Here is a 55,687-nt window from a genome sequence, read left to right on the forward strand (position 1 = left end):
CTGCCGGCGGTCTGATGACGTCCGAGCCGGTCATCCTGCCGGTGGACGCCACCGTGGCCGATGCGCTCGCCCATGTGCGCAACGCGGATCTCAGTCCGGCACTGGCCGCGATGATCTACGTCTGCCGTCCGCCGCTGGAGACGCCGACCGGACGGTTCATCGGGATCGGCCACATCCAGCGGCTGCTGCGCGAGCCACCGTCCGAGCTGGTGTCCGCAGTACTCGACACCGATCTGGACGGGCTGCGGCCGGACGACAGCTTGCAGACGGTCAGCAAGTACCTGGCGACGTACAACCTGGTCGCGGCGCCGGTGCTGGACGACGAAGGCCGGCTGCTCGGTGCGGTGACTGTTGACGACGTACTGGATCACCTGCTCCCGGACGACTGGCGGGAGCATGACCGTTCCGATCATGGCGAGCAGGAGGGGGACCACGATGCCTCGTGACGACCGCCGGTCCTCGGACGAGCGCCGGCTGTTCCGCGGTACGACGACGCGGCTCGACATACCGCGGGACTGGCGGCGCACGTTCGTACCGCGGCCGACGTACGACGCGGACGCGTTCGGGCGGCTGTCCGAGCGGATCGCGCGCTTCCTCGGCACCGGGCAGTTCCTGGTCTACATGACCGCGACGATCCTGTTCTGGGTCGGCTGGAACATCTTCGCGCCGGAGAGCGTGCGGTTCGACCAGTACCCGTTCATCTTCCTGACGCTGGCGCTCAGCCTGCAGGCGTCGTACGCCGCTCCGCTGATCCTGCTCGCCCAGAACCGGCAGGAGGCCCGCGACCGGGTCCAGTACGAGCGCGACCGCGGCGTCGACGCCCGGACCCGTGCGGACATGGAGTTCCTGGCCCGTGAGATGGCGTCGCTGCGGATGGCCGTCGGCGAGGTCGCGACCCGCGACTTCCTTCGTTCCGAGCTTCGCTCGCTGCTCGCCGATCTGGACCTGAACAGCCGCGAGGACGACCGGGTTTGACCCCGAGCTACCCTCACTATCAGGTGAGGAAGGACGTGGGATGAAGACTCGATTTGCGCCTGACCGCGGGCTGTCCAGCCGGATGCTGATCACCAGCTTCCTGCTCGGTCTGCTGTACGTCGGTTTCGTCGCTCTGCTGATCGCGCTGACGAAGAGCGCCGTCCTGGCGGTCGTCATCGCGGGCGGTGCGCTGTTCGTTCAGTACTGGTTCTCCGACCGGATCGCGTTGTACGCGATGCACGGCCGGATCGTCACGCCGGAGGAGGCTCCGGAGCTGCACGGCACGATCGACCGGCTGTGCGCGCTGGCCGACATGCCGAAGCCGCGCGTCGCGATCGCCGACGTCGACCTGCCGAACGCCTTCGCGACCGGCCGCAACCCGAAGAACGCGGTGGTCTGCGTGACCACCGGCATCATGCGCCGCCTGGACCAGGACGAGCTCGAGGGCGTGCTCTCGCACGAGCTCTCCCACGTCGCACACCGCGACGTCGCCGTGATGACGATCGCGTCGTTCCTCGGCGTACTGGCCGGCCTGATCACCCGCTTCGGGCTGTACGGCGGACTCGGGCGCAACCGTGACCAGAACACGGCAGTCATCGTGCTGACGATCATCGCGGTGTCGATCGTCGTGTACGCGATCTCGTTCCTGCTGACCCGCGCCCTGTCGAGGTACCGCGAACTGGCGGCCGACCGGGCCGGCGCGATGCTGACCGGGAGACCGTCCGCACTCGCATCGGCGTTGACGAAGATCAGCGGAGACATCGCGCGGATACCGTCGCGCGACCTGCGCCAGGCGGAGGCGTTCAACGCGTTCTTCTTCGCCCCGGCGATCTCCGGCAAGGCGGGCGCCAGCCTCTCGTCGCTGTTCTCGACCCACCCGTCGCTCGAGAAGCGCCTCGACCGCCTCGGTGTCCTGTCCCGCGAGCTGGGCGAGCAAGCTTAGGGTATGTCGCTCGGCCCCACGCCGTAGCGAGCATGTGCTCGGTGCGGCGAGGTGCCGTGCCGAGTGCAGCGCAGTAGGCGTGGGGCCGAGCGACATACCCTCGACCTATGGGCCTTCTCGACATCCTGCTTGGCCGGAGCAAAGCCGTCCCGCCGAACCTCGACCAGTTGTTCTCCGTTCCGTCGGCCGCGATCACCTTGGAGACCGCGGCCGGCTACCGTCCGACCGGCAGCGGCTCGGTCTGCTTCAAGGCAGCCGAAGGGGGCGGGTTCTCCACCCTCCGCGAGGAGGTCGACAAGCTGCTCGCGCTCGACAACGGCAAGCTCACCAGCACGACAGACTCGTACGGCTTCACGTGGTTGGTCCGGCAGACGGCTCCGGACGACCTGGAGACCCTGGTCACCGACCTACACGCCGTCAACACGTCACTCGTGGATGCGGGCTTCGGCTCCGCGCTGCTGTGCACGCTGGTCGCCTTCAGCAACGGCACCCAGTCGGTAGGCCTGGTCTATCTCTACAAGCGCGGCACCTGGTACCCGTTCGTCCCGGCCGGCACCGACCGCCGCGACAACGCCACCGAACTCCAGATCAAGTCCGTCATCGGCGCCGATCTCAACTTCGAACAAGACCTCTCCCGCTGGTTCCCCATCTACGGCGCCCCCGGCCTGTAACCCACCCCGCCCCACCGCACCCCCGCCGCCATCCCAACAAGAGCGGATATCCCCTCCTACTGGGGGTTTTCCCATCGTGTACCAGTGAAGAACCCTCAACACGAGCGGATATCCCCTCCTGTCAGGGGCTATCCCTCGTGGCGGGACGGGGTTAGGGCTGCCTTGCCGGGCCTACGTCACATGGACCGTGGTCGGGTGGGGTGGGGTGAGCACGTAGCCTTGGGGCATGGCTCCCACTGCTGATCAGGTCACCACGGCGCTCGGTGGCGTGCTGGATCCGGAGATCAAGAAGCCGATCACGGACCTGGGAATGGTCGAATCCGTCGTCGTTCGCGAGGACGGCGTGGTCGCGGTCCGCATCCTGCTGACTGTCGCGGGCTGTCCGATGAAGGACACGCTCCGCCGCGACACCACGGCCGCGGTGAGCAAACTCGACGGCGTCACCGGGGTCGAGATCGACCTGGGCGTGATGTCGGCCGAGCAGCGGGCGGCCCTGCAGACGCAGCTGCGCGGCGGCGTGGCCGAGAAGGAGATCCCGTTCTCGCGGCCCGACTCGCTGACCAAGGTGTTCGCGATCGCGTCCGGCAAGGGCGGCGTGGGCAAGTCGTCGGTGACGGTCAACCTCGCGGTCGCGATGGCGCAGCAGGGCCTGTCGGTCGGCGTACTGGACGCGGACATCTACGGGCACTCGGTGCCGGCCATGCTCGGCGTCGCGGACGAGCGGCCGACCGCGGTGGACGACATGATCATGCCGGTGCCCGCACACGGTGTGAAGGTGATCTCGATCGGCATGCTGAAGCCGAAGCGCGACCAGGTCGTCGCGTGGCGCGGCCCGATCCTGGACCGGGCGCTCGTGCAGATGCTGGCGGACGTGTACTGGGGCGACCTCGACGTACTGCTCCTCGACCTGCCGCCCGGCACCGGTGACATCGCGATCTCGGTCGGCCAGCGGCTGACCAGCGCCGAGGTCATCGTGGTGACAACGCCGCAGGAAGCCGCCGCGGAGGTCGCCGAGCGCGCCGGGACGATGGCGCAGATGGTCCACCAGCGGGTCGCCGGCGTGGTCGAGAACATGTCGTACCTGCCGTGCCCGCACTGCGGTCCTGAGCACCGCATCGAGATCTTCGGCTCCGGCGGCGGCACTCGCGTCGCGGAGACGCTGTCCGCCCGCCTCGGCTACCCGATCCCGCTGCTCGGCGAGATCCCGCTGGACGAACGGCTCCGCTCCGGCGGCGACCTCGGCCAGCCGCTCGTCGCGGCCGACCCCGACACGACAGCTGCACAGGTCCTCGACAAGATCGCGTCCACCCTCGGCGGCAAGCCCCGAGGGCTGCTCGGCCGCCAACTCGGCCTCTCCCCCGCGGGCCGGTAATCCGGCTGAAGGTGGCCGTTGGTTGGTGTTGACTTGGCCGGGTGCCGATTCCTGCTGAGCATCCGGTCCTGACCGACGGGGTAGTGACGCTTCGCGCGCCCCGACTCGACGACATCGAAGGGGAAGCCGAGCGCAACCGCGAAGGCTCCCGCTGGAACGACGAGGACGCCCGGCGGTGGATGACGTTCGGCATCACCGACGCCTGGAAGCGACACGAGCGGCTGATGTTCGTGATCGAGTACCAGGGCCGGTACGCCGGAACCGTCGCCCTCGAGCCCGATGTGGACGGCAACGCCCGCGTGCACTACGGCCTTTCAGCGTGGGCCAGGGGCACCGGAGTGATGAGCCGGGCGGTGCGGCTGATCCTCGAGTTCGGCTTCGCGACCTGCGGTTTCCACGTCATCCGCTGGTGGGCGCAGGTCGGGAACTGGCCGTCGCGGCGGGTCGCGTGGGCAACCGGGTTCCGCCTGGGTGAGACGATCCCGGACATGGCGGAAGAAGACGGCGAGCGGGTCGACGCCTGGACCGCGTGGATCGGACCGGACGACGAGCGAAAGCCGCGCCACCCGTGGTTCGAGGTTCCGGTGCTGGAGACGCCGCGGTTGCGGCTGCGGACGTGGCGCGAGGACGAGATCCCGCGTATCACCACCGCGCGGACCAATCAGGCGACCGCACACTTCCTGCCGTTCATCCCGCAGCCGTTCACCGCGGAGGACGCGCGCTTCTGGCTGAAGGACATGGCCGAGCAGGCTGCCGCCGGCCGCCGGTTCAACTGGTGCGTGGCCGACGCCGAGACCGACCAGGGGCTGGGGAATCTCACTATGTTCGGCATCCACCACGGCGAGGTCCGCGACGCCGAGCTCGGGTTCTGGATGCACCCCGACGCGCAGGGCCGCGGCGTGATGACCGAAGCGATCCAGCGAGTGGCGCAGTGGTACTTCGACGAGGAGGGCTTCGGCGGACGCCGGCTCTTCATCCGTACGGCGGGCACGAACGCGTCGGCCCGCCGTACCGCAGAGAAGGCCGGCTTCCGCCACGTCGGCACCGAACGCGCCGCCTTCCACATCTCCAGCCACGTGGACGACAAGGTCACCTACGACCTACTCGCCACGGACCAGCCGACTCATCGGTGATCCCGGAAGAACGCCCGGATGTCGTCGACGAGCAGGTCAGGTACCTCCATCGCCGGGAAGTGACCGCCGGCGTCGTACTCGTGCCATGAGGTGTACATGCCGTACGGGTCGACGTCGCGCCGGACCGACATGTCGGCGGCGAAGACCGCGACGCCGACCGGCGGCGGAGTCGGGGCCTCCCAGCCTTCGGTCGGCTCGGCCGACCTGGACGCGAACTCACGGAAGGCCTGCATACCTTCGTACACCGAGTGGGCGGCCGAGGCGCCGCCCTCGGTGAACCAGTAGATGCTCACGTTCGTCAGCAGCTGATCCAGGTCGACGGCGTCCTCCGGCAGTTCGCGGTCGGGGTCGGTCCACTCCTTGAACTTCTCCACGATCCAGGCGAGCTGCGCGACCGGCGAATCGGTGAGCCCGTAGGCGAGCGTCTGCGGACGCGTCGCCTGCAGCGCCAGATAGCCCACGCCGTCCTCGCGCCACGCGTTGAACCGCTCGGCACGCTCGCGCTGGGTCCCCTCGAGCCCGTCCAGCGAGAGCTCCGGGCCGAGCGGGAACGGCGCCGGACCGTTGATGTGCGCGGCGATCACGCGGTCGGACGCGACCAGGCCGAGCATCCCGACGACGCCGGAACCGACATCGGTGCCTTGGGCAAGGAACCGGTCGTACCCGAGCCGGGTCATGAGCTCCGCGAACGCGCCGGCAACGCGGAACAGGTTGCCCCAACCAGGCTCGCTCACCGGCGAGAAGCCGTAGCCGGGGATCGACGGCAGCACCAGGTGTACGGCGTCCTCCGCCTTGCCGCCGTGGGCGACCGGGTCGGTGAGCGGGCCGATGACCTTGAGGAACTCGGTGAACGAGCTCGGCCAGCCGTGGACCATCAACATCGGCCGGGCAGCCGGCTCGTTGGACCGGATGTGGACGAAGTGGATCGGCTGCCCGTCGACGTCGGTGACGAACTGCGGGAGCTCGTTCAGCCGCGCCTCTGCCTTGCGCCAGTCGAAGGTGTTCTGCCAGTACTCCGCGATCCGCCGCAGATAGCTGGTCGGGACTCCGCGGGTCCAGCCGAGGCCGGGGAGTTCCCGCGGCCACCGGGTGTTCGCGAGCCGTGCGTGCAGGTCGTCAAGATCGGCCTGCGGAACCTCGATGCGGAAGGGGTGGATCTCGTTGGTCGTCATGAGTACGACACTAGGAACGATTGCGGAAAGATAGATTCCGCAATCGAGAGGATGCTGAAGAAATGCTCGAGACCTCGGCACGACTGTTACAGCTGCTCTCGCTGCTGCAGCTGCATCGGCACTGGAGCGGCCCGGAGCTGGCCACGCGGCTGGGCGTGACGACGCGGACCGTACGCAACGACGTCGAACGCCTACGCTCGCTCGGCTACCCCGTCGACGCGACTCCCGGGGTGGCCGGTGGCTATCGGCTGGGTGCCGGCGCCGCACTGCCTCCACTGCTGCTCGACGACGAGGAGGCCGTGGCAGTCGCGGTCGGCCTGCGAACAGCTGCCAGCGGCTCGGTCGCCGGCATGGAGGAGACCTCAGTACGGGCGTTGGCCAAGCTGGAGCAGGTCCTGCCGTCCCGGCTGCGGCATCGCGTCAACACCCTGCACCGCTACACCGTGCCTGTCGCCGGGTCGGGGCCGGTGGTGGATCCGTCTGTGCTGGCGACGCTGGCTGCCGTCTGCCGCGACCACGAGCGGCTGCGCTTCGACTACGACTCACATTCGGGTACGTCGTCGGTCCGGGAGGTCGAGCCGTACCGACTCGCGTACCTGCGGGGACGCTGGTACCTCGTCGCGTTCGATCTGCACCGGGTCGATTGGCGGACCTTCCGGGTCGACCGATTGACGCCGAGGATCCCGACCGGGCCGCGCTTCGTGCCGCGCGAGTTGCCACCTGAGGGCGTCGCATCGTACGTCGATCGCGGCGTCTCGACGGCGATGTGGGAGTTTCGCGCGCGGATCCGGGTGTTCGCGCCGCTGTCGGTCGTGTCGGCCCGGCTGCCGGCGACAGCGGGCGTGCTGACCGAGATCGACGAGTCCTCGTGCTACCTCGACGCCGGCTCCGACGATCCCGGGATGTTGCTGCGGTACCTCAGCATGCTCGACCTCGACTTCTCGGTCGCGGAGGCGCCGGAGCTCGTCGACGAGGTGCGCAAGCTGGCGGCTCGCTACGCCCGCGCGCTGGAGTGATTCGCCCAGATCGGACGGAGTGGCTCGAGGCCTTCTTCGACGTACTGCGCGACGGGTTGCGTCCCGCCGTCGAGATACCACTGCTCCAGGGCGGAGAAGTAGCCGAAGACCAGGGCGTTCGCGGCGACGCGGGACTGGGTCTCGGTGAGTCTTCCGCCGGCCATCATCGGCGCGATCCGCTGGCCGGCGCGGTCGAGTGAGGCGCAGAACGCCGTCCGGACGGAGGGCTCTTTGAAGAAGTACCTGATCCGGCGCCACGGGATCGGCTCGGAGCCCTCCGGCGCCGCCTCGTAGTTGCGGACGATCTGGATCATGCTGCCGACCGGGTCGTCGACGTCGAGGAGCTCCTCGAGCGCCTCCTGGCTCATCGTGTCGAACTCGTCGGCGACGATCAGGCCTTCCTTGGTCCCGAAGTACCGGTAGACCGACGACGGCGAGACCTCGGCCGCGGCGGCGATCTCCTCGATCGTCACCGCGTCGAACCCGCGCTCGTCGAACAGGTCGAGCGCTCGCTCCTGGATCGTCCGTCGCGCCTTGACACGCCATCGTTCCCGTAGACCGGTAGCCATGACGAGACAGTAGCACGCTTCAGAATGTCACTCTCTGATACAGTCACTCGCATGAGACAGTCACTTTCTGAAAAACACACAGCCCTGATCGCCGTCGGACTCTCGGTCCTGCTCGCGGTGATCGCGATCGTCGACCAGGCGGGCAGCCGCAGCCTGCTCGACCACGCCACGGCGGCGTACGCCTCGCACGGCAAGCAAGCGTCCGCCGGGGCGCTCTACGGCCTGGTGTACGGCGTTGCCGTCCTCGACGTCCTGCTCTGGCTGGCGGTCGCCGGCCTGGCCCGCTCACACCGCCTGGTCGCGGCCGTCCTGGGCGTCGTCGCCACACTGATCACGGCGTCGCTGGGCCTGACGCTCCTGCTCGTGTCGGAGTACGGCGTGCACCCCTACACGACGCTCTGGGGAGTCCTCGCGCTCCTGCCCGCGGCAGCCGGTGCTGTCGCGACTGTCCTGCTCTCCCGACGGAAGTGAGGCTCAGGTGGATTCGGGGTCGTACGGCGGGCGCTGGCCGGCCGGGAGACGCTGGGCCACCGAGTCGGTGAACTCGCTGACCGGCTTCTCGTCCTCGTCCATCGGGTCGAGCAGGTGCTTGCGGACGAAGTTCTTCGGGTTCAGGTCCTGGAGCTCGAGGTCGGCGAACTCCGGGCCGAGCTCGCTGCGCAGGTCGTTCTGCGCGTTGTTGACCATCTGACGGACCTGCCGCAGCAGGCGCCCCGCCGTCCGCGCGAACTCCGGCAGCCGGTCCGGTCCGAAGACGAGTACGGCGACGATCGCGATCACGACCAGCTCGAGTGGTCCGATGCCGAACATGTCCCCACCTCACTTCTTTCCACGGACGCCGACCAGCCTATATCGACTCCGGTCATGGGGCCTCAGCCGATCTGCTGGGCGAGAGTCAGGGTAACCGTGCGGGCCCGCCCGCCGCGCTCGTACGTGATCCGCACAGCCTCTCCCGGCTGGTGGGTGCGGATCGCGACGATCAGCACCTCGGCGCTGTCCACCGGCTCGTTGTTGATCGACGTGATCACGTCGCCGACCCGCAATCCGGCCCGCGCGGCCGGCGAGTTCGCGGTCACCGCGCTGACCCGGCCACCGCCTTCGAACGACATGTCCACGCTCGCCCCGATGACGGGGTACGACGCCTTGCCGTTCGCGATCAACTGCTGCGCCGTACGCCGGGCCTGGTCGATCGGGATCGCGAATCCGAGCCCGATGCTGCCGCTCTGCCCCTCGCCGGCCCCCGGAACGGTCGCGATCGCGGAGTTCACGCCGATCACGTGCGCGTCCATGTCGACGAGCGGACCGCCGGAGTTGCCCGGGTTGATCGCCGCGTCGGTCTGCAGCGCGCTGATGTAGGACGACGCCTGGCCGGTGTCGTCGCCGGTCGTCACCGGCCGGTTCTTGGCCGAGATGATGCCCGAGGTGACCGTGCCGGCCAGGCCGAGCGGCGAACCGATCGCCACCACGTCCTGCCCGACGACTGCCTGGTCGGACCGGCCGAACTGCACCGACGGCGCGTCCAGTCCGACCACCTGCACGACGGCCAGGTCGTACGCCGGGGAGCGGCCGACGAGCCGTGCGGTCGCGGTCTTGTTGCCGTTCGTGACGACCTGGATCGAACCGCCGGTCGCCGCGGCCGCGACGACGTGGTTGTTGGTCAGGATGTGCCCGACGTTGTCGATCACGAAGCCGGATCCGGTCGCCTCGGAGTTGTCCGAGCCGTCGACCTTCAGTTGGACGACGCTCGGCAACAGCGCGGCCGCGACGGCGGAGACCGAGCCGGTGCGGATCTTCGGGTCGGCGCCGGTGCCGACCGGCGGATTGGGCTGATCGGCGATCGGCGCGTTGCTGCCGCCGCCGAGCGCGACGACAACGGTCGCGGCCCCGGCTCCGGCGATCACACCGATGATCACCGCGACCAGAGCCGCGATCGTGACGATGCGGTTCACCTTCGGCGGCTCGCTCGAATACGAGCGGGCCTGCTGCGCGTGCCAGTCGGCCGGTGGCGGCGGGATGTAGGTCGGCCGGTACTGCGGCTGCTCGGTCGGCCACGCCTGACCCGGGTACAGCGGCGTGAACCGGGGCTCCTGCGGCTCGGGCTGCCCGAAGCTGCGCTGGGTGGTGGAGCGGCCGCCGTTCGTCGGCCCGCCGCCGTTGGTCTGCCGGTACGCCGCGTCCGAGCCGGGCGTGCGCAACGGCATCGCCCCGGCCCCGAGCGGAGGCGGTGTCAACGCGCTCAACGGGGACTGCAGCGGCGGCGGGGCGGGGGCTGCGGCAGGAGGACCGGCGGACGGCTCAGGGGTGATGGGCGTGGCCGCTGTGGGATCCGCGGTCGCCGGATTCGGAACTGTCGGCTCGGCGTCGTCGCTCATCACGGTCCCCGCCTCACGTCGTCGTCGTGGTCGTCGTCGAGGCCCTGTCGGGGGTAACCGGAGGGCCTTCCACATTCGATTATCCCAGCTTCGGCGAGAGTGCACCCATCGGAGTGAGCCAGGTCGCGATTTTGGCCAGTCCGGTCCCCAACCGCTCGATGGCCGTCAGCTTGATCGGCACGTCGTGCCCGAAGGCCCGGACGACCTCTCCGAGCTGGTCCGGCGGCAGGTCCCCGATCAGCGTGTAGACGATCCCGCCGGACGACCAGACGACGTACGACGGCATTCCGTACCGCTGGTAGACGCCCGGGCTGTCCGTGCTGCTGAAGCCCGCGACCGCGGCCGGGTCGAGCGTGCCGCGCTGTTCGAAGACCGAGACGTTGAACAGCCCGTCGGAGTACGAGAACTGCAGGGAGCCGTTGGCGGTGTCCCGGTGGACGTCGTACAGCTTGAGCGATGCGGGCAGCTCCGGGGCGCAGACCCAGCCCTGGGAGCGCAGGTTGTCGACCTTGCCCATGCCGACGGCCTCGACGCCACTGGGCAGCATCGGCGGCAGGTGGCCGAGGAACTCGGAGTCCTCGATCTCCAGTTCGGTGAAGACAGTGGCCCGGACCATAGTCTTGCCGTCCTCACTGAACAGCTGACGCTGCAAGAGCAGTCCGGTCGTCTTGTCGATCCAGAACCGCGCAGCCAGCGTCTGATCGGCTCGGAGCGCCTCGACGAGCACCGCGGTCCGTCCGATCAGGTCGGTGCAGCACTTGTCGACCAGCTGGTACGTCGCCTGCAGCAGCGCCAGCGGTCCGCCGTCGATCGCGGCGTCGGCGGCTGTGGCGCGCTGGACGAACGCCTTCGCGCCCGGAGCGGACGACGAACCGAGCACGCTGATCTCGGAGCCCTGTGAGGCCGCGTGGGTGATGTCGAACATCGCCGAGCTCGCGCCCTGCGGTCCCCAGGCCGTGATGATCTGCGTGCCGTGGTACGAGATCCGGTTCGGTGCGGCGGCCGCACGCTGCAGCCAGCTCACCGCGGTCGGCGAGTCCGCCTTCGACACTGTCGATACCGCCGGTACGGCGGCCGCGGACGCGGGCAGGCCGAATCCGATCAGGGCTGTGCTGACCAGGACGGCGAGCCGGGAGAGGCTCACAGGTCAGCGCCCTGTCAGGGCCACCGGCTGGAGCGTCGAGGTGAGCCCGGCGTACCCAGAACCGTTGTAGGAGTTCAGCACGGCGACCGGGTCGGCGAACGGCGCACCGCCGCTGGTGGTCGCGTGATCGGACGAGAAGCTCGCGACCGGCGGCTGCAGCGCCGGCGGCTGCTCCGACCGGGCCGGGTCGCCGACCACGAACGCAGTACCGAGCAGGGAAGCGACTGCGGCGGCCGAGCCGGCTGCCCCCAGCACGCCGGTGCGGCGGCGGGACCGAGTGCCGCGGGCGGCCCCCGGGCGAGTGCCACCAGTGCGACCGGCAGGGAACGCGGAGCGCTGCGGGAAGAGACTGACGGCCGGTGTGAGCACCGGGCGCACCTCTTCGCGCGGCTCGGTCGAGAACGACGAGACGCCCATCAGGCGCTGCATGAGGTCGGTCGACGGGTCCTGTAGGTCCAGGCCGGCCATCCGTGCCTTCAGCCGACGCTGTGCGTCCACCTCGGCGCGACAGGTGTCGCAGCCGACCAGGTGGCTCAGAACCTTCTCGCGGGAGTCGTGGTCGAGCTCACCGTCGACCACAGCGCTCAGCTTGTCGAGCGGGTGCTGCATCATCGGAGGTCGCCTCCGTCACTGAACAGGCCACCGTCGGCCGGTGGACCGGCGACCCGCGTCTGGCCGGACCGCGGGGCCCGGTGCTCCAGGTGCTTGCGCAGCATCGACCGGCCGCGGTGGATGCGGCTACGGACGGTGCCGAGCTTCACGTCCAGGACGTCCGCGATCTCGTCGTACGTCATGCCCTCGATGTCGCACAGCACGACGGCGGCGCGGAAGTCCTCGGGCAGCGCGTCGAGCGCGTCCTGCACGTCGTGGTCGAACAGGTCGGAGTCCAGCTTCTCGGCCGGGCCCTCGCCCTTGGCCGGCAGCCGGTCGTGCGCGTCCTCGGGCAGGCCGTCGAAGCGGATCCGCTGCTTGCGGCGGGCGCCGTCCAGGAACAGGTTCGTGGTGATCCGGTACAACCAGCCCTCGAAGGTGCCCGGTGTGTACGACGACAGCGAGCGGAAGACCCGGACGAACACTTCCTGGGTCAGGTCCTCGGCGTCGTGCTTGTTACCGGTCAGGCGATAGGCGAGCCGGTAGACCCGGGCGGAGTGGGTGCGAACGATCTCGTCCCACGAGGGCAGCACCTCCGGCGCCTCCTGCGGCGCGGGCGCGGTCCTGGTGTCGGCGGGTTTCACCGCGACGCCTCCCTGGGTCCTCTCGGCAATAAGCGTGAAGGCCATGGTGCCGCGGTCACCGTCCTCTGCGCACGTCGGGAAGACCCGGGTAGAACCCTGAGTCGCTCGTACGACGGCTCAACGCAGCGCCCCGGCCGGAAGTTCCCGACCAGACCTTTCACCAGACAAGACGCGCGGGCGGCCATTTCGGTTGAATCACGCCTCTTCTATTACTGCGATCGGGTCTCCGTCGCGGACGACTTCGCCCTCGGAGACCTTCAGCTCGGTAATCGTCCCGGCTACCTCGGCCAGCACCGGGATCTCCATCTTCATCGACTCGAGGATGACCAGAGTGTCGTCCGGGCCCACCGTGTCCCCGGCCTTGGCAGTGACCTTCAGCACGTTGGCCACCAACTCGGCCAGCACGGTGTGACTCATGGCTCGATCCTAGGCGGGTCACAAGGGTTCGGCGTAGGTGCCCCTCGGGCAGCAGACCAGGGCACCTACGCCGAGTCAATGAGGAACTACAGCGCGGCTACCGCGCCGCCTCCGGGGCGAGCCGGACCGCGTTGAACAGCGCCGGGTTCTTCGTCTCCGCGACGCCCTTCCCCCAGGTCAGCCAGCCGCGCCGCCCGGTGCCGTCGTTCTCGTTGATCACCACGGTCGTCGACAGCAGCCGGTCCTTGGCCGCGAACCCGAGCGTGCTCCAGGGGATCGCGATCTCGTACGTCGTGGTGTGGGCGGTCTCGTCGCGCACCACCTTGGCCTGCACGCCCGGCGGCACACCTGTCTGGGTCGTCGGTGTCCAGCGCCAGGTGTCGACCGGACCGGCGTCAGTCAGCGCAGCGCCGATCTCCTGGGTCTGGGTGGTCTCGCCCGGCGCACCTGCCGTCATCCCGAGCTGCAGACCGTCACCGCCCCAGATGTTGCCGGCCCGGTTCGGCTGCGAGAACACGTCATCGGTGACCTTGGCCGACAGGTACAGGTTCTGGTCGTCGTGGTTGAGCCATAGCGAACCGGACAGGTCGCTCGGCCCACCCCAGCCGGTCACCGGCGGGGTACCGGTTCCCTCCAACGCAATCGCAGGCTGCCTGGCCACTGCTGGGTCGATGACCCCGTCCAGCTTCACCGTGTGCCTCTTGGCAACTGTCGGCGCAGTTACCGGCAGCAGCGTCCCCGCGGCCTTGATATCCGCCTCGCCAGTACGCCGCAGGTTCGCGGACCACGTCGAAGGACCCGTCAGGGTGATCGGCACATCAACTTCACGCGTGGCATGCGCCGCGACCGTGCAGCCCGCCAGCAAGGTCCCGGACGCCGTACCGGACACCCAGTCCAGCCCGGCGACCGGAAGCGCATGCGACGAGGCGTTGGTGACGCGGAACCGCAGCAGGTCCTTGCCGCTGCCGTTCACTACGTGCGAAGCAGTCACCGACAGCGGCGGAGTCGCCGTACCCGTCGTCGACACCAATCCGACGGCCTGGCCGTCCACGCTGACCTTCGCGGTGTAGGTACGTGCTCCGGTGGAGTCCTGTGCCGGATAGCTGACGGCAGCCGTCGCCGTGGCACCCGCAGCAGCGGAGCCACTCGTCTCGGCACCACCGGCCGACACGGTGAACGCATGCGCAACCGCATCCGGGTTGGTGAACGTCAGCGTCCCCGTAGCCGGGTCACCAGCGATCTCCGGAGCCACGGACAACGCGAAGCGGTTGGACGCAGCAACGCCAGTGATCGCACCGCGTGCGTAGAACGGGTCCGGCCCCGCTGACACCCACACGTGCCCTCCGGCGTCCGCGGTCAGCGTCGTCGTCGCGCCGTACAGGTCGGTGATCTGGACCTGGGAGCCGGCCGGTGCGGCCACGTTCACCAGTCCGGGTGTCGCCGACCAGACTGCGTGGACCGACTGTCCGCTGCCGGCATCGAAGGCGACGTCGTACCCGTTGGTGCCGAAGCGGGTCTGGCCGATCAGCGGGAGCTCATCGATCTGACGAGCGAGAACGGCGGTGGCGACGTACGACGGCTTCGGAACGAGCGCGCCGCGGGTGTCGAGCCGGTTGCGCACCAGGCCGAACCGGTTCTCGACGTTCGACGGGTCGGTGCCCGAGTCCATGAAGTTGTACGAGCTGTAGCGCGCCACACCGTTGCCGTACGCAAGCAGGTTGCCGCGGACCAGGTCGCGCGCCTGCACCGGCTCAGACACCGCACTGGGGTTGGTACCGGTGGCCCAGCCCTGCTCGCTGATGTAGATGGGTTTGGTCGAGCCATGCGCCGCCATGATGCTGCGGATGGTGTTGACGTAGGTGACCGAGGCCTCCGGGTCCAGCGGCTGCACGTACGGGTGGATGGTCACCGCGTCGACATAGTCGAGACCGCCGAGGTCGGCGAACTTGGTGAACCAGCCCTGCCAGTCGTTGATGACCGCCAGCGACGGACCGGTCAGCTTCACGTCCGGGTGCTTCGCCCGTACGGCCGCACTCACCATCTTCAGCAGTGCGACGTAGTTCTCCGGGCTGGCCTTCGCGGCGCCGTTCGGGTCGCGCAGGTTCCACTCGTTCCACAGCTCGTACGTCGTGTGCTCGGTGCCCCACTGGTCCACGGCGGCAACGGCGTACCGGGTGAAGGCTTCACGCTGCTCGTCGGTCGACGGGGCCTCGTCCGGGTAGTACAGCGTGTTGCCGTAGTCGAGGATGTTCAGGAAATCCACGTTGTTGGCGTCCAGCGCGGCCTTGTAGTCCTTGTACCGCTGGGGAAAGTCGATGACGCCCTTGGTGGTCTCCGCCGCGGCCCAGAACGCCTCGTCCCGGTCGGTGGAGATACCGCCGTTGGCCATCAGCGGCACAGCTTCCAGACCGGGGTTGTTGGCGGTGCTGCCGAACCCCAGTGCGCCGGCCACTCCGATCCGGGTGTCCGTCGACGTCGAGAAGTCGTGCGGAGTCAGTACGGCGAAGTCCGTGCCGCCCAGCGTGGTCGTGCCGTCGGACGCGACCGCTGTGAGGTCGGTCTGGTACCAGCCCGGCGTACTGATCGACAGCGGGAGCTGGCCGTTCAGAGAGGCGGCCGATGCGGAGCCCTTGGCGACTTCGGTGCCGCCGGCGTCCCGGACCGTCCAGTTGATCGTCGTCGCGTCGGTGCTGAAGCCCAGCTTCACCTGCTGCCCGACGGTGAAGGTGTTGCCGACCGTGGTCGGTGTGATGGTCAGAGCCGGCGCCGCGGTCGTCGCAGCGTGGGCAGGTGACTGGAGTACGGCGGCCAGCAGCAAACCGGCCGTGAGAAGACTGACTGCGCCGGAGCGGCGACGGGTCATGGAGTGTGCTCCTCCCAGGGGAAGCGAAAGCGGTTTCGCAAATCACACCTTGATACGCCCCGCGGCCCGTGTCAACGGCTCGAAGCTGACTACGATGTGCACATGGCCGATTCCGTGATCACCCTGTCCGACGTGGCCGCTGCCGCTGGGGTGTCGCTGTCGACGGCCTCCAAGGCGCTGAACGGCACCGACCGGATCTCCGAGGCCACCCGCGAGCACGTCCGCGTCACGGCTGACCGGCTGGGCTTCCGCCACAACGCGTTGGCGCGCTCGTTCGCCCGCGGCCGCAGCCAGACGATCGGCGTACTCACGCACCGCGCGTCGAACCCGTTCACCCGCGTCGTGCTGGCCACCGCTGCCACCGAGCTCGGCGCGAAGGAGCGGGCGATCCTGCTGTACGACGCCCGGATGGAAGAGCAGCACGACGTCACCGAGAGCATCCTGCAGCTCCGGGCCCGCCGGATCGACGGCGTGATCGTGATCGGGACCAGTACGTCCTTCCGCACGCCGTCGTTCAGCAGCCGGTTCGACGTCCCGGTGATCAATGCGTTCACGGTCCCCGAGGATCCGCAGGACACCACGATCACCGCTGACGACTACGCGATCGGGCGGCTCGCGATCAGCCATCTGCTGTCGACCGGCCGGCGCCGGATCGCACACTTCACCGCTGAGCCGCACGACATGGCCGCGCAGCGGCGGGCCGAGGGCGCGGGTCAGCTGCTCGCCGAGGCCGGACTCCAGTGGGCGGCACCGGTCCGGTTCGGGCGCTGGCGCGAGGAGTGGGGTGAGCAGGCCGCGACCGAGCTGCTGGCCGAGGTCCCCGACGTTGACGCGATCTTCTGCGGCAGCGACGCGATCGGCCGCGGTGTGGAACGAGTGGTCCGGGCAGCCGGCCGGCAGGTGCCCGGCGACATCGCACTGATCGGCGTCGACAACTGGGAGAGCCTGATGCACGACCAGCGCGGCACCCGGCACCTGACCACGATCGACGTCGGTCTCGAGGAGATCGGCCGCCGGGTCGCCAACCGGCTTCTGGAAGGCGACCTCGAGCCCGGCACGCAGTACGTCGAACCTCACGTGGTCATTGCGGACACAGCCTGATCGTGGATCGAGTACCGCGGCCTGAAGCCCAGCAGCTCCCGCGCCCGCGTGGTGTCGACCAGCGACGCACGTCCTTGCACAGGCCGGCGTAGCGGGACAGTCGGCGCGTACTCGCGCAGCAGGTCGTCGGTCTTCCGGTCGATGAGGATGTCATCGGCCGCCAGACCCAGCACGTGCGCGCCCGGAGCCGTTGACTCGAGTGCGGCGATGATCGCTCGCACACCGTCACGCAGGTCCAGGTAGGCCCAGCCTTCGCGGGCCATCACCGACGGGTCGCTCTCCGCCCTGGCCGCGAACTTGAACAGCTCCTCGCGAGTCTTCACCAGCGGGAAGCGCAGCGCGATCACGTTGGTCCCCCAACGTCGCCACGCCATCCGCGCACTCTGCTCGTCGACACTTTTGGACAACGAGTACGCATCGGCGATATCCGCCTCCACCTCCTCGTCGAGCGGGTAGTACGCCGGCTCCACATCGTTCAGGTTCATCGGTACGCCGAACGCGTTGATGCTGCTGGCAATCACCACCCGCTCGATCCCCCGCTGCCCTGCCTGCGCCAGCACGTTGAACGTCGCCGCAACGTTGTTCTCGAACACCTCCTCCGGCGTACCCAGGCTGGGATGCGGAATGGCCGCAAGATGCAGTACGGCGTCCACACCGTCGAGTGCAGCCGCCACGTCCTCGGCCGACCGCGCATCACCGACCAGTGGACGGTCCGCCGTACTGCTGTGGTCGTAGCGCAGCGACAGACCGGTCACGTCGTACCCGGCTGCTTGCAAGCCGTCGACCGCGGCCCGGCCGATCGATCCGTCCGCACCGGTGACCAGAACACGTTTCACGCCTTGATTCCCCCAGACAGGCCCACACCACGTAGAAATGCTCGCTGGAAAACCAGGAACAGCAGCACCGGGATCAGCAGGGCCAGGAACAGACCCGCCAACTGGATGTTGAGCTCCGTCACCTTGGCGATCTTGGGCAACGCCACCGAGACCGGCTGCAGATCCGGATTCGTCAGCACCAGCAGAGGCCACAGGTAGTCCTTCCAGGAAGAGATGATGCTGAGCAGCGCGACCACACCGAGGATCGGCCGCGACAGCGGGAGCACGAGCGAGGTGAACACGCGGACCGTTCCGGCGCCGTCGATGCGGGCCGCTTCGAAGTACTCGCGTGGGATGCCGTCGAAGAACCGCTTGACGATCAGCACGTTGAACGCACTGGCCGCGGGTGGCAGCCAGACCGCCCAGAACGTGTTGGTCAGGTTCGCGTGGACCACCGGCACTTTCAGCACGGTCAGGTACAGCGGGACGAGCGAGACGATGTGCGGTACGAACAACGTGGCCAGGATCCCTGCGGACAGCAGTGCGCCCCACCGCGGCCGCAGCACGCTCAGGACGTAGCCGGCCGTCGTACAGACGATCAGCGACGCAATCGCCGTACCGGCGGCGATCATGGCGGTGTTGCCGAGGTAGTAGCCGATGTGCGCTTGTTGCCATGCAGTGGAGAGATTGCCCCACTGCACCTGGCCGGACGGGAACCACGCGAGTGGCGATCGGATGCTGTCCTGTGTCGGCGAGATCGCTGCCTTGAGCAACCAAAGCAGCGGACCGAGACCGGCGACGAGCAGTCCGATCAGTACGACTACCTGTCCGATGACGAACGGAACTCGAACCTTGGTGAGCCGGCGGTCGGCATCCGACAGCGCACCCCGCTCGCTCACTCCGTACTCCAGCCACGCGTAGCGAACTGGAAGACCGCCGACAGTACGGCGAGAACCAGCGCCAGCAGCACGCTGAGCGCAGTTGCAGCGCCGTAGTCACCGTTGACGAAGGCGTAGTTGTAGATGAGCAGCAGAATCGTCATCGTCGACCCTTGCGGTCCGCCGCCGGTGAACAGCAGCGGCTCGGTGAACAGTTGCATGGTGCCGATCACCTGCAGGAGCAGCATCAGCAGCAGGACGCCACGCAGATGCGGCAACATCACGTGCCAGACCCGCCGTACGACGCCCGCGCCGTCCAGCTCGGCCGCCTCGTACAAGTCAGCGCGTACGGAGGTCAGTGCGGCCAGGTAGATGATCACTGCGTTGCCCGCACCGGCCCAGGTGGCTTCCAGCACGATCGAGGGCATCGCCGACGACGGACTGTCCAGCCAGGGGTACGGTCCGAGCCCGACCGTGCCGAGGATGGTGTTGAACATCCCGCTCGGCGACGGGTCGTAGAAGAACCGCCAGAGCAGGATGGCAACCACCGGCGGCGTGATCACCGGCAGGTACGCGAGTGCCGAGTACAGCCAGGACTTGCCCCGCAACTCGGACAGGAACATCGCCAGCAGCACCGGCACCGGGAAGCCGAACAGCAAAGCCAGCAAGGTGAACCAGACCGTGTTCAGAGCCGCCTGACCGACACCAGGGTCGGACAACACGTACCGGAAGTTCTCCAGCCCGACCCACTTGACCGGATCGATCAGATTGGTCTGCTGGAGGCTCATCACCAGGCCCTTGACGATCGGGCCCCAGGAGAACACCACGAAGACCAGGAGCACCGGCAGTGCGAACAGCACTGCCGGTACTCCGTTGCGCAGACGGCGAAGCAACTCAGCGCCCGAGCTTGGCATTCACGGTGCCGGTCGCCTTGGTCAGCAGCGCCGGGATGTCGGCCTTCGCGTTACCCAGTACGGCCTGCACGACCGGGTCGAGCGCGGCGTACACCTCCTGAGCCTTCACCGGCGGCTCAGGGATGATCTTCTGGTCAGCGGCCACCTTCGTGTACGGCTCGAACTGCGCCAGCGGCACATTGACGTACGGCTTGATCCAGCTCTGGTACGTCGACCACTGGTCCGCTGCAACCACCGGGAGACCCGGCGTACCGACTGGCAGCTTTCCGGCCACACCGGCCTTGGCGGCCGTCACCGCGGCGTCCTGGTCCACGTACTTGTTCAGGTAGTTGAACTTGATCCACTTGACCGCGGCAACCTTCTCCGCGTCGGTCGCGGTCGGGCTGACGATCTGGACGCTGCCACCGGTGAGCGTGCCGTGGTCGCCGCCCTGCTGCGGCATCGGGCCGATGCCGAAGGCCGACGACGGCAGGCCGTTCTGCTGCACGAGCGTGCGGTAGCCGTCGGGCGCCGCCATGAACATCCCGATCTTCCCGGCCGCGAACGCCTTGGAGATGCCGGGGATGTCGTACAGCACGGCCTGGCCCATCGACTTGTCGGTCCACTTCATGTCGTGCAGCAACTGCAGCGCGGCCTTCGACGGCGCGTCGTCGAACGTCGCCTTGCTGCCGTCCTCGTTCTCGATCGAACCGCCGAACGCGTACGTCTGGGTGGTGAACATCCAGCCGCCGGTGTTGTTCGTGGTCAGTTGCGCGTAGCCGGCCTGACCGGTCTTCTGGGCGATCTGCTTCGCGTCCGCGCGGACCTCGTCCCAGGTCGTCGGCGGCTTGTCCGGGTCCAGACCGGCCTTCTTGAACAGGTCGCGGTTGTAGACCATGCCGACCGAGTACGCGGCGGTCGGTACGGCGTAGACGTTGCCGGACTGGTCCTGGGCGATCTTGAGCACGTTCGGGTTGAGCTGGCTCAGCAGGCCGTCGTCCTTGAGCACCTTGGTCAGGTCGGCGGCCTGCTTACGGGCGATCAGGCCCTGCGGCTCGGTGAACGGCACGTTCAGCACGTCCGGCAGCTGACCGCCGGCGGCCTGCGCCTGGAACGTGGTCGCGTCCCAGAGCGTCTCGACCGGATTCAGCTTGATGTCCGGGTTCGCCTTCTGGAAGTCGGCGACTCTCTTGTCGAACGCCGCCCGGTTGGCGGGATCGGAACTCGTGGGACGGTCACCGACCGTGATCGTCACCTGTGCGTCGGAGCCGGAAGCACCGGTCGACGACGGCGCGCTGGAGCAAGCCACCAGCAAGAACGGCACTGAAAGCCCTGCAGCACAACGGATTGCGAATCTGTTCATCGAAGCTCCTCAGCGGGGATGGCGATCGGCGAGCCGACCGTTCCGCAGAGTAGCGCAAGCGCTTTCGCAAATACTAGACCTCAGCGAAACTGGTTTCGCATCCGTTGCGACTCCGTTAACGACGGCGGGCGCGGTACGACGCGACTCGCGTCCGGCTCGCGCATTTCGGCGTACAGAACCTGCGCGGGCGGCGCTCGGCCGGGTTCGCGAAGACCCGCTCGCAGTCCACCGCAGCGCAGACTCCGAGCGCCTCGAACCCATGGCCGGCCGCGAACGTTGCCAGCCCCAGCGCGGTCGTCGCCGCGAGCCACTCGGCCCACGACGCATGCGGCTCGGCGACATGCAGATGCCACGGCGATCCGTCGTGATCCGAGAGATACGGACGTACGGCGTACTCCGCGAGCAGCCCGTTGATCACCTCGGCCCCACCGCTGTGGAAGACGGGCCGCACGCGCTCTCGTACTGCGCGCACGGCGGTCAGGTCCTCATCGGTCAGCTCGATCAGGTCGGACTCGCCGTGGTCGAGCAGGAACGCACGCAGCGCGGCCGGCGAGGTCAACTGCTCGGGCTCGCGGGTCCGTGTGTTCACCAGGTCGACGGCGAGCCGGATCAGCCGATCCGGGGACTGAATTTCCACTGGACTCCTCCCGTAACGCATTTGTTAGCGTAACGCGTAACAGATTAATTTGCGTTACAGGAGGGTCGGCGTGCCAGGACCTAGCTACTACCTCGCGGCGACGCTGGCGCGGTTCGCCGACGAGATGGTCGCGTTCACGCTCGTACTGCTCGTGCTGGATCGCACCGACAGCCCGACCCTCGCCGGCATCACCGGCGCGGCCTACGCGCTCCCGGCCATCGTCACCGGCCCGTTGCTCGGAGCGTGGCTCGATCGGACGTCCCGCCGCCGCAGCGCACTGGCGATCAACCAGGCGACGCTGGCCGCAGTCATGCTCGGTCTGCTCGCGGTGGTCGGTCACAGTGCGCACTGGATCCCGCCGGTCCTCGCGGCGGTGGCAGGTGCGACGTTGCCGATGGTGAGCGGCGGCTTCACCAGCATGCTGCCGAGCCTGTTCCGGCCGGAGCGGCTGGCGCGCGCCAACGCGTTCGAGTCGGTGAGCTTCAGCGCGGCGACCATCGCCGGACCGGCGACCGCAGCCACCGTCGCCGCAGTGGTCTCGGTCGATGCCGCCGTGGTGGTCATCGTGGTTGCGGCGGCGTGCAGCATCGTCGCTATCAGCCGCCTGCCGGCGCTCCCACCGGTCGGCGGTGGCGGCGAGTCTTTCTTCAGCTCGGTCGTCGGCGGACTTGTCCACCTGGCGCGCACTCCGCGACTGCGGGCCTCCACCGTCACCACGACTCTGCTGATGGGCTTCACCGGCATGCTGCTGATCGCCCTGCCACTGCACATGGTTGAGCTCGGCATGCCGAAGTCCGCGGCCGGCTACCTGTGGACCGCAATCGAGATCGGTAGCGTCACCACAGCACTGCTACTGAGCCGTTTGCAGTCCCGCTGGCGTCCGGAGTACGTGGTGATGCTGTCAGTCGCGGCGTACGGGTTGGTTCTACTGACGTGGTCGCTCGCCACCACGTTCGCCGTACTCGTCCTGCTTGCAGTCGCCGCCGGACTGGCCGAAGGACCAGCACTGCCGGCGATGTTCGCAGCCCGGCAGCAGTACAGCCCGCCGTACCTCCAGGGCCGAGTCAGCACCACCGCCGCGAGCCTCCGCGTCGGCACGTCCGCCCTGGGCCAAGCCACCGCCGGGGTGCTGGTTCCAGCACTAGGCACCCGCGCAGCCCTCGCCGCCATAGGCCTGGGCCTAGCAGCCGCCGCCCTCACCGGCCGCCTGGCCGCCTGGCCGCCACCCTCCGACCGCCACCCTCCGACCGCGACCCTCTGAGGGGTCAACCCCTCGGAGGGCCGGTTGACCCCTCAGATTCTCGGGGCCAAACCGACCAGCTCAGGGGTTGGCCCCTGAGACGTCCGGCGGGGTGACGGCGTGGTGGCGGCGTGGTGGCGTGGTGGCGGCGGGGCGTGCCGCGCCATGTCAGCCGAGGATGACGGAGCGGCTCAGGCTGCGGGGCTGGTCCGGGTTCAGGCCGAGGGCGAGGGACTTGGCCACGGCGACGCGCTGGGCTACGACGAGCGATGCCATCGGGTCCAGGTCGTGGTGTACGACGGTGGCGCCGGTCGCGGCGACGTCGTCGAGCAGGCCCACCGGCGGCTCGCCGAAGATCCACACGCCACGCCCGGGCTGCGCGATCGCGATCGGGCCGTGCCGGTAGTCCATCGCCGGGTACGCCTCGGTCCACGCCGACGCCGCCTCACGCTGCTTGAGCGCGGCCTCGTGTGCCAGGCCGACCGTCCAGCGGGTGCCGAGGTACGTGACCTGCTCGAGCTTGGCCAGGTCGTCGACGTCGATGGTCAGTGCGGTCTGAGCGTCCGCAGCGGCCTGGGTCAGGTCCTGACCGAGCGACGCGCGCAGCAGCGCCAGCGTGGTGGTGGCGAACCGGGTCTGAACAACGGACTGCTCATCCGCGAAGTCCAGCATGATGGTGTGATCGGCCAGCTCGACGATCGGCGAGCCGGGCGTGGCCGTGATCGCGATGGTCGGCAGGTCGGTCTCGCGGATCAGGTCGAGTACTTCGGTTGTCGTACCGGAGCGGCTGATCACCACAACGGCGTCGTACGCACGACCGGCCGGGAACTCGGATCCGCCGAACGCGTCGGTCTCGCCCTGACCCAAGTCCTCGCGCAGCGCGGCGTAGGCCATCGCCATGAACCAGGACGTCCCGCAGCCGACCGCCGCGACCCGTTGGCCGGCCTTCGGAAGTGCACCGCCGTACTGCGCGAAACCGTCCGCGACCTGTCGCCAGAGGTCCGGCTGAGTGGCGATCTCAGTGCTCACAAATGGCGTTTGCGTCATGTCGTCTCCGCGCTTGTCATGGTCGAAACTGCTCGAACGTGATCGAATGGTGCCAACCAGCCGCCACCCGGCTGACCGATTGTGTGAAGGAGGAGCCCCGGGTGAAGCGTTATGAACGCCTGAACACCTTGCTCGAGTCGCTCGCCGAGAAGGGCGCCATCGACGTCGACGAGCTCGCCGAGCAGTTGCACGTCTCGGCGGCCACGATCAGGCGCGACTTGGACCATCTCGGCAAGCAGCAGCTCCTCACCCGGACCCGCGGCGGCGCTGTGGCCAACGCGGTGTCGTACGACCTGCCGCTGCGCTACAAGACTGCGCGTTTCGCGTCCGAGAAGCAGCGGATCGCGCAAGCGGCGGCCACTTTGGTCCGTCGCGGCATGGTGATCGGGATGAACGGCGGTACGACGATCTCCGAGGTGGCGCGCACGCTGGCGACCCGCCCGGAGCTGTCCGCGGAGCACGGCGAGCCCGCGTTCACGCTCGTCACCAACGCGCTGAACATCGCCAACGAGCTGATCGTCCGGCCGCACGTGAAGATGGTGCTGACCGGCGGTGTGGCCCGGCCGCAGTCCTACGAGATGATCGGCCCGCTGTCGCACCGGATCCTGTCCGACCTGTCCCTGGACATCGCCTTCATCGGCGTCGACGGGATCGACGAGACCGGCGCCACCGCCCATCACGAGGGCGAGGCCAACATCAACCAGCTGATCGTCAGCCGGGCCGCGAAGGTGGTCGTGGTGGCCGACTCGTCCAAGCTCGGGCAGCGTGCCTTCGCCCGGATCTGCGAGCTGAGCGAGATCGACACGATCGTCACCGACGCCCAGGCCGACGAGAGCCAGCTGACCGTCTTCAAGGAAGCCGGTATCGACGTCATCCGCGCCTGACCGCACTCCTCACCACCTCCCCTCACATCCTCCTGAGGACGATCATATCTGATTGAGGGGCCGTTGTTATGAGCAAGAGTGCGCAACCTCCGCGCGTGCAGCACGGAAAGCGGACTTCCAACCGCTAGGCTCTGGTTCAGCATGGGTACCGCAGCCGCAGAACACTCCGCCGACCACTGGGAGGACGCCATCGCCACCGGCATCGACCCGACGTCCTGGGCGTACGCCGAGGACTACACCGGCGAGGACGAAGTCGTCACCGGTGCACGGGCGAGCGCCGCGGACAGCGGTGTCGCCCCGATCGGCCCCGGCTCGGCGGCCGCCCTGAGCATGCTCGCCGCCGGCGCGGGCGCGAAGGCGGTCGTGGAGATCGGCACCGGGACCGGCGTCTCCGGCCTCGCCCTGCTGCGCGGGATGCGCGCCGACGGCACGCTCACCACGGTCGACATCGACGCGGAGAACCAGCGCTTGGCCCGCAAGACCTTCCTGGACGCCGGCGTCGCCTCCAACCGCTTCCGGCTGATCGCCGGCGCCGGGCTCGACGTGGTCACCCGCCTCACCGACGGGCACTACGACCTGGTCTTCTGCGACGCGGACCGCCGCGAGAACACGGCGTACCTGCACGAAGCCCTCCGCCTGCTCCGTCCCGGCGGCGTCGTCGCCTTCGCCGGCGTCCTCACCGGCGGCCGGGTCGCCGACCCCTCCCACCGCGACCCCGACACCATGGCCCTCCGAGACCTCATCCGAGCCGTCCGCGACGACGACGACCTGGTCTCAGCCCTCCTCCCCACCTCCGAAGGCCTCCTCACCGCCGCCAAACGCATGAGCTGACGACCGGAAGGCTCCAACGAATCCAACAAACGTGCTAATCGCCTGCTCGATTAGCACGATTCCATCGGTGTAGTTGCTACGGGTTGCTCGGGCGGCGGACCGAGCCTCGGACAGCGCTAGCCGGTTAGGCGGGTTAGTTCTGTGGTTAGTTCGTGCCATGCGGTGGAGAGTGGGTCTATCAGCTCGTAATGGCCGCAATGGGGGACGCGGACGAGGCGGGCGGTGGGGTGGGCGGCGAAGTAGGACTCGGTGATGCTTAGGGGGACGCGGGCGTCGTCGGTGCCGTGGATGAGGGTCACCGCGGCGATCGGGGCGGGCAGGTGGACCGGGTCCAGGTCGTTGCGTACTCCGCTGCCTATGAAGGCCTGTACGGCGCCCTCGTCCAGGTTGAGGCGATCCGCCATCAAGAGGTCGGCCACCGGCGCCAGTGCGATCAGGCCGCGGAGGCGGACCGGGTTCGTGGTCGCGGCGAGCCACAACGCCAGCTGGCCGCCTGCGGAGTGGCCGATCAGGAAGTAGCCGGCGTGTACGTCGACCAGGTCGGGCAGCGCTTCGAGCGCCGTACGGACGTCCGAGGTGGTCGCGTCGGGATCGCCTGGCTGTCGGCGGTAGTCCAGGGACACGACCGGCCAGCCGAGCTCGGAGAGGGCTTCGCACAAGGGGCGGGCGTGCTTGCGGTCGTAGTCGGGCCGCCAGAAACCACCGTGGATGAAGACGATCAGCGGGCGATACTCCTTCGCGTGCCAGTAGTCGATCACCTGGTCCGCCTGGTCGCCGTACCGCAGCTGCTGATCGGGCTCGCGGGCTTCACGAGTCAGTACGGATCGGTCCTCGGTCATTCAGACCTCCCGAGATAGCGATGGGCGTTCGCCGTCAACAGTTTGTGCTGCTGCTCCGCGGTCAGGAAGCCGGCCTTCCGTACCACCTCCCCGACCGGCCGCTCACCCAATGGATAGGGATAGTCACTGCCGACCAGAACGCGGTCTTCCCCCAAGGTATCGACAAGTAGCCGCAAAGGCGCTGATTCAAACACCACCGTGTCGACCAGGATCCGGTCCAGGTACGCCGACGGTGGGTGCTCCGAGCAACCACGGACGATGTCGCCGCGCCGGTGCCAGGCGTTCTCCAGCCGCCCCAGCCAGAACGCGAAACTGCCACCTCCGTGGGCGAAACAGATCTTCAGGTCCGGCGGCAACCGGTCGAACGCGCCGCCCAGGATCATCGCCAGCAACGACAGATGCGTCTCGGCGGGCATCCCGGTCAGCCAGCGCGCCATCCAGCGGTCCAGCCGCGGGCCGCCCGGCATGTCCCACGGGTGCACGAGCACCGGCGTACCGGTCTCGGCGCAATGGTTGAGGAAGGCAACGATCCCGGCGTCGTCGAGATCCTTGTCGCCGACGTGGTTGCCGATCTCGACGCCGGCATGGCCGGCCGCACGGGCGCGATCCAGCTCGGCGCAGGCCAGGTCCGGATCCTGCAACGGCACCTGGCAGAACGGCACGAAGCGCTCGTCGCCGGCCAACGTCTCCAGCGTCAGGTCGTTGAAGATCTCCGCAAGCTTCACCGCCTGCGCGGCCGGACGCTCGTACCCGAAGAACACCGGCGTCGGCGACACCACCTGCAGATCGATGCCGTCAGCATCCATATCCTCTGCGCGGGTGCCCGGATCCCAGGCCTGCGGTCCGATCGGCCGGAACTCCGACGAGCCGATCATGATCATCGCGGCCCGCTCGGAGTCGATCCGCAACCACGGCCAGCCGTCGCCCCCACACGCCACCGCCAGATCCGGCCACCCCTTCGGCACCAGATGCGTATGCACATCAACAGCCACACACAGCCCCTCTCAACACCCGTCCACCCGCTCCCCGGCTCCGCACTTCCCCCGCTCCCGGCTCCCGGCTCCCGCTCCCGCGGGATGGGTTACCCCACCCAGTGGTGGGTTGTCCCACCGTCATACCGGCGGCGAACCCACAACAGCATGGGGTAACCCATCTCGTGGGGTCAGGATTTACCCGGGTGGAGCGTGCCGCAGTTCGGGCAGGTGCGTGCGTCGTCGCTCTCGTAGAACGCCTTGAACACGGGCGGCAGGTCGGCGACGATATCGGTCACCTGCAGCTCGACCTCGTGCACGATCCCGTTGCAGTTGGCGCAGTACCAGCGGAACTTCTCCAGCGTGCCGGGCTCCCGGACCCGCTCGATCACCAGGCCGATCGAGTCCGCGTCGCGCTGCGGCGAGTGCGGCATGCTGCGCGGCAGCACCCACATCTCCCCCTCGTTGATGTCCACCCGGCCCGGGCCGTCGTCCGTCATCACGTCGACGTGCATCGTGCCCTTGATCTGGTAGAAGAACTCCTCGTACGGGTCGACGTGGAAGTCGGTGCGCTGGTTCGGGCCGCCGACCACCATCGTGATGAAGTCGTCCCCGGTCGGGAACATCTGCTTGTTGCCGACCGGCGGCTTCAGCAGGTGCTTGTTCTCCTCGATCCACTCCGGAAAGTTCGTCGACTCCAAGTTCGCCATCATTAGCTCCTCTGCGGGATCGCCGCTACGGCCTGTATCTCGATCAGCAACTGGGGATGCGGCAGCTGATGTACTGCGACAGTCGTCCGGGCCGGCCCGGACTCGTCGAAGAATTCACCATAAACCTCGTTGTACCCGCCGAAATCGTTCATCGACACCAGGTACGTCGTCACGCTGACCAGGTCCTCGAGCCCGGCCCCGACAGCGCCGAGCACGTCCCGGATGTTCTCCAGCACCGCCCGCGTCTGCACCCGGATATCCAGGGCGACGGTCCCCATCGCGTCCACGGATGCCCCGGCGATCGAGTTGTCCGGCCGCCGGCTCGACGTACCCGACACATACGCGAAGCCCTGAGAAACCTTCACGTGCGGGAACCGTCCGCGCGGCGTGGCTTTCCCGGGCACAACAGTCATGACAGCTCCACGCAAACGTTGGTCGTCTCGGTGTAGAAGTCCACCGAATGCCGCCCGCCCTCGCGGCCGATCCCTGACAACTTCACCCCGCCGAAGGGCGTTCTCAAATCGCGGAGGAACCAGGTGTTGACCCAGCACAACCCGACGTCAAGCGCTGCGCCGGAGCGGTGGGCGCGGCCGACGTCGCGGGTCCAGACGGTTGCGGCGAGGCCGTAGTCGCTGTCGTTGGCCAACCCAAAGGCCTCGTCCTCGGTGTCGAACGGCGCGACGTGACAGATCGGACCGAAGATCTCTTCGCGATTGGTTCGAGCGTCGGGCACCAGGCCAGTGACCACCGTTGGTTGTACGTAGCAACCGCCGTCGCGGGCATCGCCGAAGGTGGGCACACCGCCGCCCGCCAGCACCTGGGCGCCTTCGAGCCGGGCGAGGTCGTAGTACGAGAGGACCTTGTCGCGATGTTGTTTGGAGATCAGAGGCATGTTCATCGTGGCCTCGTCGGCGGGCCAGCCGTAGGTCAGCTCGGCCGCGCGCGCAGCGAGCCGCTCGGTGAACTCCTCGAAGATCGGGCGTTCGACGTACAGGCGTTCGGTGCACAAGCACACCTGCCCGCCGTTGGTGAAGACCGAGCGGACCGAGCCCTCGACGGCCGCGTCGAGGTCGCAGTCGGCGAAGATCAGGCCGGCGTTCTTCCCGCCGAGCTCGAACGACACCGCCTTCACGCGATCGGCGGCCACCTTGGCGATCGACGTACCGGTGGCGGACTCGCCGGTGAACGTAATCGCGTCCACGCCGGGATGCCGCGTCAGGTACTCCCCCGCCGACGACGGGCCGAAGCCGTGGACCAGGTTGAAGACTCCGGCCGGTACGCCGGCGTCGGCCATCACCTCGGCCAGCACGGTCGCGGACGACGGCGTCTCCTCGGAGGGCTTCACGACAACAGCGTTGCCGCAGGCAAGCGCCGGCGCGACCTTCCACGTGAGCAGGAGCAGCGGAAGATTCCACGGTACGACGATCGCCACCACCCCGACGGGCTTCCGGACTGCGTAGTTCAACGCCTTCCGCCCGTCCGGCAGCACGGTCGTGTACGACTCGGTCGGGATCGTCGTCGCGAAGTCCGCGAACGCCCGGAAGTTGGCCGCACCGCGCGGGATATCGAGCGTCCGCGCCTGGCTGATCGACTTCCCGGTGTCACCGACCTCGGCCGCGATGAGATCCTCGAACCGCCGCTCCAACTCGTCCGCGACCCGACGCAGTACGGCGGCCCGCTCCTGCTCGCTCATCAGCCCCCACGGCCCGCGCAACGCCGCCCGCGCCGCCTCGACCGCGGCATCCACGGTCGACTCGTCGGCCTCACACACGTCGAAGATCTGCTCCCCCGTCACCGGCGAAACCTTCGCGAACCGCGACGCACTCTCCACGAACTCGCCGCCGACGAAGTGCCGAAGCAATCCGACAGAGCTGGGCTGCCCCGTCAACAGCTGCCCCGTCCACAGCGTCACGCCGCCCACCTCCCCGCACCATTGCACGGGATATCCGTCCCTGTTGTGGGTTCTTCACTCTTATAAGAACGGAGAACCCACAGCACGAGCGGATATCCACCCGCGTTGCGAGCAGGCGGCAGAGGGGCGAGCGGTCGGGTCATCGGCGGCGCCTTGCTCTGGCGAAGGTCAGTAGGGCGCCGGCCAGGGCGAGGGCGGCGGCGCCCAGGACCTGGTGTTGGCGGTGGACTCGGTGTTGGACTTCGGCGTAGGGGGTGGTGGAGAAGGAGACGAGTTCGTAGCGGGAGACGTAGGTGCCGGGGAGGAGGCGTTCGAGGGCGTGTTCTATCTGTTTTTGCAGGCGGAAGACCGGGGAGGCGACCTTGTCGCGCATTTCGACGAAGTTGGCGAGGGCCATTTCGGCGATTGCTTCGGTGTTCTCGCGGCGGCGGGCCTCGAACAGCGGCAGAGCCCGCGCCCACGAGCCGCCGGTGTCGTCGAGGCAGCGGTCGAGCTCGACCACGTCCTCGAACGCACAGTTGGCACCCTGGCCGTAGAACGGCACGATGGCGTGCGCCGCATCGCCGAGCAACGCAGTGCGGCCGTGCGCCTGCCACGGCAGCGTGTGCACGGTCCCGAGCACGCCGACCGGATTGTTCAGGTAGTCGTCGACCAAGTTCGGCGCCAACGGCAACAGATCGGGGTAGTTGATCCGGAAGTGGTTCTCGATCCCGGACGCCGACGTGAGCGCGTCGAACGATCCGGCCGGCCAGAACAGCGTGCAGGTGAAGGACTTGTCCGGGTTCGGCAGCGCGATCATCATCGACGTACCGCGCGGCCAGATGTGCAAGGCGCCAGGGTCGAGCGCGAACTCCCCGGAAGCAGATGGGATCGACAGCTCCTTGTACCCGTAGTCGAGGAAGTCGACGTTCTCCGCAACGATGCCCTCGGCAAGCAACTGCTCGCGTACTGCGGACCCGGCGCCATCGGCCCCGAGGACGACGTCGGCACTGACCGAGACCTTCCCGGCAGGCGTCGCGAACACCATCCGGCCGGCAGCCGAATCCAGCTCTACCAGCCGGTGCTCGAACTCGGCCGAGACACCTTCAGCGGCCGCCGCAGCCGTCAGCAGAGCGTTGTTCAACGCACCGCGACTGATCGAGTTGATCGCGCGATCCCCCGACGCCGAGTACGCCTGGAAGTCCAGCGGCCCGGTCACCGGATGAATCATCCGGCCCTTCATCGGCAGCGCATCCGCCATCACCTCGTCGACCAGCCCGATCCGCCGCAACGCGTTCAGCCCGCGTTCGGAGATCGCCAGGTTGATCGACCGCCCACGCTCGACCTGCGCAACCCGCGGGTCCGCGCGCCGCTCGTACAACGTCACCGTCAACCCTCGCCGCGCAAGGAAGCACGCGAGCAACGAACCGGTCAGCCCGGCGCCGACGATCGCGACCTTCATGCCATCACCTCGGCCAACGCCGCGCCGGCCCGCCAGCAGTCGTGGTACGTCGAGTACAGCGGCACCGGCGCCAGCCGCAGTACGTCGGGCTCCCGCGCGTCCGCGATCACGCCGTACTCGAATCGCAGGCGCCGCGACAGCTCACCGGCTCGCATCCCCGTGACCCGCAACGACAACTGGGCGCCGCGCCGCGCGGGATCCGCGGGCGTGATCACCGGCAACGGCACGTCCGCCAGCAGTTTCTCCAGGTACGCCGTCAATCGCACACTCCGCTCCCGCAGTACTTCGATGCCGATCTTGTCGAAGAGCTCCAGCGACGTCCGGACCGGGCTCATCGAGAAGATCGGCGGGTTCGACACCTGCCACGCGTCGGCGCTCGCGGGCGGCCGCGACTCGGGCGTCATCTCGAACCGCGTCGCCGCCTCCGTGCTCCACCAGCCTTCGAACCGCGGCAGGTCCGTGCCGAGGTGACGCTCATGCACGAACGCACCGGCCAGCGCGCCGGGCCCGGAGTTGAGGTACTTGTACGAGCACCACGCCGCGAAGTCCACATCCCAATCGTGCAAGGCCAACGGCACATTCCCGGCCGCATGCGCGAGGTCCCACCCGACGACCGCGCCGGCCGCGTGACCGGCCTTGGTGATCATGGGGATGTCCATCAACTCGCCGGTCAGGTAGTTCACGCCGCCGAGCAGCACGAGCGCGACGTCGCCAGCGAGCTGCTCGACGACATCCGCCGTACGCAGGCTGTCCTCGCCCGGTCGCGGACGCAGCCGGACGACCGCGTCCTCGACGTCGTACCCGTGGAAGGCGACCTGCGACCGCACGGCGTAGCTGTCCGAGGGGAACGCGGCGTTCTCGATGACGATCCGGTGCCGCGATGGTGTCGGCCGGTAGAACGACACCATCAACAGGTGCAGGTTGACGGTCAGCGAGTTCATCACGACAGTCTCGCTCGGCAACGCACCGATCAAGCGGGACGCGGGACCGGTCAGCAGCTCGTGGTACGGCAGCCAGGGCCGGGCAGCGTCCAGATGGCCCTCGACGCCGAGCGCGGCCCACGCGTCGAGGTCCTCGAGCAGTTCGGCGCGCGTCGCCTTCGGCCGCAGGCCGAGCGAGTTGCCGGCGAAGTACGCCACCTCGGGGTAATCGCCGCCCTGCGCGGGCGGCACGTCGAAGAGATCCCGGTGCCCGGCGTCGGTGGCATCGAGAGCCAGAGCGTCAGCCTCGGTCGTCACCCCTCGGCAACCTCGGTAGCTTCGGCAGTCTCGGCAACGGCGGCCTTGGGCGCCTCGATCGCCTGGCCCTTGCCGAGCACGGTCACGCCGCCCTTGGACACGGTGAACCCGCGCTCGCGGTCGTAGTCCGGGTCGACGCCGATCTCGACGCCGTCCGGGACCACGATGTTCTTGTCCAGGATGACGTTCTTCAGTACGACGTCCTTGCCGATCTTGCAGTTGTCCATGATCACGCAGTGCTGGATGTCCGCGCCCGCGCTGACGATCACGTTCGACCCGAGCACCGAGTGGTCCACGTGCGCCCCGGTGACGATCGAGCCCTGGCAGACGATCGACTCGCCGACGGTCGCGTCGTCGGTGAACTTCGCGCCGGGCAGCTGCGGGTGCGAGGTGAAGATCGGCCAGTCGGAGTTGTACAGGTTGAAGACCGGCTGGATCGAGACCAGGTCCATGTGGGCCTCGTGGTAGGAGTCCAGTGACCCGACGTCGCGCCAGTACGACCGGTCCCGATCGAGAGCGCCCGGTACGTCGTTCTCCTTGAAGTCGTACACGCCGGCCTTGCCCTCGGCAACGAGCATCGGGACGATGTCGCCGCCCATGTCGTGCCGCGAGGCCGGGTTGGCGGCGTCCTTGCGCAGCGCCTCGACCAGGACGTCGCGGGTGAAGACGTAGTTGCCCATCGAGGCGAACGTCTCGTCCGGCGAGTCCGGCAGGCCCGGCGGATCGGCCGGCTTCTCCAGGAACTCGTCGATCACGTACCCGTCCGCACCGGTCTTGATCACGCCGAACTCGCTGGCCTCGGCCCGCGGCACCCGGATACCGGCCACCGTCACGCCGTTCCCGCGCTCGATATGCGCGGCGACCATCTGGGACGCGTCCATCCGGTACACGTGGTCGGCGCCGAAGACCACGATGTACTCCGGGTCCGCGTCCTTGATCAGGTTCATCGACTGGTAGATCGCGTCCGCGCTGCCCTGGTACCACTGCGGGCCGAGCCGCTGTTGCGCCGGGACGCAGGTCACGTAGTTGCCGAGCAGGGTCGACATCCGCCAGGTCAGCGTGACGTGCCGGTCGAGCGAATGCGATTTGTACTGCGTGAGCACACAGAGATTTCGAAAGCCGGCATTGACCAAATTCGAGAGGACGAAGTCGATCAGCCGATAACTCCCGCCGAACGGCACGGCCGGTTTGGCCCGGTCCGCGGTCAGCGGCATCAACCGCTTCCCCTCACCACCGGCCAGCACAATTCCGAGAACTCTGGGCGCCTTTGCCATGTCCGCACCTTAGCTCCGACAACCCGGGGGCATAAGCGCTTGCGAGTGTCGCGACACTGTAAAGATGCCGATCCTCGTCGTACCGACCACTGCCGTTCACCGATCGTTTCTCGCGGCCTGGGACGAGCTCGGTCCGGATCATGAGCGCTGGATGGGTGCGAAGTCGATCGCCGCCGACGACGAGGAGTGGACCCGGAAGCAGGCCGCCGACCCGGCGGAGTTCCACCGGCTGGTCGAGGCGATCAGGGCCGAGGCGGATCCCGCGACCGAGCTGCCGCCGGGGCTCGTGCACCAGACCGTGCTCTGGTTCGTCGACGGGATCGAGTTCCTCGGCCGGTTGTCGATCCGGCACTGGCTCACCCCGGCGCTGCTCGAGGTGGCCGGCCACATCGGGTACTGCGTCCGCCCATCCGCGCGCCGGCACGGGTACGCGACCCAGATGCTGACCCAGTCGCTGCCGATCGCGGCCGCCCTGGACATCGAGCCGGCGCTCGTCACCTGCGACACCGAGAACGTCGGTTCGCGCAAGGTGATCGAGGCAGCCGGCGGCGAATTGGAAGACGAACGACACGGAAAGCTGAGGTTCTGGGTGCCGACACACGTCGCCTGATGACTTATCGTCGGGCCCATGAAGGTCGCCATCCTGACGCGTGAATATCCACCGGATGTGTACGGCGGGGCTGGGGTGCACGTGGACTTCCTGGTCCGCGAGCTCCGCCGGCTGATCGACGTGGACGTGCAGTGCATGGGCGAGCCCAGGCCGGGCGCGACCGCGCACTCCGAGGACGACCCGCGGATGCCGGGGGCGAACGCGGCGCTGCGCATCCTGTCCACGGACCTCACGATGACGGCCTCCGTCGGCGACGCGCAGCTGGTGCACTCGCACACCTGGTACGCGAACATGGCCGGCCACTGGGCCAAGCTGCTGTACGACGTACCGCACGTGGTGACCGCACACTCGCTGGAGCCGCGTCGCCCGTGGAAGGCCGAGCAGCTCGGCGGCGGGTACCGGCTGTCCAGCTGGGCCGAGAAGACGGCGTACGAGGCGGCCGACGCGGTCGTTGCGGTGAGCCGCGGGATGCGGGACGACGTACTCGGCTGCTACCCGTCGATCGACCCGTCCAAGGTGCACGTGATCTCGAACGGGATCGACGCGGACTTCTACCACCCGGACCCGTCGACGCACGTGCTCGAACGACTCGGCGTGGACTTGAATCGTCCGTATGTGACGTTCGTCGGCCGGATCACCCGGCAGAAGGGCGTGCCGCACCTGCTCCGCGCCGGCCTGCGCCTGGACCCGTCCGTGCAGCTCGTGCTGCTCGCCGGGGCGGCAGACACGGTCGAGCTGAAGGCCGAGACCGACGCGCTGATCGACGACCTCAAGATGGCTCGGGACGGCGTGTTCGTGGTCTCGGAGATGCTGCCGCGCGAGCAGGTCCGGCAGGTTCTCACCCACGCACTGGCGTTCTGCTGCCCGTCGATCTACGAGCCGCTCGGCATCGTCAACCTGGAGGCGATGGCCTGCGAGACCGCCGTCGTCGCGAGCGCGGTCGGCGGTATCCCCGAGGTCGTCGACGACGGCGTGACCGGCACCCTGGTCCCGTACGACGAGAACGACATCGACACCTTCGAACGCGGCCTGGCGGACGGGATCAACGAGCTCGTCGACAACCCGGCGAAGGCCGAGGCGATGGGCAAGGCCGGGCGCTCAAGGGCCGTCTCGCAGTTCGGCTGGGACGCCGTCGCGGACCGGACCGTGCAGCTGTACACGAGCCTGCTCGGGTAGGAGAAACCCCACCCTCGGTACGGGGCTTCGCACCATTCTTCGGGTGGCGCGGCGGCGGTTTGGTTGAGGTATGACATCTCGCCTGACAAAGACTGTCGCCGCCACGGTGGCGACTGCTGCTCTGCTCACGTTCCCGCTGTCCGCGTTCGGTGCCGTCAGTCAGCCGACACTGTCCGAGGCCGCCGTCTCCAGCGTGCACGCTCCGCGCGGTTCGCTGGTCTCAGCGGTGCCGGTCGCGCAACTGACCGCGGCTCAGCTCGACGCTGCGTCGGCTGACTTCCCCGGCACACCACACGCGGCGTACGGCGTCACGGCGTACCGCTTGATCTATCGGACGATCGACCACAACGGGCGGCCGACGACCGCGAGCGGGATCGTCGTCCTGCCGGACGGGCGTCGCGGTGCGCTGACCGTGGCGGAGTACTTGCACGGGACCAATCCCACCAAGGCTGCTGCGGCGTCGGTGGACGACACCTCGACCGATCGGCTGGTGACGGCTCTGTTCGCGGGTCAGGGGCTGGTCGGTGTTGCGCCGGATTACCTCGGCCTCGGGCTCGGTCCGGGCAAGCCGCCGTACCTCGACACCAAGACCGAGACGACCTCGTCGGGCGATTTGTTGCTCGCCGCCCGGACCTTCGCGGCCAAGCACGGGGTCGCGCTGAAGCGGGACGTGCTGGTCACCGGCTTCTCGCAGGGCGGGCGCGCGTCGATGGCCTTCGGCAGGGCGTTGAGCCGCGGTGATGTCGGCTCGTTCCGCCTGGGCGCGATCCAGGCCGTCGCCGGTCCGTACGACCTGCTCGGCAGCGAGTTGCCGGCGGTCTTCACCGGTGGCGTCCTGCCGCCGACGGCGACCTTCTACCTCGGCTACCTCATCACCGCCTGGAACCGGACCGTCGGGCTGTACGACGACCCGCGCGAGGTGTTCCAGGCGCCGTACGCCGCGACGGTCGAAGGGCTGTTCGACGGCACGCACTCCGACGAGGACATCGTCGCCGCGCTCCCGGACACGCCGCAGAAGCTGTTCACACCGGCGTTCATCAAGCAGCTGCAGCACCCGACCGGTCGCCTCCTGCGGGCAGTTCGTGCGGCCGATCAGGTGTGTCGCGACTGGACGCCGCGGGTGCCGGTGCATCTCTACAGCGGTACGAAGGACACCGATGTGGTGGCCGCCAACGCCGACGCGTGCGCGGCCTCTTTGCGAGCACGCGGTGCCGACGTGACCGTCCACAGCATGGGTCCCGTCGATCACACGGGTACGGCGTTCGCGGCGTACCCGGGGATCATCCGCGCGTTCAGCCGGTGGGCTTGAGCCAGCCGATGCGTAGTTCGTCCGCGGCCGGACGGTAGATCCGGATGAGCTCGGCGCGCTCGGGGTCGTCCTCGGGCAGGTCGTTCGCGAGAGCGGCCTGCGCGGCGACGATCTGTGGCCGGGCGCCGAGAGCCGCGCGCAGGTGGAGCGAGCGGCGCAGCATCATGATTCCGTCGGCCGGCTCCTTGAGATGCGCGAGGTGCCGGATGATGTAGGACTCGAAGAAGCCGTCGCCGTACTTCGTCGCGATCTCGAGCGCCACCTCGTACCGCGCAACGGCGCCGGCCGAGTCCTCGTCGATGTTGTCGAGCAAGACACCCCAGTGGTACTCGGCCCAGCCGCGCTGCAGCTCATCGCCGCTCTGTGCCGCCGCGCGGTACGCCGCCTCGGACGCGGCGCGGTCGTCGGGCCGCGGATCGCGCTGGAACAGCAGGCGACTGTAGGCAAGTCGTCCCGTCAGCAACTGCGCGGTCCACGACGCAGGGTCGAGGGCCGCGACCGCCTTCTCGGCCTCGTCGTGGCCATCGATCTGGAAGAACCAGCGGTCGACGGCGACCTCGGCATGCAACTCGGGATCGCTATCCGGACCCAATACAGCAAGGGCGGCATCCCACTCCCCGAGGAGGAACAGGGACCGAGCGATGTAGGTGTCATCAGCTAGCATGACGCCTACGCTAAGGAACGGGAATGTAGGTGGTCAAGTGGAATACGGTGACTACATTGGCAACGTGACGCGGCTGGCCGTCGAGCTGGCCAACACCGGCACGCTCAATCAGGACGGTGAGCTGGTGGCCGCGTTCTTCGCCGAGCACGAGATCGCGCCTCCCCCGGACGGCGACTTCGGCGACCTGCCGGACCTTGTGCGTAGGGCGCTGGCGCAGTCGGTCGACGGCGCCGCGCCCGACGCCGTACATCGGCTGCTGCGCGAGTACCCGCCGGACATGCACCTGTCGGACCACGACGGCCTCGGGTGGCACGTCCACTTCAGCCGCAACGGGACGCCGGCCAAGCGTTGGGTCGGCCAACTGATCGCCGCCAAGCTCGCCCTGATCGCGGCCGGGGATCCGTCGGTGACGCTGGGGCGATGCGCCGCGGCCGGATGCGGCAACTACTTCGTGGACCAGTCGCGGAACCGGACCCGCCGGTTCTGCTCCAACGCATGCGCGAGCCGTACGACGGTTGCGGCGTACCGGGCCCGGAAGAGTTCTTAGTCCTTCGGGCTCGGCTGGTTCGGCTGCGGCTGCTCGTGGTTGGACGCGATCAGGCTGCCGAGCAGGGCCAGCGACTCGACGTCGCGCGACCCCGGGACGGCGTGGGAGATGACGAGCGTCATGCTGTCGGTGCCGCCGATCGTCAGCTTGTCGGAGCGGAGCTCCAGGTCGCCGACCTCCGGGTGGGTGAGCTGACTGAGGCGACTCTTGCGCGGGCGGACGTCGTGACGCGCCCAGAGTTGGCGGAAACGTTCGCTCCGGACGGACAGATCGCCGACCAGTTCCTTCAGCCGCGGGTCGTTGACGTTCGGGCCGAGTTCGGTGCGGAGGATCGCGACGCCTTCCTCCGTCAGGTCGTCCCAGTCGCGGCGCAGCTCACGCTCGCGGGGATCGAGCAGTACTGCGGTGAGCAGGTTGACCCCGACCTTGTAGTTCGGCGAGAGCGCCGCGCAGAGCGGGTCGACCGCCAGGCAGTCCGTGTACTTGTTCTGCACGTACGCCGGATTGTTGGGCAGCCCGTCGATCAGCTCCAGGATGCTGTCCGGGACCTTCTCGCCGGTCCGACGTGGAGCCGGCAGCTCCTGGGCGAGGCCCCGCAGGTAGGCGGTTTCGTCGGCGTCCAACCGCAGTACTTCGGCGAGCGCTTCGAGGACCTGAGTCCTCGGGCTTGACCTGCTCGCGCGTGGCCCGGAGGTAGTCGCCCAGCGCGTTCGTATTCTCCATGGATCCCACGGTAAGTCCGGACCCTGCCCAGGTGCCTGGGTCCTGTCACTCCCAGGAACAGCGGGGCACTCCCTGTTCTCGATGCTCCGGGCAACAGTGGAGATATGACGAACTCAACCACCACCCTCGCCGAGGACCTCACCATCACCCGGATGGGGTACGGCGCTATGCAGCTCGCGGGCCCGGGCGTCTTCGGCCCGCCGAAGGACCGCGACCAGGCCATCGCCGTACTGCGGGAAGCGGTCGACCTCGGCGTCACGCACATCGACACCAGCGACTTCTACGGGCCGGTCGTGGTGAACGAGCTCATCAAGGAGGCGCTCTACCCGTACCCGGCCGGCCTGCACCTGGTGACGAAGGTCGGCGCGCGACGCGGCGACGACGGCTCGTGGAACGTCACGCAGGATCCCGGCGACCTCAAGGCGCAGGTCCACGAGAACCTCGAGCACCTGGGCCTCGACGTACTCGACGTGGTCAACCTGCGCACACCCGCCCACGGCGGCGGTAGCGACGAGTCGATCGCCGAGGCCTTCACGGCTCTCGCCGAACTCCAGCAGGAAGGCCTGATCAAGCACCTCGGCCTGAGCGGCGTCACGATCACGCAGATCCGCGAGGCCCAGGCGATCGCGTCGATCGTCACGGTCCAAAACCTCTACAACGTGGTCCGCCGCGACGACGACGCCGTGGTCGACTACACGGCCGCCCACAACATCGCGTTCGCCTCGTTCTTCCCGCTGGGCGGTTTCACCCCGCTCCAGTCCGAAACCCTCGCCAAGGTCGCAACCCGCCTCAACGCCACCCCGCAACAGGTCGCGCTCGCGTGGCTCCTTCAGCGCTCGTCAACCAGCGTGGTCATCCCCGGCACGTCGTCGCTCGCCCACCTACGGGAGAACATCGCGGCCCGCGACCTCGATCTCCCCGCCAACGCAATCGCAGAACTCAACGCAATCGCATAGCACCCGCGCCCACGCCCCGCCCCGCCCCGCCCCGCCCACGCCCTCCGTCCCCGCCCGCCTGCCTTGGGTGGGTTCACCTATCGCGTTGTGGGTTCGCGCCCCGCAGTACCGGCCGCGAACCCACAACAGGATGGGTTAACCCGCGAGGCGGGTACGCCGGGAGGTGTCGAACGCTTTGCGGATGGCCAGCGCTGTACGTGCGGGGTGGGCGAGGTCGACCCACCTCAGGCGGACGACCTGCAGGCCCAACGCTCGGAGGCGGTCCTCGCGGATCTTCTCCTGGATCAGCGTGTATTGCGACCCGTCGGCGTACTTCATCAAGCCGTCGAACTCGACAACCGTGTTGTAGTCAGGGAAATAGAAGTCCACTCGGCCAATGAACCCGGCATCGTCCTCGAATACGGCCTGCAGCACCGGCGGAGGCAGGCCTTCGTTGTGCATCAGAACGCGAAGCCGTGACTCGCCGACGGATTCGGCCAGCGGGTCGGCGAAAGCAAGCGCCAACCGAATGGTCGGACCGCCCGGCCAGCAGTCGGTCACGGTCAGCAGGCGACGAAGCTCGCCGGCGCTCACCTCTGGACGTCGCAACGCGGCATCGATGCTGACCACAGCGGCCTCGAACGACGTCGTACTCGCGGTTTCGACCACCGCCCGCGGGACGGACGTGACGGCCAGCCCAGCTACCTGTGTCAGATCCGCCGGGGTCAGCCGTCCCTGATGATGCCGGACCCCTGCCTTCACCTCGCCGCGTCCGTTCGTCCGCGTCAACTGAACCTCGGCGAGGTCGGCGCGCCACACGGGAATGCGCTGCAGGACCAACGCCGAGTGATGGCTCACCACCGCCGAGCCCGGCTGCATCGCGTTCATCGCGGCATGGACGAGTCGGCGGTGACGAAACAGCTCTTGTTCCCAGGGCTCCAACCTGCCGAGGTCGACCCGCTCGGCGTACTGACCGCGCCGTACCCGCTCCCACCTGCCGTCGCTCAGACGTTCACGAATCTGCTCCGGGGTATATCCGGCGCTGATGGCCTGGGCTCGGCTCACAACACCGCCCTGCCCTACGGCAACTCGCCCAAGCTCAGGATTCACCCCTCCAGCATCAATCCCCCAAGCCCGTCCCCGCATCCCCCTTCCCCGCACCTGTGGATAACCGACCCGCGATGGGTTCACCCACCGCGTGGTGGGTTCGCCGCCGTCGCTACGGGGTGGGAACCCACCACGAGATAGGTGAACCCCCCCCAGCTGGGCCGGGCCGGGCGGCCGGGCCGTGCCGGGTGGGGCGGGCCGGGTGGGGCGGGCCGGGTGGGGCGGGCCGGGTGGGGCGGGCCGGGCGGGGCCGGGTCGGGTACGCGGGGCCGGGTCGGGGTTGGCGGTGGGTGGGTGGTTAGCCGATCCCCGCGGTCGGTTGCTCGCCTGTCAGCCAGGTGGTGAGGAGGCGGGCGCCGGCGCCGGTGGCGCCGATGGAGTATTCGAAGCGGTCGGCCGGGGACTCGGCGATCGACGAGAGGTCGAGGTGCGCCCAGGGGATGTCACCGGCGAAGGCCTTCAGGAACAGGGCCGCCGTGATGGAGCCGGGACCCTTCGAGCTGTTGACCGAGTCGGCGATCGGGGTCGCGATCAGGTCTTCGTACTCCGGCGGGAGCGGCATCCGCCAGACCTCTTCGCCGGAGATCCGGCCGGCGTCGGCGAGGTTGTCGGCCAGTGCGTCGTCGGTGGCGAACATGCCGCCGTACAGCATCGCGCCGAGCGACACCTTGATCGCGCCGGTCAGCGTGGCGACGTCGACCAGGACGTCCGGCTTCAGCTCCTTCACGGCGTACGCGAGACCGTCGGCCATCACCAGCCGGCCTTCGGCGTCGGTGTTCTTGACCTCGGTGGTCCGGCCGCCGTAGTGCCGGATCACGTCGTCCGGACGGTACGACGAGCCGGACGGCATGTTCTCCGCGGAGCAGACGAGCCCCGTCACCCGAACGTTCGCGCCGAGTTCACGCAGCGCCGACATCGTCGCGATCACCGAACCGCCGCCGGTCATGTCGCGCTTCATCGACACCATGCCCTCGCGCGGCTTCAGCGACAGGCCGCCGGTGTCGTACGTGATCCCCTTGCCGACCAGCACGACGTACGGCGTCTTCTTGGTCGCGCCTGCCGGCACGTAGTCGAGGCGGATGAACCGCGGCGGCCGGGTGGAGCCCTGACCGACCGCGAGGATGCCGCCGAAACCTTCCTCGGCAAGCTGCTTCTCGTCCCAGACCGTCACCTCGAGACCGGTCGCGGCGGCCACCTCGGTCGCCCGCGCGGCCATCCAGGCCGGGTCCTTCTCGTTGGACGGCGTGATCGCGAGCTGCCGCGCAAGCCATCCGGTCCGGCCGACGACGACGCCGCGATCGACGGCCGGCTGGCGCGCATCCGCCGTACCGTCGGTCAGCGTGACCTTGCCGACGGCCGGCTTGCCCGGGTCGACCGTCTTCAGCGTGTACGAGAACGAGCCGAGCACCACGCCCTCGGCGAACGCCTGCAGCGCCGCGTCATCGATGCCCTCGGCAACAACCGTGGTGAGCTCGTCCTTGCCGCGACCGAACCGCGCGATCGCGGCACCGGCGTGTCGCAGGTCCTTCGGACTACCGTCACCGGCGCCGACCAGCACGATCTCGGCCACCTCACCGGCCAGCAGCGGGTACGCCGCGACCGCGCCGGCGGACGCACTGAAGCCGGTCTCCTGCTGTACTTCGAGCAACCGGTCGAGGTCGACGCCGAGTCGCTCGCCGGCCTCCTTCGCGGCGGCCGGCAGACCGCTCTCGTCACCGACGACGATCACCCAGGTCGGGGAACCGTGCACCGGCAGGCCGGGCTGCCAGGCGACGCCCGGAAGGCTGGGAAAGGGGGAGGACGAACTGCTGCTGCGGCGAGCCACTAGGAGGACCTCACTGAAGTTTGATCAAGACAGGGTGCAACCGTAACGACCCCGGCCGGTGCCGGAAAGAGCACCCACCGGGGTCGCAGGATTGTCGAAGGAGTGCGCCCATGGGCACCCCGGGGAGAACCTGGTCAGCCGACGACAGCCTTGAGCGCGTTCCCGAGCTCGGTCGCTTCGTCCGCGTTGAGCTCGACGACGAGCCGGCCGCCGCCCTCGAGCGGAACCCGCATCACGATCCCCCGGCCCTCCTTGGTGACCTCGAGCGGACCATCGCCCGTCCGCGGCTTCATCGCCGCCATGCGCGCACCCCTTCCCAGTGTCGGTGTTGAGCGACGACACCGCGCGGGGAACCGTCGCCGGCGCCGTTGCGGTGATGCGCCGTCGGCGCGTATCGCAGTGTGTATCAGACCCCATTATTCCCGATCCCAGGCCAGAGCCGTGCACCATACGGCAGACTCGAGTCTTGTGCACGCCCGTTCAGCCCTCTTCGACCTGTACGGCGACCACCTGCGCGCGCGTGGCGCGCGCGCCCCGGTCGCGGCCCTGGTCCAGCTGCTCGCGCCGCTCGGCGTCCATCCGCCGGCGGTGCGCACCGCCGTGTCCCGGATGGTCCGGCAGGGCTGGCTGGAGCCGGTCCGGATCGAAGGACAGCCCGGGTACGCGCTGACGTCCCGGGCGCGTCGCAGGCTCGACGACGCCGCCGCCCGGATCTACCGGACCGCCCCGGACGGCACGCCGGTGGTCACTGGTTCCGAAGGGCCCGGCGACTGGGACCGGCAATGGCATCTGGGCATCCTCCGCGAGGTCCCGAACGCCCGCCGCCGCGAACAGCTGGCGAGCCAACTCGCCTTCCTGGGTTGGGCTCCGCTGTCCGACGGCGCCTGGGTCGGACTGCGCAACGACGCCGAGGTGGACCAGATTCTCGGCATGGAAGGGATCGCCGCGGACCGCTTCCGCGCGCCGGTCGACGACGGCGCCGTGGAGTTCGCCCGGCGGGTCTGGAGACTCGACGAGCTCGGCGCGTCGTACGACGCCTGGCTGATCGAGGCTAAGTCGCTCGTCGACGAGACGGGCCAGGAGTCGACCGACGGCAACGGCGACGAGCAGGCGTTCGCCGTACGGTCGGAGCTGGTGCACGAGTGGCGCAAGTTCCTGTTCCGGGACCCGGGGTTGCCGGACGAGCTGCTGCCCGATGACTGGGCCGGGACCCGAGCGGCCGAATTCTTCGATTTCCACGCCGAACGACTGGGCCCCGCGGCCGGGCGTTTCGTCGACAACTGCCTGACACTGCACTGAAATTCTCACCGACAGTCAAGGAGCTGACCACGATGAGTGACTCCGTTGTGTACGCCGTTTCCGACGGCGTGGCCACCATCACCCTGAACCGGCCGGACGCGATGAACTCGCTCGACACGCCGACGAAGGTCCTGCTCCGGGACACGATCCAGACCGCCGCCGAGGACCCCGCCGTACGCGTCGTCGTACTGACCGGGACCGGGCGGGCGTTCTGCGTCGGGCAGGACCTGAAGGAGCACATCGGGCTGCTGCAGGCCAACGACCAGGCTGCGCTGTGGAGCACGGTGCCGGACCACTACGCGCCGATCGCGCTGGCGCTGGCGGAGATGCCGAAGCCGGTGGTTGCGGCGGTCAACGGCGTGGCAGCGGGCGCCGGCGCGTCGATGGCGTTCGCGTGCGACTTCCGCGTCGTCGCCGACACGGCGGGGTTCAACCTCGCCTTCACCGGGATCGCGCTGTCCTGCGACACGGGCATCTCGTGGACGCTCCCCCGGCTGATCGGGCGCGCGAAGGCGCTCGAGCTGCTCTACTTCCCCCGCACCATCCCAGCGGCCGAGTCGCTGGACCTCGGCCTGGCGAGTTCCGTCGTACCCGCCGCTGACCTGGAGGCGGCAGTCGCCGAGCTCGCCGGGAAGCTGGCGGCCGGTCCGACCGTTGCCTACGGCGCCGTCCGCCAGTCGGTCAACTACTCAGCGACCCACACACTCGCCGAGTCGCTCGTCTTCGAGGCGGGTCAGATGCAGTTGACCGGCGGGACCGAGGACCACCACAACGCCGTCGCCTCCTTTGTCGCCAAGGAGAAGCCCACCTTCACCGGCCGCTAACGACAGGAGGTATTGCCCTCCGTCGAGCCGGCTGAGCGGTCCGCACGCCGGAACTCCACCGCGAAGTTGGACTACCTCCTGTCGTTAGCGACGAACCCACCTCTTGTAATCGTTTACGTAAGCGATTACAAACGGCCGTGTGAGGAAACTGCTGCTGCCTGCCCTGACCGCCGCCACGCTGGTCGGGAGCTTCGTCGTGCCCGGCTCGGGCGCCACGCCTCCTGCCACGCCTGCCGCGCCTGCCGGGCCCGCTGTCGCGCCGGGAGTCATCAAGTCCGCTGCCGTGCGGTCCGCGACGCTCGGCGAGGACATCAACTACAACGTCTACCTGCCGGCCGGGTACGACGAGTCCACGCGCCGGTACCCGGTCGTCTACCTGCTGCACGGGCGTGGGGACTCGATGAGCGCCTGGACGCAGGTGAAGAGCCGGCTCGACGAGCTGATCGGGGACGGCGAGATTCCGCCGACGATCGCGATCATGCCCGACGCGCCGTGGAGCAGCCGGGCCAGCTGGTACGTCGACTCGGCGTACAAGGGCAGCGACCCGGGGCGGCCGGTGGAGACCGCGTTCTTCCGCGACTTTGTGCCGCAGATCGATGCGACGTACCGGACGATCGCGGACCGCAGCGGGCGGGCGATCGCCGGCTACTCGATGGGCGGCGCCGGTGCGCTGCGGTACTCGCTCGCGCATCCGGACGTCTTCGGTGCGGCGATCGCGCTGAGTCCGGCGGTGTACTTCCCGTTGCCGCCGGCCGATTCCAGCACCCGCGATTTCGGTGCCTTCGGCAAGGGTAAGGATCCGTTCGTCGAGGCGACGTACCTGAAGCTCAACTGGCCGGCCGCATTGAAGTCATTCTCGGCCACCGGGCTCAAGTCGCATCTCTACATCGCGGTCGGCGACGACGAATACAAGAACCCGAAGGGGATCGACGCCACCCACGACCTCGACTTCGAGGCGCACATCGTGTTCAACCAGGCGACGCGGGTGCCGAACCTGACGTCGGAGTTCCGCGTCGTCAACGGCGGGCACGACTGGGACGTGTGGGGACCCACGTTCGCCGAGGGCGCCAAGTACATCTTCCGGTACATCGGCAAGCCGCCGGCCGTCCCAATGCAGGCCGCGATGACGGGTACGGCGGGCGACGACCGCGCCGGCGGGATCGCGACTGATGCCGCAGGCAACGTTTATCAGGCGGTCGCGGCGGCGGGCTCGCTCGACGGGCAGCCGTACGCGGGCGGGACGGATGTCGCGCTGATCAAGTACCGCGCGGACGGCTCGCGGGAATGGACGCGATCACTCGGGACGAGCGGGACCGAACGCGCGTACGGCGTTGCCGTGGATGCGGACGGGCGCGTCGTGGTGACCGGGTACACGAACGGCGATCTGGACGGCGCGCATGCCGGAAACGCCACGGACGATGGGTTCGTGGCGCAGTACGACGCCGATGGGAATCGACGGTGGCTGACGCAGTTCGGCGTACCAGGGGTGGCAGATCGCAGCTATTCGGTGACGGTGTCCGGGACCGATGTCTATGTCGGCGGCTACACGAAGGGCTCGTTGGACGGGGCGAACCAGGGCGACAAGGATGTGTTCGTCGCTCGGCTGGACGGTGACGGCCGGCTGGTGTGGTTGCGGCAGACCGGAAGTGCAGGCGAGGACAAGGGAATGGCGGTTGCTGTCTCCGACGGCTCGGTGTACCTGGGCGGAATGATGTCTGGCGATGGTGGCGTGGACGGTCTCCTCGCCCGCTACTCAACTGACGGCACTCCGGTGTGGGTGAAGCAGCTCGGCACTCCCGCATCGGACGAGGTGTGGGCGCTCACCGCAGACCCTCACGGCGGCGTCTACCTCGCCGGTTACACGGCGGGCGACTTCGCGGGAACCCTGAACGGCGACAAGGATTTCCTGATCGCGCGGGCCGATTCCGACGGCAATCTGACCTGGCGCGACCAGCTCGGCACGTCCACCAACGACAAGGCCGCCGCGGTGGCGGTCGACCCCGCCGGCAACCTCTACGTCGCAGGCTTCACCGACGGCTCGTTGGAGACACCGCTCGGCAAGTTCGACGGCGTGCTGACGAAGTACTCGCCTGACCACACACGCAGTTGGACCCGCCAGTTCGGCACTGCGGACGACGACGCGGCGGATGCCTTCGCCGAAGCGAATCTCTACCTGGCCGTCACGCCGAAGGGCACGCAGGTGAGTGGGCTGTCCGGAACGGATGTGTTCCGAACAGCCTTCACTCCCGATGGCACGAATCAGCTGCCATAAGGGTCCTGCTCACAGGACCCTCAACGTTTGGTGGGCTCCCAGACCGCGTTCCGGCCGGGCGAGTCACGGCCGGACAACCACCTGACAGTCGGGGAGCCCGTTGAACACCTCATCACGTTCAGTGCCCGGTGCACAACTCGTTCAGCCGTTTGTGTTTGCGTTTCGGCAAAGAGCCTTTTGCAGATGCAGAAGGCAGCTGCACGTGCACGAGATTCAGCGGGCTATACAAGCTTTCAAGTGGTCGTTCACGATGCCCGTCGCCTGCATCAGCGCGTACGCCGTGGTGGGTCCGACGAAGACGAAACCCTTCTTCTTGAGGGCCTTCGACATGGCCACGGACTCGGGTGTCGTGGCCGGCACGTCGCCGAGCGTCTTAGGTGCCTTGTGCCTGGCCGGCGCGAACGACCAGAGCAGCTCGGTGAACTCGCCGTCGTCGAGCTCCAGCAGCGCGCGGGCGTTGTTGATCGTGGCGTTGATCTTCAGCCGGTTGCGGACGATGCCGGGGTCGGCCATCAGCCGGTCGAAGTCGGTGTCGTCGAACTTCGCGATCGTCTCCGGGTCGAAGTGCGCGAACGCCGTACGGAAGTTCTCCCGTTTGCGGAGGATCGTGATCCACGACAGCCCGGACTGGAACCCTTCGAGCGTCATCCGCTCGAACAGGCCGACATCGTTGCGGATCTCCTTGCCCCACTCGGTGTCGTGATACTCGATGTACTCCGGTGCGGAGGTCGCCCATCCGCAGCGCGGCTGCCCGTCCGGGCCGACGACGGTCATTGGGCCTCCCGTCCTGGACTGAGGAGCGGAGGGAGCGAAGCGACCGGGGCGACGAGGGAAGGACGGGAGGTAGAGCCCGATGACCCGCCGCGCCGGAGGCGTGGCATCAGTACCGTCATGCCTGCACCTCTCGGACCAGTCGCCGCAACGAGACCCGCATCATCAGCTCGAACGCCGGTCGCGCGACGATCCACCCGAGCCGGCCCAGCGGCGGGTCGACATCCTCTTCCCAGGTGAAGACGCTGCCGGTGGAGACGGGCGCGATCGTGAACGTGCCGGTGCCGCGGACGATCGTGCCGAGATGCTTCACCGTGCACTCGCGCGGCGGATCCCAGTGTGTGATGACCATGTCGTCAGTGAACCCGACGCCACCGACAGAAGTCCGCGCCGCGACCCCGCCGCCGACGCCGATCCCGTCGTTCTCAGTCCCCCAGACGCGGGTCAGCAGCATCCAGCGGGACTGGCGGTCCCAGTCCATGACGACGTCCCAGGCCGCCTCCGGCGACAGCCGCAGTACGACCGACGCCTCCGCGTGACAACTCCCCGTCCCGGTCATCAGCTGGGCCGCTGATAAGCGCCTTCCCCTTCTTGATCCGCCGGCGGCCAAAACCGCCACCCCTCCCCTTCACCCTGCTGCGCGTCGGACTGCTGCGCGTCGGACTGCTGCGGCGCCGACGCCTGCTGCGGGTTGGGCTCCTGCGGCGGCGGTGGCGCTTGCGTCCAGTGCGTGGCCGGAGCGGGCTGCTCAGCTTGGGGCTGCTGGACGTCCGCCGACTGCTGCTGCGGCGCGGGGGCCTGGGTCCAGTGCAGCGTGGGAGTGGGCTGCTCAGCTGCGGCTGGCTGTGCGTCAGCTGACTGCTGGCTGGATGCTTGGAGCGGCGGCTGCTGTGCTGACTGCTGCGCACTGGCCGACGGAGCCTGCTCCTGCGGCGACTGCTGGGCGGCAGCCTGCGGGGACTGCTGGTCCGGCGACTGCAGGCTGGATGCCTGCGGCGGCTGCTCGTCTTGCGGCGGCTGCTGTGCGGGTGCTGGGTGGGGTGTGGCGGGAGTGCGGCGGGGGGTGACCGGCTGGGACTGCGCCTCTAGTAGGGCGCGAGCCTCAGCTTGGAGGCGTTCGTACTCGTCGGCGGCTGCTTCGTGCCTGGTCCGCGGGAGCTCAGACGTCTCCGGCTCGTCATCGTCCGGACTCTCGGCAGCTGCCCCGGACTCCGCCTTGGGCTCAGCGGCCTGCGGTGTCGGCTCGGCAGTGGCTGCCGGCACGGCGACCTGTGGGACCTCCGCGGGCTTGTCGTCCGCGGGCTTGCTCACGGGGAAGTCACCGCCGACGAGGATCGGCTGATGCGGCCCGGTGTCCTCGAAGTCCGACGCGTCGTACGGCGACCTCGACGAGAAGCCCGCCCCATCCGGCGTGTCCACGATCGGCGCGACCGCCCGCTCCAGGTCCGCGATCCGCCGGTCCCGCTCAGCGACCTCTTTCGCGACCCGTTCGAGGAGCGTGTCGACCTCGTCCATCCGGTAGCCGCGCACCCCGACCGCGAACCGCGCCGACTCGATATCGGTCGACGTGAGCACCTGCCGCGCGGGCACGGTCATGTCGGGCCGGTCGTCGTACGCCGTGCTCATGGCACCCCAACGACCCGAGGCCACTACCGCGACAGCCCCGATCAACACCACGACGATCAGCCCGAAGAACCACATCACGGGTCCGATCGTGCCATGCCGGACGAGTCAACCGAACCATCACCCGGGATTCAGCTCCCGTCGGACCCCAGCCGGCGCGCCTTCGCGGACGTGCTGTCCACGTCCTCCGCAGCCACCTCGGCGGCTTCCTGGGCCGCGGCGTCGGCCAGCTCGCCCGCCTTCATGATGTAGCTGATCGCCTCGTCCACGTCGTCGGTGACCGTGAACATGTCCAGGTCGGCGGCCGAGATCTTCCCGTCCTCGAGCATCGTGTTCCGCAGCCACTCGACCAGCCCGCCCCAGTACGCCGTACCGAACAGCACGACCGGGAACGACGTGACCTTCCGCGTCTGCGCCAGCGTGAGCGCCTCGAACAGCTCGTCCAGCGTGCCGAACCCGCCCGGCATCACCACGAACCCCTGGGCGTACTTCACGAACATGGTCTTGCGGGTGAAGAAGTACCGGAAGTTCATCCCGATATCGACCCACTCGTTCAGGCCGTTCTCGAAGGGCAGCTCGATCCCGAGCCCGACCGACACACCGCCGGCCTCGGACGCGCCCTTGTTCGCGGCCTCCATCACGCCCGGTCCGCCGCCGGTGATGACGGCGTACCCCGCGGCGACCAGCTTCCGCCCGGTCTCCTCGGCGGCGGCGTACATCGGGTCGTCGGGCTTGGTCCGCGCCGATCCGAACACGCTGATCGCGGCGCCGAGCTCGGCCAGCATGCCGAACCCCTCGATGAACTCCGACTGGATCCGCAGCACCCGCCACGGGTCGGTGTGCACCCAGTCCGACGGTCCGCGGCTGTCCAGCAGCCGCTGCTCAGAGGTGGAGTGCTGCACCTGCTTGCGCCGCATCACGATCGGCCCGCGCTGCTGCTGGCCGACCGGACGGTCGGGGTGGATCGATGGTTCTGACATGCGTCCAGATTATGGCCTGACCGGTAACGCGGGCGGCTCAGGCGCGGCCCGTCAACCAACTCCTCAACCGCTGTTCACAAAGCTCGATCTCGGCCTCGGGCACGAATTCGTCCTGCTTGTGCGCGTACAGCGGGTCGCCGGGCCCGTAGTTCACCGCCGGCACGCCGAGCAGCGTGAACCGCGCCACGTCCGTCCACCCGAACTTGGGCTGCGGCTCTCCCCCGACCACCTGCAGGAACGCCGCCGCGGCCGGCCGCTCGAGCCCCGGCAGCCCGCCCGGAGCCGAGTCCGTCACCACGACGTCGTACCCCTCGAACACCTCGCGCAGGTGCGCCTCGGCCTCCGCCTCGGACCGGCTGGGCGCGAAGCGGTAGTTGATCGTCACCGTGCACAGATCCGGTACGACGTTCCCCGCGACGCCGCCCGTGATCGCGACCGCGTTCAGCCCTTCGCGGTACTCGAGCCCGTCGATCGGCACCCGCCGCGGAACGTACGCCGCCAGCCGCGCAAGCACCTCGCCCGCCGCGTGGATCGCGTTCGACCCCATCCACGACCGGGCCGAGTGCGCACGCTCGCCGCGGGTGGTGACCTCGATCCGCATCGTGCCCTGGCAGCCGGCCTCGACGACGGCGTTCGACGGCTCCATCACGACCGCGAACACGCCCTCGAGCAGCTCGGGGTTGGAGCGGGTCAGCTTGAAGAGACCGTTGCGCTCGGCCTCGATCTCCTCGCAGTCGTAGAAGACGTAGGTGACGTCGCGGTTCGGCTCGTCCAGGCCCGCCGCGAGCCGGAGCGCGACCGCGACGCCGCCCTTCATGTCGCAGGCGCCGAGGCCGTGGATCAGGCCGTCGGCGCGGCGCGCCGGGAGGTTGTCGTTGAGCGGGACGGTGTCGAGATGACCGGCGATCACGACCCGCTCGGCGCGCCCGAGATCGGTCCGCGCGACCACGGTGTTGCCGTGCCGGAACACCTTCAGATGCCCGTACGCCGACAACGCCTTCTCGACCTTGTCCGCGAGCTTCTCCTCGGTCCCGCTGACCGATGAGATGTTCACCAACGCCTCGGTCAGGTCTGGACCGGATGCGGTCAGGTCGAGCTTGGTCATGAAGACTCCTCCGGCGGCAGGAACACGCAGAACTCGTTGCCCTCGGGGTCGGCGCAGACGTGCCAGCCGATCTCGTCGTCCTTGGGCCGCAGCAGTGTCGCACCCGCGTCGAGCACCGGCTGCAGCGCGGGCGCGGTGACATCCCAGTGCACCCGGTTCTTCACCGTCTTGGGCTCGGGCACCGGGACGAAGACCCAGTACCGGAACGGCAGGCCGGGCACGTTCTCGAGCCAGAAGTACGGCGTACCGGGCCGGCTCATGAAGTCGCCGCCGACCACGCCTGCCCACCAGCGCGCCTGCTTCTCCGGCTCGGCCGAGTCGACGATCAGCTCCATCAACCGGTACGCCGGAACCGTGTCGCGGACGAATCCGCAGAACTCCCCGCCCTCCGGATCCGTCATCACGGTCCACTGCTGGTCCTCGGAGGCCGGGATCAGGACCTTCGCGCCCTCGCGCTCGAGGTCCTCGATCGCGCCGGTGATCAGGTCGAGGTGGACCCGGTTCTTGACGGTCTTGGTCTCCGGGACCTTGCACATCCAGATCGTCTTCTCCGGAGCGTCGCCGACGAGCACGTTCGGGTTGTCGGCCGGCGCGGTCAGGCCGATCACCCGGCCCCAGAACGCGACCATCTCACTCGGCGACGAGACGTCGACACACAAGTCTTTGAAACGCGCGATGGTCATGACCGACAGGCTATCCGGCGTGCCGTTTGCGGTAGTGACGGTTCACCCGCTCCCGGTTACCGCACGACGCCGAGCACCACATCTGCCGCGGATCGTCCTGCAGGAAGTACTTCACGCACCGAGCCGCCGGGCAGGCTCTGAGCCGCTTTTGGTCCGGGCCGGTCAGGAAGTCGATCGCCGACCGCCCGACCGCGGCGATGAGGTCGTCGGTCCGGCCGGCCCATCGCAGTACCGGTGCTTCATCAGCCGGCCACTCGAGCTCCCTCGCCCCTAACCGCTCGGCCGCGCGGTTCACCGCCCGCACCGCCACGTCCGCATCCATCAACCGGTCCGCATCCGCCTTGCTCGGCGCACCCGGCGCCACCGCCCGCGCGAACAGTGCGCGCACCGCCCGCCGGATCTCCACCAACCCCCGCCACTGAGCTTCGTCCATGCCGACTCCCGGGGTTTCCGGAAGGAATTCGCCGCCGGCTGCGAACTTTGTTCCGGAAATCGCAGCCGCTCCGGGGCCGAACAGCGGTCGGCCGAGCACCTCCGTGACCAGGTCCTGGTGGCCGGCCAGCCACGCCACTGCTTCCGTCGGGGTTGCGAGCAGATCCGCGACGCCGCCATGTCCGTCGTGCTTGATCGTCGCGGCGAGGGCGAAGGCCAGCGTGCTCATCCACCGATCCTAATGGGAAACCTGCTTGCTGCCATGTGAATACTTCGCCTAGGGTCTCGAAGCGTGACCGATCTCCGCACCCGGCTGCGCGCCGTACCGACGCTGACCGGCACTCCACCCGCCTGGAATCCAGCGCTTGCTCCCGCGACGCCGCATCCGTTGTTCGTCGAGTGGCTGCTGGGCGCGATCGACGAACAGGTGCCCGAGCCGTGCGCCATGACCCTGTCCACGGTCCGCGCCGACGGTCGGCCGAACGGGCGCGTCCTGATCCTCAAGAACGTGACGGATGACGGCTGGCAGTTCGCGTCGACGTCGACCAGCCGCAAGGGCGACGAACTCGCAACGTCGCCGTACGCCGCTCTCACGTTCTACTGGATCCCGCTGGGACGGCAGGTCCGCGTACTCGGGACGGTCGAGCTCGCTTCGCCGGACGATTCGGCGCGGGACTTCCTGCTGCGGCCGGAGGCGGCTCGGGCTGAGGCCTTGGTCGGGCGGCAGAGCGCCGTACTCGCGGATCCCGCGGACATCGACGTGGCGGTTGCGGAGCAGGCCGGGCGGATCGCTGCGGAGCCTGGGCTGGTTGCGCCGAACTGGACGCTGTACACAGTGCGCGCCGAAGAGGTCGAGTTCTGGCAGGCCGATCGGGATCGCCGGCACACGCGGCTGCGCTACAGGCTCGAAGACCAATGGACAAAGGAGCTGTTGTGGCCCTGAACGAGGTACATGCTGCCGCCGACGCACTCCTCGCGCTGGCCGCCGACCTGGACGACGCGACCGCCCGCGGCGATTCGGCCCTGCCCGGTTGGTCCCGCGGCCACGTCATCACGCACATCGCGAACTTCTCCGAGGCGATGACCCGTCAGGTCGACGGGGCGCTGGATGGTCGCCTGATCGAGATGTACGACGGCGGCCGCCCCGCCCGCGACACCGCCATCGAATCCGGCGCCGACCGCTCCGCCGCCGACCTCCGCACCCACCTCACCCAGGCAGTCACCACCCTGCTCGCCTCCTGGGACAAGGTCAGCCCCACCGACTGGCCCCTCCCCATCCTCCACCGCAACAGCAACCTCTCTGCCGGCCTCCAAGCCACCCGGCGAGAACTAACCATCCACACCACAGACCTCAACCTGGGCCTCACCCCCACAAGCTGGTCCCCGTCGTTCTGCCTACACCTCCTGGACTTCCTCCGCCCCCGCACCCCCGACGGCACCCACCTCGTTCTCACATCCCCCACCGCCACGTGGGAAAACGGCTCCGGCGAGCAGATCGTCCTCACCGGCAACCTCACCGACCTAACCGCCTGGTACGCCGGCCGCCCCACTCCCGGCCCGATCACCGGCCCAGCACTGCAGCTCCTCCCCTGGCCCTAGGAACAGCAGCGGACCTCGCGCACTGATCAACCGCGAGCATCCCCCACCAAGACGCACAGCCGAGTGCGCCCTCACGGCCGGCGAGCTGGTTGGTGAATGGCTGGGATCCGCAGCTGTGCCACAGTTCGACGATGGAGATCTCCGCGGTAGACGGGTCGGCTGAACTCGCGAGCATCACCGCGACGCTCCTCGCGCAACTGCCAACCTGGTTCGGCATCCCCGAGGCCAACACGGAGTACGTGAACGCGGCCTGCGACTTGCCCGGGCTGGTAGCCCGCGCCGACGATGAGCCGGTCGGCATGCTCCTCTATCGGAGGCATTTCCCGCAGGCCTCCGAGATTCACCTGATGGCGGTCGCACCGAACTGGCACCGGCACGGCATCGGCGCGGCGATGGTTCACCGGCTGGTGTCAGACCTGCGCGGCTCCGGCTGCCAGTTGCTGCAGGTGAAGACCCTCGGCCCGTCCCGGCCGAACGCCGGCTACGCAGCTACCCGAGCGTTCTACGAGGCAATGGGCTTCCTGCCGCTCGAGGAGCTGACCACGCTCTGGGGAAACAACCCTTGTTTGCTCATGGTCATGCCGCTACGTCCTTGAGCTTTCCGGAAAGAAGTCGTCGGTGGGTGACTACTTCTTTCCGGAAAGCGGAGTCAGCTGACGGTGAAGTCGTCTGTCTGGATCCACGTGTCCAGGTTGGGGGCGTTGAAGCCGGCGTAGACGGTGACCTCGTGGGTGTTGGCGGGGATCTTGACGGTGACCTCGTGGTGGACGTAGCCGGTGCCGGCCCCGAACGTCGTGCTCGCGAGGTCCGTCGTACCGGCGCGGACGCCGAAGCGGCCTTGGTCTGCTGGGAGGTTGGCGGACGCGTTGATCCACGAGCCGAAGGTGTACGTCGTACCCGGTGTGACCGGGACCGTCTGGTAGAGATCGCTGAAACCCGTGCAGGTACAGCGAATCCAGCCGTTGTTGGCACCCGAATGCGCGAAGCCCAGGCCGCGGTCGACGCCGTTGGCCGCAGTACCCTCGAAGAGCCAAGCAGGCTTCCCGCCGCCGGTGCCCTCGAACCCGCCGTCCGCCAACTGCGACACGTACCGGACCGCCAGCTCGGACACCGTCGTGTACGAACGCGTCCCGCCAGGCAACCCGATCACCCGCACCCCATCGGTCTCCTGCACCGGGAACGTGATCGTGTACGTCGTGTTCGCCCCGGCCGACGCATCACCCGGGTACGCAGGCGACACCGTCTGC

General features: G+C 68.6%; 59 protein-coding genes (2 of these 59 running past the window's edge). 23 read left to right on the forward strand and 36 right to left on the reverse strand.

What is annotated here, in order from left to right:
• From EV645_RS04515 to EV645_RS04540, 6 genes are all read left to right on the forward strand, one after another.
• Positions 1–446: the 3' end of a magnesium transporter MgtE N-terminal domain-containing protein gene (locus EV645_RS04515; protein ID WP_130440023.1), read on the forward strand. 832 nt of this gene lie to the left of the window's left edge; only the last 446 of its 1,278 coding nucleotides appear in the window; the start codon falls outside the window, past its left edge; it ends in the stop codon at positions 444–446.
• Positions 436–975, forward strand: coding sequence for a DUF1003 domain-containing protein (locus EV645_RS04520; RefSeq protein WP_130440025.1), 540 nt, complete (start codon positions 436–438; stop codon positions 973–975). Before EV645_RS04515 ends, EV645_RS04520 begins: the two co-directional genes overlap by 11 nt.
• 40 nt (positions 976–1,015) lie before the next feature.
• On the forward strand, positions 1,016–1,918 hold the full coding sequence (gene htpX, locus EV645_RS04525; RefSeq protein ID WP_130440027.1) for a zinc metalloprotease HtpX: 903 nt from the start codon (positions 1,016–1,018) through the stop codon (positions 1,916–1,918).
• A 107-nt stretch (positions 1,919–2,025) separates the two neighbouring features.
• Entirely contained in the window at positions 2,026–2,589 is a 564-nt protein-coding gene (gene pspAB, locus EV645_RS04530) for a PspA-associated protein PspAB (RefSeq protein ID WP_130440029.1), read from the forward strand.
• A gap of 226 nt (positions 2,590–2,815) precedes the next feature.
• Positions 2,816–3,961, forward strand: coding sequence for an Mrp/NBP35 family ATP-binding protein (locus tag EV645_RS04535; RefSeq protein ID WP_130440031.1), 1,146 nt, complete (start codon positions 2,816–2,818; stop codon positions 3,959–3,961).
• A gap of 41 nt (positions 3,962–4,002) precedes the next feature.
• Positions 4,003–5,094: a GNAT family N-acetyltransferase gene (locus tag EV645_RS04540; RefSeq protein ID WP_242000207.1), complete on the forward strand. Its 1,092-nt coding sequence runs from the start codon at positions 4,003–4,005 to the stop codon at positions 5,092–5,094.
• Here EV645_RS04540 and EV645_RS04545 read toward each other — a convergent pair.
• Positions 5,085–6,266, reverse strand: coding sequence for an epoxide hydrolase family protein (locus tag EV645_RS04545; protein ID WP_130440033.1), 1,182 nt, complete (start codon positions 6,264–6,266; stop codon positions 5,085–5,087). The genes EV645_RS04540 and EV645_RS04545 overlap by 10 nt on opposite strands.
• 62 nt (positions 6,267–6,328) lie before the next feature.
• Here EV645_RS04545 and EV645_RS42155 point away from each other — a divergent pair, with 62 nt between their 5' ends.
• A complete protein-coding gene (locus EV645_RS42155) occupies positions 6,329–7,282 on the forward strand; it encodes a helix-turn-helix transcriptional regulator (protein WP_198681464.1) in 954 nt (317 codons plus the stop codon).
• Here the strand turns inward: EV645_RS42155 and EV645_RS04560 are convergent.
• Entirely contained in the window at positions 7,261–7,851 is a 591-nt protein-coding gene (locus tag EV645_RS04560; protein ID WP_130440037.1) for a TetR/AcrR family transcriptional regulator, read from the reverse strand. The genes EV645_RS42155 and EV645_RS04560 overlap by 22 nt on opposite strands.
• A 51-nt stretch (positions 7,852–7,902) precedes the next feature.
• On the opposite strand from EV645_RS04560, the gene EV645_RS04565 reads away from it, so the two are divergent.
• Positions 7,903–8,322: a hypothetical protein gene (locus EV645_RS04565; protein WP_130440039.1), complete on the forward strand. Its 420-nt coding sequence runs from the start codon at positions 7,903–7,905 to the stop codon at positions 8,320–8,322.
• Positions 8,323–8,325: 3 nt separating this feature from the next.
• Here the strand turns inward: EV645_RS04565 and EV645_RS04570 are convergent, their stop codons facing one another.
• The 7 genes from EV645_RS04570 to EV645_RS04600 all read right to left on the reverse strand — a co-directional run bounded on the left by EV645_RS04570 (position 8,326) and on the right by EV645_RS04600 (position 15,882).
• Positions 8,326–8,661: a sec-independent translocase gene (locus EV645_RS04570; protein WP_130440041.1), complete on the reverse strand. Its 336-nt coding sequence runs from the start codon at positions 8,659–8,661 to the stop codon at positions 8,326–8,328.
• Positions 8,662–8,723: 62 nt separating this feature from the next.
• On the reverse strand, positions 8,724–10,223 hold the full coding sequence (locus EV645_RS04575; RefSeq protein WP_130440043.1) for a S1C family serine protease: 1,500 nt from the start codon (positions 10,221–10,223) through the stop codon (positions 8,724–8,726).
• A 79-nt stretch (positions 10,224–10,302) separates the two neighbouring features.
• Positions 10,303–11,367, reverse strand: coding sequence for a sigma-E factor regulatory protein RseB domain-containing protein (locus EV645_RS04580; protein ID WP_130440045.1), 1,065 nt, complete (start codon positions 11,365–11,367; stop codon positions 10,303–10,305).
• Positions 11,368–11,370: 3 nt separating this feature from the next.
• Positions 11,371–11,979 carry an anti-sigma factor family protein gene (locus EV645_RS04585; RefSeq protein WP_130440047.1) on the reverse strand — a complete coding sequence of 203 codons (609 nt, stop codon included), beginning with the start codon at positions 11,977–11,979 and terminating at the stop codon, positions 11,371–11,373.
• Entirely contained in the window at positions 11,976–12,647 is a 672-nt protein-coding gene (gene sigE, locus EV645_RS04590; RefSeq protein ID WP_130440049.1) for an RNA polymerase sigma factor SigE, read from the reverse strand. Before sigE ends, EV645_RS04585 begins: the two co-directional genes overlap by 4 nt.
• Positions 12,648–12,797: 150 nt before the next feature.
• On the reverse strand, positions 12,798–13,019 hold the full coding sequence (locus EV645_RS04595) for a biotin/lipoyl-binding carrier protein (RefSeq protein ID WP_130440051.1): 222 nt from the start codon (positions 13,017–13,019) through the stop codon (positions 12,798–12,800).
• A 97-nt stretch (positions 13,020–13,116) separates the two neighbouring features.
• Positions 13,117–15,882, reverse strand: a complete 2,766-nt coding sequence (locus EV645_RS04600; protein WP_130440053.1) for a sugar-binding protein — start codon at positions 15,880–15,882, stop codon at positions 13,117–13,119.
• 102 nt (positions 15,883–15,984) lie between these two features.
• Between EV645_RS04600 and EV645_RS04605 the strand changes: the two genes are divergently transcribed.
• The gene (locus EV645_RS04605) at positions 15,985–16,983 is read left to right on the forward strand and encodes a LacI family DNA-binding transcriptional regulator (protein ID WP_130440055.1); all 999 of its coding nucleotides are present in this window, start codon (positions 15,985–15,987) and stop codon (positions 16,981–16,983) included.
• Here EV645_RS04605 and EV645_RS04610 read toward each other — a convergent pair.
• From EV645_RS04610 to EV645_RS04630, 5 genes are all read right to left on the reverse strand, one after another.
• Complete coding sequence (locus EV645_RS04610; protein ID WP_198681465.1) at positions 16,956–17,819, reverse strand: NAD-dependent epimerase/dehydratase family protein; 864 nt, start codon at positions 17,817–17,819, stop codon at positions 16,956–16,958. The genes EV645_RS04605 and EV645_RS04610 overlap by 28 nt on opposite strands.
• The gene (locus tag EV645_RS04615) at positions 17,816–18,697 is read right to left on the reverse strand and encodes a carbohydrate ABC transporter permease (RefSeq protein ID WP_242000208.1); all 882 of its coding nucleotides are present in this window, start codon (positions 18,695–18,697) and stop codon (positions 17,816–17,818) included. The genes EV645_RS04610 and EV645_RS04615 overlap by 4 nt, the downstream gene beginning before the upstream one ends.
• Positions 18,694–19,536, reverse strand: a complete 843-nt coding sequence (locus EV645_RS04620; protein ID WP_242000209.1) for a carbohydrate ABC transporter permease — start codon at positions 19,534–19,536, stop codon at positions 18,694–18,696. Before EV645_RS04620 ends, EV645_RS04615 begins: the two co-directional genes overlap by 4 nt.
• A 34-nt stretch (positions 19,537–19,570) precedes the next feature.
• Positions 19,571–20,932 carry an extracellular solute-binding protein gene (locus tag EV645_RS04625; protein ID WP_130440061.1) on the reverse strand — a complete coding sequence of 454 codons (1,362 nt, stop codon included), beginning with the start codon at positions 20,930–20,932 and terminating at the stop codon, positions 19,571–19,573.
• A 115-nt stretch (positions 20,933–21,047) separates the two neighbouring features.
• Complete coding sequence (locus EV645_RS04630; RefSeq protein ID WP_242000210.1) at positions 21,048–21,569, reverse strand: CGNR zinc finger domain-containing protein; 522 nt, start codon at positions 21,567–21,569, stop codon at positions 21,048–21,050.
• A gap of 70 nt (positions 21,570–21,639) precedes the next feature.
• Here EV645_RS04630 and EV645_RS04635 point away from each other — a divergent pair, with 70 nt between their 5' ends.
• Positions 21,640–22,830 carry an MFS transporter gene (locus EV645_RS04635; RefSeq protein ID WP_130440065.1) on the forward strand — a complete coding sequence of 397 codons (1,191 nt, stop codon included), beginning with the start codon at positions 21,640–21,642 and terminating at the stop codon, positions 22,828–22,830.
• Positions 22,831–22,977: 147 nt separating this feature from the next.
• Here the strand turns inward: EV645_RS04635 and EV645_RS04640 are convergent, their stop codons facing one another.
• Positions 22,978–23,838: an SIS domain-containing protein gene (locus EV645_RS04640; RefSeq protein WP_242000211.1), complete on the reverse strand. Its 861-nt coding sequence runs from the start codon at positions 23,836–23,838 to the stop codon at positions 22,978–22,980.
• Positions 23,839–23,957: 119 nt separating this feature from the next.
• Here EV645_RS04640 and EV645_RS04645 point away from each other — a divergent pair, with 119 nt between their 5' ends.
• The gene (locus tag EV645_RS04645) at positions 23,958–24,740 is read left to right on the forward strand and encodes a DeoR/GlpR family DNA-binding transcription regulator (RefSeq protein WP_130440069.1); all 783 of its coding nucleotides are present in this window, start codon (positions 23,958–23,960) and stop codon (positions 24,738–24,740) included.
• A 141-nt stretch (positions 24,741–24,881) separates the two neighbouring features.
• Positions 24,882–25,571: an O-methyltransferase gene (locus EV645_RS04650; RefSeq protein WP_130440071.1), complete on the forward strand. Its 690-nt coding sequence runs from the start codon at positions 24,882–24,884 to the stop codon at positions 25,569–25,571.
• A gap of 116 nt (positions 25,572–25,687) precedes the next feature.
• Here the strand turns inward: EV645_RS04650 and EV645_RS04655 are convergent, their stop codons facing one another.
• The 8 genes from EV645_RS04655 to glgC all read right to left on the reverse strand — a co-directional run bounded on the left by EV645_RS04655 (position 25,688) and on the right by glgC (position 33,956).
• Positions 25,688–26,410, reverse strand: a complete 723-nt coding sequence (locus EV645_RS04655; RefSeq protein WP_130440073.1) for an alpha/beta hydrolase family protein — start codon at positions 26,408–26,410, stop codon at positions 25,688–25,690.
• Positions 26,407–27,402 (reverse strand): amidohydrolase family protein, encoded by a 996-nt coding sequence (locus tag EV645_RS04660; RefSeq protein WP_130440075.1) that lies wholly within the window; start codon positions 27,400–27,402, stop codon positions 26,407–26,409. The genes EV645_RS04655 and EV645_RS04660 overlap by 4 nt, the downstream gene beginning before the upstream one ends.
• A 170-nt stretch (positions 27,403–27,572) precedes the next feature.
• A complete protein-coding gene (locus EV645_RS04665; protein WP_130440076.1) occupies positions 27,573–28,091 on the reverse strand; it encodes a 3-hydroxyanthranilate 3,4-dioxygenase in 519 nt (172 codons plus the stop codon).
• Positions 28,092–28,093: 2 nt separating this feature from the next.
• Complete coding sequence (locus tag EV645_RS04670) at positions 28,094–28,504, reverse strand: RidA family protein (RefSeq protein WP_130440078.1); 411 nt, start codon at positions 28,502–28,504, stop codon at positions 28,094–28,096.
• Positions 28,501–30,003 carry a 2-hydroxymuconic semialdehyde dehydrogenase gene (locus EV645_RS04675; RefSeq protein ID WP_130440080.1) on the reverse strand — a complete coding sequence of 501 codons (1,503 nt, stop codon included), beginning with the start codon at positions 30,001–30,003 and terminating at the stop codon, positions 28,501–28,503. Before EV645_RS04675 ends, EV645_RS04670 begins: the two co-directional genes overlap by 4 nt.
• 139 nt (positions 30,004–30,142) lie before the next feature.
• A complete protein-coding gene (locus EV645_RS04680; protein ID WP_130440082.1) occupies positions 30,143–31,444 on the reverse strand; it encodes an FAD-dependent oxidoreductase in 1,302 nt (433 codons plus the stop codon).
• The gene (gene kynU / locus EV645_RS04685; RefSeq protein ID WP_130440084.1) at positions 31,441–32,682 is read right to left on the reverse strand and encodes a kynureninase; all 1,242 of its coding nucleotides are present in this window, start codon (positions 32,680–32,682) and stop codon (positions 31,441–31,443) included. Before kynU ends, EV645_RS04680 begins: the two co-directional genes overlap by 4 nt.
• Positions 32,679–33,956, reverse strand: coding sequence for a glucose-1-phosphate adenylyltransferase (gene glgC, locus EV645_RS04690; protein WP_130440086.1), 1,278 nt, complete (start codon positions 33,954–33,956; stop codon positions 32,679–32,681). The genes kynU and glgC overlap by 4 nt, the downstream gene beginning before the upstream one ends.
• A gap of 64 nt (positions 33,957–34,020) precedes the next feature.
• On the opposite strand from glgC, the gene EV645_RS04695 reads away from it, so the two are divergent.
• From EV645_RS04695 to EV645_RS04705, 3 genes are all read left to right on the forward strand, one after another.
• Complete coding sequence (locus EV645_RS04695; protein ID WP_130440088.1) at positions 34,021–34,566, forward strand: GNAT family N-acetyltransferase; 546 nt, start codon at positions 34,021–34,023, stop codon at positions 34,564–34,566.
• Positions 34,567–34,584: 18 nt separating this feature from the next.
• Positions 34,585–35,742 (forward strand): glycogen synthase, encoded by a 1,158-nt coding sequence (gene glgA, locus EV645_RS04700; protein WP_130440090.1) that lies wholly within the window; start codon positions 34,585–34,587, stop codon positions 35,740–35,742.
• Between the two features lie 70 nt (positions 35,743–35,812).
• The gene (locus EV645_RS04705) at positions 35,813–37,051 is read left to right on the forward strand and encodes a dienelactone hydrolase family protein (RefSeq protein ID WP_130440092.1); all 1,239 of its coding nucleotides are present in this window, start codon (positions 35,813–35,815) and stop codon (positions 37,049–37,051) included.
• On the opposite strand, the gene EV645_RS04710 is transcribed toward EV645_RS04705, so the two are convergent.
• On the reverse strand, positions 37,035–37,715 hold the full coding sequence (locus EV645_RS04710) for a hypothetical protein (protein ID WP_198681466.1): 681 nt from the start codon (positions 37,713–37,715) through the stop codon (positions 37,035–37,037). The two genes, EV645_RS04705 and EV645_RS04710, sit on opposite strands and share 17 nt — an antisense overlap.
• A 64-nt stretch (positions 37,716–37,779) precedes the next feature.
• Between EV645_RS04710 and EV645_RS04715 the strand changes: the two genes are divergently transcribed.
• Entirely contained in the window at positions 37,780–38,262 is a 483-nt protein-coding gene (locus EV645_RS04715; RefSeq protein ID WP_198681467.1) for a CGNR zinc finger domain-containing protein, read from the forward strand.
• Here the strand turns inward: EV645_RS04715 and EV645_RS04720 are convergent.
• On the reverse strand, positions 38,259–38,885 hold the full coding sequence (locus EV645_RS04720; protein WP_242000212.1) for an MmyB family transcriptional regulator: 627 nt from the start codon (positions 38,883–38,885) through the stop codon (positions 38,259–38,261). The two genes, EV645_RS04715 and EV645_RS04720, sit on opposite strands and share 4 nt — an antisense overlap.
• A 204-nt stretch (positions 38,886–39,089) precedes the next feature.
• Here EV645_RS04720 and EV645_RS04725 point away from each other — a divergent pair, with 204 nt between their 5' ends.
• On the forward strand, positions 39,090–39,941 hold the full coding sequence (locus EV645_RS04725; protein ID WP_130440096.1) for an oxidoreductase: 852 nt from the start codon (positions 39,090–39,092) through the stop codon (positions 39,939–39,941).
• A 135-nt stretch (positions 39,942–40,076) separates the two neighbouring features.
• On the opposite strand, the gene EV645_RS04730 is transcribed toward EV645_RS04725, so the two are convergent.
• The 3 genes from EV645_RS04730 to EV645_RS04740 all read right to left on the reverse strand — a co-directional run bounded on the left by EV645_RS04730 (position 40,077) and on the right by EV645_RS04740 (position 43,154).
• On the reverse strand, positions 40,077–41,066 hold the full coding sequence (locus EV645_RS04730) for a type IV toxin-antitoxin system AbiEi family antitoxin domain-containing protein (protein ID WP_130440098.1): 990 nt from the start codon (positions 41,064–41,066) through the stop codon (positions 40,077–40,079).
• A 259-nt stretch (positions 41,067–41,325) separates the two neighbouring features.
• The gene (locus tag EV645_RS04735) at positions 41,326–42,852 is read right to left on the reverse strand and encodes a leucyl aminopeptidase family protein (protein WP_130440100.1); all 1,527 of its coding nucleotides are present in this window, start codon (positions 42,850–42,852) and stop codon (positions 41,326–41,328) included.
• Positions 42,853–42,986: 134 nt separating this feature from the next.
• A complete protein-coding gene (locus EV645_RS04740; protein ID WP_012923066.1) occupies positions 42,987–43,154 on the reverse strand; it encodes a DUF3117 domain-containing protein in 168 nt (55 codons plus the stop codon).
• A gap of 166 nt (positions 43,155–43,320) precedes the next feature.
• Here EV645_RS04740 and EV645_RS04745 point away from each other — a divergent pair, with 166 nt between their 5' ends.
• The 3 genes from EV645_RS04745 to EV645_RS04755 all read left to right on the forward strand — a co-directional run bounded on the left by EV645_RS04745 (position 43,321) and on the right by EV645_RS04755 (position 47,247).
• Entirely contained in the window at positions 43,321–44,151 is an 831-nt protein-coding gene (locus tag EV645_RS04745; protein ID WP_130440102.1) for a PaaX family transcriptional regulator, read from the forward strand.
• A gap of 32 nt (positions 44,152–44,183) precedes the next feature.
• Positions 44,184–44,975 (forward strand): enoyl-CoA hydratase/isomerase family protein, encoded by a 792-nt coding sequence (locus tag EV645_RS04750; RefSeq protein ID WP_130440104.1) that lies wholly within the window; start codon positions 44,184–44,186, stop codon positions 44,973–44,975.
• 139 nt (positions 44,976–45,114) lie between these two features.
• A complete protein-coding gene (locus EV645_RS04755; RefSeq protein ID WP_130440106.1) occupies positions 45,115–47,247 on the forward strand; it encodes an alpha/beta hydrolase-fold protein in 2,133 nt (710 codons plus the stop codon).
• A 213-nt stretch (positions 47,248–47,460) separates the two neighbouring features.
• Here the strand turns inward: EV645_RS04755 and EV645_RS04760 are convergent, their stop codons facing one another.
• The 7 genes from EV645_RS04760 to EV645_RS04790 form a co-directional block, all read right to left on the reverse strand.
• Entirely contained in the window at positions 47,461–48,021 is a 561-nt protein-coding gene (locus tag EV645_RS04760) for a DNA-3-methyladenine glycosylase I (RefSeq protein ID WP_130440108.1), read from the reverse strand.
• Between the two features lie 115 nt (positions 48,022–48,136).
• The gene (locus EV645_RS04765) at positions 48,137–48,577 is read right to left on the reverse strand and encodes an SRPBCC family protein (protein WP_130440110.1); all 441 of its coding nucleotides are present in this window, start codon (positions 48,575–48,577) and stop codon (positions 48,137–48,139) included.
• Entirely contained in the window at positions 48,577–49,719 is a 1,143-nt protein-coding gene (locus EV645_RS04770) for a DivIVA domain-containing protein (protein ID WP_277877023.1), read from the reverse strand. Before EV645_RS04770 ends, EV645_RS04765 begins: the two co-directional genes overlap by 1 nt.
• A 53-nt stretch (positions 49,720–49,772) precedes the next feature.
• Positions 49,773–50,621 carry an LOG family protein gene (locus EV645_RS04775; protein WP_130440114.1) on the reverse strand — a complete coding sequence of 283 codons (849 nt, stop codon included), beginning with the start codon at positions 50,619–50,621 and terminating at the stop codon, positions 49,773–49,775.
• A gap of 37 nt (positions 50,622–50,658) precedes the next feature.
• A complete protein-coding gene (gene dapE / locus EV645_RS04780; RefSeq protein WP_130440116.1) occupies positions 50,659–51,726 on the reverse strand; it encodes a succinyl-diaminopimelate desuccinylase in 1,068 nt (355 codons plus the stop codon).
• A complete protein-coding gene (locus tag EV645_RS04785; RefSeq protein WP_130440118.1) occupies positions 51,723–52,409 on the reverse strand; it encodes a VOC family protein in 687 nt (228 codons plus the stop codon). Before EV645_RS04785 ends, dapE begins: the two co-directional genes overlap by 4 nt.
• Positions 52,410–52,419: 10 nt before the next feature.
• Positions 52,420–53,070 carry an ABATE domain-containing protein gene (locus tag EV645_RS04790; protein WP_130440120.1) on the reverse strand — a complete coding sequence of 217 codons (651 nt, stop codon included), beginning with the start codon at positions 53,068–53,070 and terminating at the stop codon, positions 52,420–52,422.
• Between the two features lie 63 nt (positions 53,071–53,133).
• Between EV645_RS04790 and EV645_RS04795 the strand changes: the two genes are divergently transcribed.
• From EV645_RS04795 to EV645_RS04805, 3 genes are all read left to right on the forward strand, one after another.
• Positions 53,134–53,784: a pyridoxine/pyridoxamine 5'-phosphate oxidase gene (locus tag EV645_RS04795; RefSeq protein WP_130440122.1), complete on the forward strand. Its 651-nt coding sequence runs from the start codon at positions 53,134–53,136 to the stop codon at positions 53,782–53,784.
• Complete coding sequence (locus tag EV645_RS04800; RefSeq protein WP_242000213.1) at positions 53,775–54,440, forward strand: maleylpyruvate isomerase family mycothiol-dependent enzyme; 666 nt, start codon at positions 53,775–53,777, stop codon at positions 54,438–54,440. Before EV645_RS04795 ends, EV645_RS04800 begins: the two co-directional genes overlap by 10 nt.
• Positions 54,441–54,571: 131 nt before the next feature.
• Positions 54,572–55,036, forward strand: a complete 465-nt coding sequence (locus EV645_RS04805) for a GNAT family N-acetyltransferase (RefSeq protein WP_130440126.1) — start codon at positions 54,572–54,574, stop codon at positions 55,034–55,036.
• Positions 55,037–55,089: 53 nt separating this feature from the next.
• Here EV645_RS04805 and EV645_RS04810 read toward each other — a convergent pair whose 3' ends face one another.
• Positions 55,090–55,687: the final stretch of a DUF4185 domain-containing protein gene (locus EV645_RS04810; protein WP_206751442.1), read on the reverse strand. Its footprint extends 1,388 nt past the window's final position; the window shows 598 of its 1,986 coding nt (coding positions 1,389–1,986); its start codon lies beyond the right edge, outside the window; it ends in the stop codon at positions 55,090–55,092.

This window comes from Kribbella rubisoli (assembly GCF_004217145.1).
Classification (GTDB): domain Bacteria; phylum Actinomycetota; class Actinomycetes; order Propionibacteriales; family Kribbellaceae; genus Kribbella; species Kribbella rubisoli.

What these genes read in the sequence shown, in the direction of transcription:
- EV645_RS04520 (WP_130440025.1), top strand. Translation starts at nt 436, where the DNA reads ATGCCTCGTGACGACCGCCGGTCCTCGGACGAGCGCCGGCTGTTCCGC.
- htpX (WP_130440027.1), top strand. Translation starts at nt 1,016, where the DNA reads ATGAAGACTCGATTTGCGCCTGACCGCGGGCTGTCCAGCCGGATGCTG.
- pspAB (WP_130440029.1), top strand. Translation starts at nt 2,026, where the DNA reads ATGGGCCTTCTCGACATCCTGCTTGGCCGGAGCAAAGCCGTCCCGCCG.
- EV645_RS04535 (WP_130440031.1), top strand. Translation starts at nt 2,816, where the DNA reads ATGGCTCCCACTGCTGATCAGGTCACCACGGCGCTCGGTGGCGTGCTG.
- EV645_RS04545 (WP_130440033.1), bottom strand. Translation starts at nt 6,266, where the DNA reads ATGACGACCAACGAGATCCACCCCTTCCGCATCGAGGTTCCGCAGGCC.
- EV645_RS42155 (WP_198681464.1), top strand. Translation starts at nt 6,329, where the DNA reads ATGCTCGAGACCTCGGCACGACTGTTACAGCTGCTCTCGCTGCTGCAG.
- EV645_RS04560 (WP_130440037.1), bottom strand. Translation starts at nt 7,851, where the DNA reads ATGGCTACCGGTCTACGGGAACGATGGCGTGTCAAGGCGCGACGGACG.
- EV645_RS04565 (WP_130440039.1), top strand. Translation starts at nt 7,903, where the DNA reads ATGAGACAGTCACTTTCTGAAAAACACACAGCCCTGATCGCCGTCGGA.
- EV645_RS04570 (WP_130440041.1), bottom strand. Translation starts at nt 8,661, where the DNA reads ATGTTCGGCATCGGACCACTCGAGCTGGTCGTGATCGCGATCGTCGCC.
- EV645_RS04575 (WP_130440043.1), bottom strand. Translation starts at nt 10,223, where the DNA reads ATGAGCGACGACGCCGAGCCGACAGTTCCGAATCCGGCGACCGCGGAT.
- EV645_RS04585 (WP_130440047.1), bottom strand. Translation starts at nt 11,979, where the DNA reads ATGATGCAGCACCCGCTCGACAAGCTGAGCGCTGTGGTCGACGGTGAG.
- sigE (WP_130440049.1), bottom strand. Translation starts at nt 12,647, where the DNA reads ATGGCCTTCACGCTTATTGCCGAGAGGACCCAGGGAGGCGTCGCGGTG.
- EV645_RS04595 (WP_130440051.1), bottom strand. Translation starts at nt 13,019, where the DNA reads ATGAGTCACACCGTGCTGGCCGAGTTGGTGGCCAACGTGCTGAAGGTC.
- EV645_RS04600 (WP_130440053.1), bottom strand. Translation starts at nt 15,882, where the DNA reads ATGACCCGTCGCCGCTCCGGCGCAGTCAGTCTTCTCACGGCCGGTTTG.
- EV645_RS04605 (WP_130440055.1), top strand. Translation starts at nt 15,985, where the DNA reads ATGGCCGATTCCGTGATCACCCTGTCCGACGTGGCCGCTGCCGCTGGG.
- EV645_RS04625 (WP_130440061.1), bottom strand. Translation starts at nt 20,932, where the DNA reads ATGAACAGATTCGCAATCCGTTGTGCTGCAGGGCTTTCAGTGCCGTTC.
- EV645_RS04650 (WP_130440071.1), top strand. Translation starts at nt 24,882, where the DNA reads ATGGGTACCGCAGCCGCAGAACACTCCGCCGACCACTGGGAGGACGCC.
- EV645_RS04655 (WP_130440073.1), bottom strand. Translation starts at nt 26,410, where the DNA reads ATGACCGAGGACCGATCCGTACTGACTCGTGAAGCCCGCGAGCCCGAT.
- EV645_RS04665 (WP_130440076.1), bottom strand. Translation starts at nt 28,091, where the DNA reads ATGGCGAACTTGGAGTCGACGAACTTTCCGGAGTGGATCGAGGAGAAC.
- EV645_RS04670 (WP_130440078.1), bottom strand. Translation starts at nt 28,504, where the DNA reads ATGACTGTTGTGCCCGGGAAAGCCACGCCGCGCGGACGGTTCCCGCAC.
- EV645_RS04680 (WP_130440082.1), bottom strand. Translation starts at nt 31,444, where the DNA reads ATGAAGGTCGCGATCGTCGGCGCCGGGCTGACCGGTTCGTTGCTCGCG.
- glgC (WP_130440086.1), bottom strand. Translation starts at nt 33,956, where the DNA reads ATGGCAAAGGCGCCCAGAGTTCTCGGAATTGTGCTGGCCGGTGGTGAG.
- EV645_RS04695 (WP_130440088.1), top strand. Translation starts at nt 34,021, where the DNA reads ATGCCGATCCTCGTCGTACCGACCACTGCCGTTCACCGATCGTTTCTC.
- glgA (WP_130440090.1), top strand. Translation starts at nt 34,585, where the DNA reads ATGAAGGTCGCCATCCTGACGCGTGAATATCCACCGGATGTGTACGGC.
- EV645_RS04705 (WP_130440092.1), top strand. Translation starts at nt 35,813, where the DNA reads ATGACATCTCGCCTGACAAAGACTGTCGCCGCCACGGTGGCGACTGCT.
- EV645_RS04710 (WP_198681466.1), bottom strand. Translation starts at nt 37,715, where the DNA reads ATGCTAGCTGATGACACCTACATCGCTCGGTCCCTGTTCCTCCTCGGG.
- EV645_RS04725 (WP_130440096.1), top strand. Translation starts at nt 39,090, where the DNA reads ATGACGAACTCAACCACCACCCTCGCCGAGGACCTCACCATCACCCGG.
- EV645_RS04730 (WP_130440098.1), bottom strand. Translation starts at nt 41,066, where the DNA reads ATGCGGGGACGGGCTTGGGGGATTGATGCTGGAGGGGTGAATCCTGAG.
- EV645_RS04740 (WP_012923066.1), bottom strand. Translation starts at nt 43,154, where the DNA reads ATGGCGGCGATGAAGCCGCGGACGGGCGATGGTCCGCTCGAGGTCACC.
- EV645_RS04750 (WP_130440104.1), top strand. Translation starts at nt 44,184, where the DNA reads ATGAGTGACTCCGTTGTGTACGCCGTTTCCGACGGCGTGGCCACCATC.
- EV645_RS04760 (WP_130440108.1), bottom strand. Translation starts at nt 48,021, where the DNA reads ATGACCGTCGTCGGCCCGGACGGGCAGCCGCGCTGCGGATGGGCGACC.
- EV645_RS04765 (WP_130440110.1), bottom strand. Translation starts at nt 48,577, where the DNA reads ATGACCGGGACGGGGAGTTGTCACGCGGAGGCGTCGGTCGTACTGCGG.
- EV645_RS04770 (WP_277877023.1), bottom strand. Translation starts at nt 49,719, where the DNA reads ATGTGGTTCTTCGGGCTGATCGTCGTGGTGTTGATCGGGGCTGTCGCG.
- EV645_RS04775 (WP_130440114.1), bottom strand. Translation starts at nt 50,621, where the DNA reads ATGTCAGAACCATCGATCCACCCCGACCGTCCGGTCGGCCAGCAGCAG.
- dapE (WP_130440116.1), bottom strand. Translation starts at nt 51,726, where the DNA reads ATGACCAAGCTCGACCTGACCGCATCCGGTCCAGACCTGACCGAGGCG.
- EV645_RS04785 (WP_130440118.1), bottom strand. Translation starts at nt 52,409, where the DNA reads ATGACCATCGCGCGTTTCAAAGACTTGTGTGTCGACGTCTCGTCGCCG.
- EV645_RS04790 (WP_130440120.1), bottom strand. Translation starts at nt 53,070, where the DNA reads ATGAGCACGCTGGCCTTCGCCCTCGCCGCGACGATCAAGCACGACGGA.
- EV645_RS04805 (WP_130440126.1), top strand. Translation starts at nt 54,572, where the DNA reads ATGGAGATCTCCGCGGTAGACGGGTCGGCTGAACTCGCGAGCATCACC.